Source organism: Ruegeria sp. CDSA141 (assembly GCF_059612005.1).
In genome coordinates this window covers 114,010-170,825 of the sequence record NZ_JBXWPT010000007.1, presented here as the reverse complement: position 1 = coordinate 170,825, position 56,816 = coordinate 114,010, and the positions used below count along the sequence as shown (strand labels likewise).

Genomic DNA, 56,816 nt, shown 5'->3' with positions numbered 1-56,816 from the left:
CCGAGGCTGGTGAAGATCGGGCCAAGGATTGGTCCAAGGATGATGATCGCGGGGCCTGCGTCCAGGAACATGCCGACGATGAACAGTAGCAGGTTGATCAGGAACAAAAGGATCAGCGGGTTTTCTGACAGGCTGAGGATCAGCGAGGCCAGTTGTTCCGGCGCATGGCTGAGGCTGACAACCGTCTTGAACGCCATTGCCCCGCCGACCAGCAGAAGAACAACGGCTGAGGTCATGCCTGCGTTGCTGAGCACCTCGGGAACTTCTTTCCATGTCAGTGTGCGCAGGACGAAGAAACCGATGATGAAGGCATAACCCACGGCGACTGCCGCAGCCTCAGTTGGCGTGAAGATACCACCCAGAATACCGCCCAGAATGATCACCGGTGTCATAAGTGGGAAGAAGGCCTTCAAACTGGCCTGACGCCGCTCGGACCATGTGTATTTGCGGCTGGCGACGGGGAAGTCGTAGCGGTCGGCCATCAGTTTGATCATCAGCATCAGACCGACTCCGACCATCACGCCCGGAACGATACCCGCAAGGAACAATGCGGCCACGCTTTCGCCCATCACATAGGCATAGATGATCATTATGCCCGAGGGCGGAATGATCGGCCCGATCACGGAACTCGCCGCCGTGATCGCGGCGGCAAATTTGCGGGTGTAGCCCTGTTTCTCCATCGCCGGGATCAGCATTGATCCCAAAGCGGAGGTATCAGCAACGGCAGAACCGGACAGGCCCGCGAACAGGATCGAACTGAGGACGTTCACATGCGCCAGACCACCGCGCAGGTGGCCCATCAAAGCCTGGGAAAACTCGACGAGGCGGATGGTTATGCCGCCTCGGTTCATGAGCTCTCCTGCCAGCATGAAGAACGGGATAGCCATCAGAGGGAAGCTGTCCATGCCGTTATAGACATTGCGATAGAGCAGCGTGATGTCGTTCGTCTGGCCGTTCAGCCACAGCAGGATTCCGGGCGCCGCGAGCAAAGCGAAAAAGACCGGCAGGCCGATCAGCAGGAAAATCAGGAAAGTGGGCAGAAACCAGATCAGCATTTATTCGACCCCCACTGCCGCATCGGGAATTTCCGGCAACAGGTGGCCGCCGCCCAGCAAAGTGATGAAGGATCGCAGGATCAGCTCGATATTCACCGAGATCAGCAGGATGATCCCCACCAGCAGCGATGCCATCATCCAACTGCGCGGAATGCGATACCATTCGTCGAACCCGAAAGAGGTGGGCAGATACAGCGCGGCAGTGGCGAATTTGCCGCCAAAGCCGGTAACCTCGGACCAGCCGATGTTGACTGCGACCACCAAGACGGAGAGCGCGATCAAAAGCAGGAACAGATTCAGCGTTTGGCCGATGACGCGGGGAAGGAAGCGTTCCAGCATGTCTATGGCCACAAAGCCACCGCGCCGAAAGGCGGTGGGCGCCATAAGACCGGTCATCCACAACATGCAGAACCGCGCGGCCTCATCCGGCCAGGGCAGAGCGTTGCCCAGAACGTATCGGAAGAACACCTGGATAAGAATTGCGATAACCATGAGCGCAATCGCAACAACACCAACCGCGCGGCCCAGACGCAGCACGGTTTCATTCACGAATGCAATCGGCGCAAGCACCGATGCCAGTCCGCTCATGCGGATCCTCCCTTGTTCAGCCGCGGGTATGTCCCACGGTCGTCAAATCGCGCTTAGGCTTTCGCGAATTGGCCGAGTTTCCCAGCATAGAAGGTCAGCGCGTCTCCATCGGACATGCTGGCCTTGAGAACCTTTCCAACTACAATAACGTGATCGCCTGCATCGTGATACGCGTGCTGTTCGCATTCGAACCGAGCCAGGCAGTCCGCCAACACCGGTGTCCCATTCTCACAGCGCTCGTGGTTGATGTCCCGCAGTGCAAAGGCGTCTTTCGAGCAGCCGAAGCACAGCTCGGCCTGTTCCGAGGACAGCACGTGGACGCTGAAATGACGGGCTTTGTGGAAATAGGGGAAGCGGCGCGAGTTGCGGTCTCCGGCCCACATGATCAGCGGTGGGTCGAGCGATAGGGACGAAAAGCTGTTCGCGGTGATGCAGACCGGCCCGTCCGCGCTGTCGCAAGTGACGATGGTGACACCGGTCGCAAAGCGGCCGAAGGCATCGCGCAAGGTGCGGGTGTCGTCCTTTTGAGGAACGAAGGTGTGGGTCATGTCCTTTGAGATTGCGTTCATCATGGAACCTCGTGCCCCAGTGCCGCCTCGTACAGGCGGAACCAGCTTTCCCGATCCAGTTTGACTTTCAATGCGTCCGAGGCGCGTTTGATCCGGTCCATACTGTTGGTGCCCAGAACCGGCAGGATGTTGGCCGGATGGGCCAGCAGGAACGCCACGGCGACGGCGGCGCGATCCACGCCGAACTCGGCTGCGATTTCATCAGCGACGACCCCAACCGGTGGGTTTCCGGCCATCAACAGACCTCCACCCAGCGGCGACCATGCCATCAACGGATGGCCATGCTGTTGGTGAAACGCCAGGTCTCCGTTGGTGAAGGGGCTGATCTCACCGAGAGAGATTTCGATCTGGTTGGTGACCAACTGCGTTTTCATCGCCGATTGCAGCAACGACCAATCCCACGGGCGGAAGTTGGACACACCGACGGCGCCGACCTTGCCACTGGCAACAACCTCATCCAGAGCTGCTCCAGTTTCATGGTGGTCCATCATGGGATCTGGGCGGTGGATCAACAGCAGATCGATGTGGTCAATCGCCATTTCCGACAGCGACGTGTCGACCGATTTCAGAATGTGGGCGCGCGAGGTGTCGTAGTATTTTACTTTCGCATCTGCGTAACGGCCAACCGGCGCGACGATGTCACATTTGGTGACAATTTCCATCTTCTGACGCAGGCTTGGATTGGCGCGCAGGGCCGTGCCCAGCACAGCCTCGGCCTGGTAGAGGCCATAGATGTCGGCCTGATCGAAGGTGGTGATGCCCTGATCTAGGCAGGCCTGAATCTTGGCCTCGACATGGCCCGCGGACGTGTCACTGTCATCGCCCAACCGCCACATGCCATAGACAAGGCGGCTCATTTCCAGCGAGTCAGATAGTTTCACACGTTGCATCAGCGGCGTTCTCCGTTGCCCAGCGGTGTGGCCGGGGTCGCATTTGGAACCCTTCCGTAAGCTTTGGGAAGGGAACAGGTTTTCAGGTTCGGCAACACGCGGGCGCCGAAATGACGGGCTTCGTCCAGATGCGGGTAGCCCGAGAAGATGAAGGCGCGGATGCCCATCTTCTGGTATTCCTCGATCTTCGACATAACCTGATCGGTTGATCCGACCAGAGCGGCACCGCAGCCAGACCGCGCCCGGCCAACACCGGTCCAGAGGCTGGGTTCGACATAGCCGTACTCATCCGCCAGGTCGCGATTCCTGGCCTGATGCGCCACACCCAGCGAGGTCGAATCCAGCGCCCGTTCGCGGATGGCGCGACCGTATTCGTCGTCCAGCTTCGAGACGATGTAATCCGCGTATTCCCGCGCCTCGGCCTCGGTATCGCGAACGATCATATGGACACGCAGGCCGTAATCCAGCGTGCGGTCGTAGTTTTCAGCGACGGCGTGAACAGCCTTCATCCGTTCAGCCAGTTGGTCCTTGGTTTCAGGCCACATCAGATAGACATCGCAGTGCTCGCCACACAGATCCAAAGCGGAGGGAGAATAGCCGCCGAAATAGAGTAGCGGCCCTCCAGTCTGGTATGGCTTGACTGGATCAGTGGTCATGCCCGAGAATTTATAGACTTCGCCTGCATGATTGATCTCATCCTGCGTCCAGGCCTGTTTCAGAATCTCCACCACTTCGCGCGAACGTTGATAGCGAAACGCGCTGTCGGCTTTCTCACCGGGAAAGTCGGATGAGATGATGTTAACCGTCAACCGCCCCTTCAGCATGTGATCCAGCGTTGCGATGGTGCGGGCCAGCATGATCGGTTGCATCTCACCACAGCGTACGGCGGCCAGCAGGTTGATCCGGTCGGTGATCGGAGCGCAGCCGGCGACAAAGCTCAGCGTGTCTTGACCGACCTGATAGGAGGACGGGCAGAGGATGTTGCGAAAACCCTGCGCTTCGGCCTCTTTCACAATGTTCGAACAATGCTCCCAACTCGACCGCAGGTCGCCATCGGGAACGCCAAGGAACTGGTAATCATCCGAGCACAGCGCGGCAAACCACGAAACTTCGGCCGCATCCAGATCGGGGGATGTGATGGGGACGATGCTCATTTGATTCACGCTCCGTACATCTTTGACTTTCCTCTTGCGTAGCAATCGCTTTGATGTAGATCAATAGTGTATCAATTCTTCCTGCGGCCGAGTGAAGCGTCTACTGTGCCTGTGTCCAACCGAAACCAAAATGCCCTGCCGGTATATATTCAGATCGCGGAACTTCTGATCCGTGACATCGCGGCTGGTCGCCTTATTGAAGGTGAGCGCTTGCCACCCGAGCGCGAGATGGCCGCGGAGTTGAATGTCTCGGTTGGAACGCTGCGAAAATCGCTCTCTGAGCTAGAAAAAAAGGGGATGTTGGAGCGTATCCAAGGCTCGGGCAACTACATCCGCGAGACCGGCACACAAAACAGCGTCTATGCAATGTTCAGGCTGGAACTGCCTGAAGGAGGTGGCCTGCCACGTGCAGATATCCTGTCGGTTGACCATCTGAAGAAGCCAGTCGAACTGCCAAAATTCGGTGCTTCTGATGCCGGTTCGCGTGTCCGGCGGATGCGCTACCTGAATGATACAATCATCGCTGTCGAAGAAATTTGGCTGGACGAATCAGCCGGCCTAATCGACCAGAGCCTGCTGTCCGACTCGCTCTATCGCTATTATCAGCACCAATTGGGCTTTTGGATCGCAAGGGCCGAAGACAGAGTCTCGGTCCGTCCTCTACCGGACTGGACGCCCCCAGACTTCACCAAACCATCGGGCCAAGCGGTAGGTTATATCGAGCGGTTCAGCTGGTCGGAAAGCGCCGAACCCGTTGAATTCTCAAAAACATGGTTCGACCCGGATCGGGCCAACTACGTTCAACGTCTGAAGTAAAAGGAATCGCACATGACCCGGACCATCAATTACGGGCTGATTGGATGCGGAATGATGGGGCAAGAGCACCTGCACAATATCGGATTGCTGGAAGGCACCAGTGTGGCTGCGATCTTTGAACCAGATCAGGAGATGGCAAAAGCCGCTAAGGCAATTGCGCCAACTGCAACCATGGTAGGTTCCGTGCAAGAGCTTCTAGCGGTAGAGGAGCTGGACTGCGTCGTCATTGTCAGCCCGAACCATCTTCATGTGGACCAGATCTGCGAAATCGCTGAAACACGTCCACTACCGCTTTTGGTAGAAAAGCCATTGTTCACCGACCCGCAAGACATGCCGCGACTCGAGCAGTTGCAGCGCGACTACACCTGCCCGATTTGGGTTGCGATGGAATACCGGTACATGCCCCCCATTGCTGCTCTGATCGAGAAGGCTGAGGCGACAGGTGGGGTAAAAATGCTATCGATCCGCGAGCATCGTTTTCCATTCCTGGACAAGGTCGGCAACTGGAACCGGTTCAACCGAAATACTGGTGGTACTTTTGTCGAGAAATGCTGCCACTTCTTCGACCTGATGCGTCTGATATTGCAATCCGATCCGGTGCGTATAACGGCAAGTGGTGGGCAGGCGGTGAACCATTTGAACGAGAGTTACGACGGTCAAACCCCAGATATTCTGGATCACGGCTATGTTCTGGTCGACTTTGCTTCGGGTGCGCGCGCGATGTTGGAACTTTGCATGTTTGCCGAAGGCTCACGCTATCAAGAAGAAATATCGGCCGTCGGACCGGACGCCAAGATCGAGGCATTGGTGCCCGGACCCGGACGATTCTGGCCCGATCATTTGGGAACCCCGCCACTGCCGCAGTTGCTCCTGAGCCCGCGCAATCCCAAAGGTCCGGTATCAATGGACGTTCCGGTGGAACCCAACCTTTTGGCGGCCGGGGATCACAATGGGTCGACCTACTATCAGCATAAAGGGTTCCTGGCCGTGCTTCGTGGCGAAAAGGCAAAACCGGATGTGAGTTTGAAGGACGGCCTCTGGGCCGTTAGGATGGGGCAAGCGGCACAACAAGCAATAGAAACTGGTGAAACGGTTTACTTGATCGATTGATTGGGGCCGGAGTCACGGATGCGGGTTTCAACCGCTAAAAAGCCCCATTGTTGCAGGCAGTGTCAGTCATCGAACGATTTGGAACACGAGCGTTTGATTGGTTTAGGGAGCGACTCCGGCTCGTTGCAGTATAGGGCGGCAAGGCCAGACTTTGGTCTTGACCCCAGAAACTGGTCCGAACTCAGTGCAATATTTTGGGTGCAATTCTGGCAGCAGCGGCCCTGTGCGGCCTCATCTGACTGGTCCAGTTTGATTGTAAGTGCATCATCGGCCTGTAATCCACCGGGATGATGGTTTCGGGCGCTGGCGGGCGATAGCCCAGAACACTAAGGGGGCGTTTTGTTTTACAGTGTCTCCTCCGTTGTTCGATTAAGGTTTTTGCTTCGCGTAACGCAGCTGCGGCGGATATGGCGATGCGTTTTTATACCAAAGACAAACATCGTTTTTCTCGGTGGCTTCAAGTGGAGGCCGGGAATTGTATGACCCCAAACGAATGCGCCGACCCTCGCAGATCGGCGCATTTCACTTTTAATGATTTCAATGGCTTAAGTCGCAGTGGAAGAAACGGACCTGAAAAGTGGCAGACAATTCAGCCAAAGCAGCTCTGAATTGCCCGTCCTTTCATAACTGGACTAAGAAAACTAACCTGAACACTTCGAATGCCCACAACTGCGACACGTCATGCAGCCCTCGATCATCACCATGTCGTACTGGCCGCAGGACGGGCAGGCCTTGCCGCGCGGCGCGTCCATGTTAACCACCTGCGCCTGCGGGTCGGACTTCAAGCCCATGCCCTCACCCTCGAGGAACTCAATCGCGATCAGGTGCTGCTCGATCACGCCACCGATCGCCGCCAGGATCGACGGGATGTATTTGCCCTTCACCCACGCACCACCACGCGGGTCGAACACGGCTTTCAGTTCTTCTACCACAAAGGACACGTCCCCGCCCCGCCGGAATACGGCCGAGATCATCCGGGTCAGCGCCAATGTCCAGGCGTAATGCTCCATGTTCTTCGAGTTTATGAACACCTCGAACGGACGCCGCCTGCCGCCGATGACGATGTCGTTGATGGTCAGATATATCGCGTGCTCGCTGTCGGGCCATTTCAGCTTGTAGGTCGACCCTTCCAGCGACTGCGGCCGGTCAAGTGGCTCGGACATATAAATGACGTCTCCGCCATCCACCTCGTGCGGAGCATCCGCGCTTTCGCCCGGCACCTTGTCATCGCTTTCCGAAACGGTCAGAACCGAACCGGTCACATCATTCGGGCGATAGGTGGTGCAGCCCTTGCAGCCCTGATCCCAGGCTTGCATGTACACGTCCTTGAAGGCGTCGAAAGAGATGTCCTCTGGGCAGTTGATCGTCTTCGAGATCGAGCTGTCGATCCATTTCTGCGCTGCCGCCTGCATCTTGACATGCTCGGTCGGCGTCAAGGTCTGGGCGTTCACGAAATAGTCGGGCAAATCCTTATCGCCAAACGTGTCGCGCCACATCTGCACGGCGTAATCTACCACCTCTTCTTCGGTGCGCGATCCGTCCTTTTGCAGAACTTTACGGGTATACGCATAGGCAAAGACCGGCTCGATCCCTGACGACACGTTGCCCGCATAAAGGGAAATCGTTCCTGTGGGCGCGATCGACGTCAGCAGAGCGTTGCGGATACCGTGCTCGCGGATGGTATCCCGGACATCGTCATCCATCTGCTGCATGGTGCCGCTGGCCAAGTATTTCTCGGCGTCGAACAGGGGAAACGCCCCTTTTTCCTTTGCCAAGCCCACCGACGCCAGATAAGCGGCGCGCGCGATCGCGTGCAACCAGCGCTCGGTCTGACGCGCCGCCTCGTCGGAGCCATAGCGCAGGCCCAGCATCAGCAGCGCATCCGCCAATCCAGTCACGCCCAATCCTATACGGCGTTTATCTTGCGCCTCAGCCTCTTGCTCGGCCAGCGGAAATTTTGACGCATCAACGACATTGTCCATCATCCGAACAGCCGTGGCGACAAGTTCTTGCAGGGCCTCTTCATTCAAACGGGCGGTTGCTTCAAACGGTTCAGACACCAGGCGCGCCAGATTGATCGAACCCAAAAGGCAGGCCCCGTAAGGCGGCAACGGCTGCTCGCCACACGGGTTTGTGGCCGCGATGGTTTCAACGTAGCTGAGGTTGTTGGCTTGATTGATCCGGTCGATGAAGATCACGCCCGGCTCGGCAAAATCATATGTCGCCTGCATGATCTTGTTCCACAGATCACGCGCCTGAACGGTATGATAGACTTTGTCACCAAACACCAGTTCCCACGGTCCATCAGCCTTGACCGCCTCCATGAACGGATCGGTCACCAGCACAGACATGTTGAACATGCGCAGGCGGGCGGGGTCAGACTTGGCAGTGATAAACTGTTCGATATCCGGGTGATCGCACCGCATGGTCGCCATCATGGCGCCCCGGCGCGAGCCTGCCGACATGATCGTGCGGCACATGGCATCCCAGACATCCATGAAGCTCAGCGGCCCCGAGGCATCCGCCGCGACGCCTTTCACGTCAGCGCCACGCGGCCTGATGGTCGAGAAATCATAGCCGATCCCCCCACCCTGCTGCATGGTCAGCGCGGCCTCTTTCAGCATGTCGAAAATGCCGCCCATGCTGTCGGGGATCGTGCCCATCACGAAACAGTTGAACAGTGTCACCTGCCGCGCGGTGCCCGCACCCGCAGTGATGCGCCCGGCGGGCAGGTACTGGAAATCCTCCAGCGCCTCATAGAATTTCTCTTCCCAATGCTTCGGGTCTTTTTCCACGCGCGCCAGATCGCGGGCAATGCGCCGCCAACTGTCTTCGACCGTCTGATCGATGGGGGTGCCATCCGCCTGCTTAAAGCGGTACTTCATATCCCAGATCTGCTCGGCGATGGGGGCGGCAAAGCGACTCATTGGTGATTCCCTGTGCTGAAAGAGGTATCCAGACTACCCCAAATCACATGCTCACCACAACACCTTGATGACGCCGGGAACCAAGCTACAATATAAAGATCAACGTCGGGACGACTCTGTGGGAAAGCTGTGGATAATTACGTAAACCTCCTAAAACTGTCCGTTGGTTCGGAAAGTGTCGGTACGTTGATGGCCTGGCAGGACAGCCGCATGTCTCTTTACGAGGACGGCTTACCACGCCACGTCACACGTATGTGGCCCAAGCGCGAAGCCGAAATACTCAACGGCGGATCAATTTACTGGGTCATCAAAGGTGTAATCCAGTGTCGCCAGAGAATCCTGCGGCTGGATGAAGTGATCGGAGACGATGGTGTCCGCCGATGTGCCATTGTACTGGACCCCAAGCTATACCGCACCCAGAACGCCCTGAAACGCCCGTTCCAGGGGTGGCGTTATCTCAAGCCAGAAGATACACCAGCCGATTTGCCCAAAAACCGCGAGCAGGACGACGCCCTGCCCGACGATCTGAACCGCGCCCTGGCAGAAATAGGCGTGCTGTAATTACCGCAGCCGACCCAGCAATTCGGACAGGGCTGCTTTTTCTGCCGCGTCATATTTTGCAACCCGACTGCGCCACAACGTGGCCTGCGATTGCAGGATCAGACCGTCCGAGAGGATCTTCAAATGGTTGGCCCGCAGGGTCTCTCCGGTCGAGGTGATATCGGCAATTGCTTCGGCGGTTTCATTCATCACCGTGCCTTCAGTCGCACCTTGGCTGTCGACCAGCGTGTAATCGGCCACGCCCGCTTCTGTCAGGAATTCCCTAACCAGACGGTGGTACTTGGTGGCAATCCGCAGCCGGTGGCCGTGGGTCTTGCGAAACGCAGCAGCTGCCGCGTCCAGGTCATCAAGCGTATCGACATCGACCCAACACGCCGGGGTCGCGATGATCAGATCAGCTTTGCCGAAGCCAAGCCGCGAAACCTCTTCAACCTGCTGTTCCCAGCGCGGCAGTTTCTCGTGCACCAGATCGATCCCGGTAACACCCAGATGAATCCGCCCCGCCGCCAGTTCACGCGGGATCTCCCCCGCCGACAGCAGGATCAGAGAGACACCGTCGATCCCTTCAACCTTGCCTGCGTATTCCCGATCCGACCCGCTGCGTGACAAGGTGATGCCGCCTTTTTCGAACCACGAGAACGTCTTTTCCATCAACCGGCCCTTCGAGGGCACACCCAGTTTCAGGCTCATACTGCACCTTCCTCGATCTCCAGCATCAAATCGGGGCGCAACACACCACCAACTGCCGGGATTTCGTCCCCGTTGCCCAATTGGCGGGTCAGCGCGTCATAACGCCCGCCCGTGGCGATCGGAGGCAGGTCAGGCCGACCTTCCGCGTAAAAACCAAATACGAACCCGTCGTAATACTCCATCGACGTCCGGCCGTAGGCGGCCTCGAAATCCAGCCGATCCACATCGACGCCACGCGCCTGCAGCGCAGCCACGCGCGCCTCCAAGCGGTCCAGAGCGGGCGTGATCTGCGGCAGGTCCACTGCCACGTCGCGCAGCTGTTCCAGCGCGAATGGCATGGTCTCGCGCACGTTCAGCAACGTTTCCAGCCCTGCAAGTTCATTGTCTGAAATCGGCGGGGTATCGCGGTCTTCGCGCAGCGCCTCGACCCGCGCTGCGATTTCAGCTGCGCGGCGCTTGCCGATCATAGGGGCATCAAACGCCATCGGATCGGCTGCGTCCAGTAGCGCGTTGCGCCCTTCCAAAGGCGGCTTGCGACCTGCAAACCGATCCAGCAACATACGGAATCGGCGCGGTCTCCACAGGTGTCGCATCAGCGCTGCCTTGCGACGGTCGGTCGTGCGCAGCCCCTCGACAGCGGCGGTGAGGATACCGATATCCCCTGTCGCCGCCCGCAGAGGCAACCCACGCAACTGCAGTGCCATCAGCGAAAACACCTCGGCATCCGCCCCGGCTGGGTCTTCCCGATCAAAGACCTCATAGCCCACCTGAATATATTCGTTGGCGCGATCGGGGTCATGCTCCTGACGGCGGAACACTTCGCCCGAATAGGTATAGCGCGCGGGCTCAGCGCCTTCGTTCATGTGCATCTGCACGACAGGCAAGGTGAAGTCCGGGCGCAGCATCTGTTCACCGCGCAGCGCATCAGACGTGACATAGGCGCGGGCCCGGATGTCTTCACCATAAAGATCCAAAAGCGTTTCCGCCGGTTGCAACAGGGGCGTGTCCACCACCTGAGCACCCGCAGCTTCAAACCGGACACGCATCATCGCGGCGCGGGCCTGTATCTGTGAACGGTTGGGCATGTGTCAGTCCTGACTGTCCAGAATTTCACGCACCTTGGCGACCAGTTCGCCGCGCGGCACTTCGAACTGGCTGGGGCGTTCCTTCCATTCTTCTAGCGTTGCGCTTTCGGCAATTTTGGCGCCAAGGATCAGGTCCTTGATCTGGACGATACCATTGACTTTTTCATCGCCGCCCTCGATCACCGCAATCGGAGAGTTCCGTTTATCCGCATATTTCAGCTGATTGCCGAAGTTCTTGGGGTTACCCAGATAGACCTCGGCCCGAATACCGGCATTGCGCAGTTCCGTCACCATCGCCTGATAGTCGGCCATCCGGTCGCGATCCATAACGGTCACGACTACAGGACCCGTGGCCTGCGCGGCGATCCTGCCTTTTTCGCGCAGCGCGGCCAGCAGACGGTCGACACCGATAGAGATGCCGGTCGCTGGCACTTCCTGGCCGGTGAAGCGCTTGACCAGGTCGTCGTAACGGCCGCCGCCCGAGACCGATCCGAACTGCCGCTTGCGGCCCTTTTCATCGAAGATTTCAAAGGTCAGCTCGGCCTCATAGACCGGACCGGTATAATAGCCCAACCCCCGGACGACCGAAGGATCAATCTCGATCCGGTCCGCACCATAGCCACCGGCATCCAACAAAGTGCCGATCTGTTCCAATTCCGCGATCCCATCCGCACCGATCTTGCTGTCGCCCACCGCAGCGCGCAGATTGGCCAGCGTTCCGGCGGTATCCAGAGCCTTAGATGTCAGGAAGGCAATCACCGGTTCAGCCTGATCTTTACTGAGCCCTACACCGTCAATGAAGGCGCCCGAGGCATCCAGGCGGCCCTTGGTCAGCAACTCGCGCACACCCTGCTCACCCACCTTGTCGAACTTGTCGATGGTGCGCAGAACGTTGTCTCGGGCGGCGGTTTCTTCGCCCAAGCCCATCGCTTCGAGCACGCCGTTCAGAACCTTGCGGTTGTTGACCCGCACCAGATAATCGCCGCGCGGTATGCCCACGGTTTCCAGCGTATCCGACAGCATCGCGCAAATCTCGGCATCCGCCGCCATCGAGGCCGTACCAACCGTGTCTGCATCGCATTGATAGAACTGACGATAGCGCCCCGGTCCAGGCTTTTCGTTGCGCCAGACCGGACCCATCGCATAGCGGCGATAGGGTGTGGGCAGGTCGTTGCGGTGCTGCGCGTAAACGCGGGCCAGAGGTGCGGTCAGGTCATAGCGCAGGGCCATCCAGTCGCCATTGCCGCCATCATCGAATTCCTGCCATGCAAAGACGCCCTCATTCGGGCGATCCACGTCGGGCAGGAACTTGCCCAGCGCCTCGACTGTCTCGACCGCACTGCTTTCCAACGCGTCGAACCCGTAACGATGATACACGCCCGCAATCGTCCGCAGCATCTCGGTGCGCTGCGTGACTTCCTCGCCGAAATAGTCACGGAACCCTTTCGGCGTGACGGCCTTGGGGCGGGGCTGTTTCTTGGGCTTGGCCATTTGGGGCGTCCTTGGGAGAGTCCTTGTTCCGCGCGCGGTCTATCCCATGGCCCGCATCGGGGCAAGGCGCGCTTTCTCTGGCCTTGGGCCGACTGTGTCGCTATGACCAGCGCAGGACAGGAGTCAATTATGCAGCATCTGGAAGAAGAGATCGCCCATCTGACCCGTATCGTGGACGAGTTGAACACAGTCGTCACCAGACAACAGTCGGAAATCGACCGGCTGACCCATCGGGTTGAAATGCTGTTGCAGCGAGAAGCAGAACGGGCGCAGGAAGGATCCGGCGGCATAATCCTTGGTGACGAACGGCCGCCTCACTACTGATACATTACAGCCCCAGTGTCGATTTTACAGCATTGTCCACGACACCACCCAACAAGGCGTTTTCGTCCCCGGCACAACCCTCTTTCAAAGCGGCCACAAAGGTTTCGCGCAGAGCGGCCTTTTCCTCGTCCGAAGTCGCGTGGGCCTCGATATCGACCTGTCGGTTGTATAGCGACAGGGCCGTCATCTTCCCAACTACGTCCAGAATGTATTCTTCGTTCCCATCAGCCTCTTCGACAACAGAAGCGCAGGTGTGATACATCAGCGGCAGCGCGTTCTGCATCATCTGTTCGGCTTCCTCGTCAGCAAAGGCCAATCCGGGGGCTGCGATCAGAAAGGCGGAGGCCGCTAGCTTCAGCGAATTCATACGCATCTTCGTTCTCCTCCACTCACTTGGAATTTGCGCCGATCAGCGCACCAGCCACTGCACCTGCGGCAGCACCCTTGCCGTCGCCGATCAGGGCACCGACACCTGCGCCGATCACAGCGCCTTTGATCGTATTTTCCTTTTTCTTGTCATCCGCCAGCCCAGCTGAAGCCGAAACCAAAGCCAGCGATGCCGCTGCTACAAATACAATCTTTCTGAACTTGAGACCCGCTATTGCCATAACTGCGCCCTCCCGTGGCATGACCTAATGACATCTCTCTCTGTCAGGTCAGCCTAGCGAGGCGCTAATCAACTGGCAACAAAGCGGTATCAGATCTCTTCGACGGTCATCACGCCCTCCAGCGATTTGACCGCGCCCTTGATCTGAGGGTTGATCGGGAACTCGCGCCCCAGATCCATTTCGACATCGCCGGGCAGGCTTGGGTCCAGCAACATGAACTGGATTGGCCCCCGTGCAGCCCCTTTCGCGGCAGAGGCGGCGTCTTCCAGCACCTTGGCGACCGAAGGCACAGCCTGCGCTTCGTCAACGTAAATTCGCAGCCCGGTTGCCCCGGCCTCGGCCACAAGGGAATCCGCCGGGCCAACCGAGCGGCCCAGCAGCTTGAGCTGATCGGCTTCCATCGTCGCCTCGGCGGTCAGAACCACCTGCGCACCGGTTTCCAGAAACTCGCGGCACTTTTCCAATGTGTCCGAAAACAGCGTCACCTCATATGCGCCGGTGGGATCAGACAGCTGAGCGAAAGCAAAGCGGTTGCCCTTGGCCGATTTCCGCTCCTGCCGCCCGGCGACAACCCCGGCCATCTTGGCGATCAGCGGACCAGACCGGGCCTTTTCCGTAACCTCATCCAGCGTCATCACCTTTTTTCGTTTCAGCGCAGGCATGTAATCGTCCAGCGGGTGCCCTGAGAGGTAAAAGCCGATGGCCTTGAATTCTTCGCTGAGGCGCTCGGCCGGCAGCCAGTCCGGCGTCGGCGACAGGCGTGGTTCAGGCAGGTCGTCTCCGGCCTCACCGAACAAAGACACCTGATTGGAGTTTTTCTGTTCATGGATGGCCGCCGAATACTGTACCAGGCGGTCAAAGCTTTCGAACACGCGGCGACGGTTCTTGTCGAGCTCGTCAAAGGCCCCGGCACGCGCCAACATTTCCAGCGGACGTTTGCCGACTTTTTTTAGATCCACTCGGCGGGCAAAGTCGAACAGATTGACAAACGGCTTGTCGGCGCGCCCTTTAACCACAAGATTCATCGCCTCGACGCCCACGTTTTTCAAAGCGCCCAGCGCGTAAACCAGTTTGCCGTTCACAACGTCAAACGTCGACAGTGAGCGATTCACGCATGGCGGCACGTAGGGCAATTCCAGTCCCTTGCGCACTTCTTCGAAATACACCGCCAGCTTGTCCGTCAGATGGATATCGCAGTTCATGACACCGGCCATGAACTCGACCGGGTGGTTCGCCTTGAGCCATCCGGTCTGATAGCTGACCACCGCATAGGCCGCGGCGTGGGATTTGTTGAAGCCGTAGTTGGCGAATTTCTCCAGCAGGTCGAATACTTCGGAGGCCTTCTTGGCATCCACGCCGTTCTCACCTGCGCCCTTTTCGAATTTTGGGCGTTCGGCGTCCATCGCCTCTTTGATCTTTTTACCCATCGCGCGGCGCAGCAGGTCGGCGCCGCCCAACGAGTAGCCCGCCATGACCTGCGCGATCTGCATCACCTGCTCCTGATAGACGATGATGCCCTGCGTTTCCTCAAGGATATAGTCGATCAGAGGATGCACGGACTCGATCTTGCGTAATCCGTTCTTGACCTCGCAATAGGTCGGGATATTCTCCATCGGGCCGGGACGATACAGCGCCACAAGAGCCACAATATCCTCGATGCAGGTGGGTTTCATGCGCTTGAGTGCATCCATCATGCCCGAACTTTCAACCTGGAACACCGCCACGGTCTTGGCTGCTGAGTAAAGCTTATATGTCGCCTCATCATCCAGCGGTATGGCGTTGATCTGGTTTTCGGCCCCCTCAGCGGGTTCATAAAGCTCGGTGCCATCGGCGGCGATGTGCAATGGACGCCCAGACTTGAAGATCAGGTCCATTGCGTTCTGGATCACGGTCAGCGTCTTCAGGCCCAGAAAGTCGAACTTCACCAGCCCGGCCTGTTCAACCCATTTCATGTTGAACTGGGTCGCGGGCATATCGGAACGCGGGTCCTGATAGATCGGCACCAGCGCATCCAGAGGCCGGTCGCCGATCACCACCCCTGCCGCGTGGGTCGAAGCATTCCGCAACAGTCCCTCGACCTGCTGGCCGTAGGTCAGCAACCGGTCGACCACCTCTTCCTCGCGCGCGGACTCGCGCAGGCGTGGTTCGTCTTTCAGCGCCTTTTCGATGGAGACAGGTTTCACTCCCTCAACCGGGATCATCTTTGACAGGCGATCCACCTGCCCATACGGCATTTGCAACACCCGCCCGATATCGCGTACAGCGGCTTTTGACAGCAATGCGCCGAAAGTGATGATCTGCCCCACCTTGTCGCGCCCGTATTTTTGCTGAACATAGCGGATCACCTCTTCGCGGCGGTCCATGCAGAAGTCGATGTCGAAGTCGGGCATCGAGACCCGCTCGGGGTTCAGGAAGCGTTCGAACAGCAGGCTGTAGCGCAGCGGATCAAGGTCGGTGATCGTCAACGCATAGGCAACCAGCGATCCCGCACCCGATCCCCGCCCCGGCCCGACGGGAATGTCCTGATCCTTGGCCCATTGAATAAAGTCCGCAACGATCAGGAAGTAACCAGGGAAACCCATCCCTTCGATGATGCCCAGTTCGAAATCCAGCCGTTCCTGATACTCTTCAGGCGTCACGGCATGCGGGATCACCGCCAGTCGTTTCTGCAAGCCCTCATTTGCGATGCGACGCAGTTCGGCAACCTCATCATCAGCGAATTTCGGCAGGATCGGGTCGCGTCGATAGGCCATGAACGCGCAGCGTTTGGCGATCTCGACGGTGTTTTCGATGGCCTCGGGCAAGTCGGCGAACAGGGTCGCCATCTCTTGTTGTGACTTGAAGTAATGCTGAGCCGTCAGGCGGCGGCGGCCTTCCTGCTGGTCGACATAGGCCCCTTCCGATATGCAGATCAGCGCGTCGTGAGCTTCGTACATGTCCGGTATCGGGAAATAGACGTCATTCGTGGCGACCAGCGGCAGGTTCTTGGCATACGCCATCTCGATATGGCCACGTTCGGTCAGTCTCTCTGCCTCGGGCTGGCCATCCTCACCCGGATGGCGCTGGAGTTCGATATAAAACCGGTTAGGGAACATTGCCGCGAGCCGGTCGACCAATGCTTCGGCCGCAGGACGCTGGCCCTGTTGCAGCAGCATCCCGACCGGGCCGTCGGGTCCACCGGACAGGCAGATCAATCCTTCAGATCGTTCAGCCAATTCTTCCAAAGTGACCTGAGGCAGTTGCCCGCCCTTGTCCACGTAGAGACAAGTGCTGAGCTTCATCAGGTTTTCGTACCCGGTCTCGGACTGCGCCAGCAGCACCAGAGGCGCGGGTGTCTTCGGCTTCTCGCCGGGCTGGGCCTTGACATAGGTCAGATCAACCTGGCACCCCATGATCGGCTGCACCCCGGCCCCGCTTGAGGTGACCGCGAATTCCAGCGCCGAAAACATCGAATTGGTATCCGTCACGGCAACGGCTGGCATCTCCATCTTCTCGCACAGACCCGGCAGCTTTTTCAGCCGCACGGCGCCTTCCAGAAGGGAATATTCAGTGTGAACGCGGAGGTGAATGAATCGTGGAGAACTGCTCATAACGCCCAAGTTACTCCAGCCGGCTGCGCGACAAAAGGCAGAACCGCGCCACGTTTGCCGCAAAAATATCGCCATTTATTATTCGGCTTTTTCAGAAGGTGCTTCGGGATTGACTGGGCGCCGCAATCAAAAACCGCTTTATTTACAACTGGCTGCCTATTAATCAGACAAGACGGTAACAGACCGTGGACGTGTAATGGTGCATAATAGAGGCGGTTTTTCTTGCCAGACAAGCCGCGCTGTTTCTAACATCTCATGGCAAGCTATTCGCCCGCCACTCTTTCTACGTCGCATCGAAGGAGGGCCGCAGGGGCGCAACTGGGTAAGGCGACGGGTTTCTCGAATGAACATCACGTTTCTTCTGAACGGAGAGACAGTGGAGCTGGCTGATGTTGATCCGACAGCCACCCTGCTGGATTGGCTGCGCGAAGATCGCGGTCTGACCGGCACCAAAGAAGGCTGCAACGAAGGTGATTGCGGGGCTTGCACCGTGATGGTGACGGATGAAGAGGGCGCCAAGGCTCTGAACTCGTGCATTCTGTTTCTGCCGCAATTGCATGGCAAGGCCGTCCGAACAGTTGAAGGCGCAAGTGACCCGAATGGCGAAGTGCACCCAGTCCAGCAGGCAATGGTCGATCTGCACGGCTCGCAATGCGGCTTCTGCACACCCGGATTCGTCATGTCGATGGTGGCCGGGCACACGAATGGCGCAACGGACCATGACACTCAGCTGGCAGGCAACCTTTGCCGCTGCACCGGCTATGCGCCGATCATTCGTGCAGCCGAAATTGCAGAGGAACATCCGGTTCCGGTTTGGGTGATAGACAAACCGTTTGTGCCAACTGCCACTTCTCCGTTTCTACCTGGTTCTTCCGATGAATTGGCGAAGGTCTATGCCGAAAACCCGAATGCCACACTGGTTGCAGGGGCAACGGATGTGGGTCTTTGGGTCACAAAGCAACTGCGCGAACTGGACCCGGTGATCTTCCTCAACCGTTGTGACGATCTGAAAGAGATCACGATCACCGACGATGAAGTCCGCTTTGGTGCCATGGTCGACATGAATCGCATGGGAGAAGCGGTGGCTGACGTGCATCCCTCCTATGCCGAGATGATCCGACGCTATGCCAGCGTTCAGGTCCGCCATGCGGCAACTGTCGGAGGCAACATCGCCAACGGCTCGCCCATCGGGGACAACCCGCCCGCGCTGATCGCATTGAACGCGACACTGCACCTGCGCAAGGGCAACGATCGGCGGTCGATCCCACTGGAAGAGTTCTTCATCGACTACGGCAAACAGGAACGGGTTCCGGGCGAGTTTGTGGAAGCCGTCAGCTTCCCCCGCCAACCAGATCGCCTGAAGGCTTACAAGCTCAGCAAACGGTTCGATCAGGATATCTCGGCCGTTTGCGGGTGTTTCAACATAACCGTTTCGGACGGCAGCGTCACACAAGCGCGCATCGCGTTTGGTGGCATGGCCGGTACTCCGAAACGGGCTACCCATGTCGAGGCCGCGTTGATCGGCAAACCGTGGAATCGCGCGACCATTGACGCCGCGCTGCCATCATTTGCCGACGACTTTTCGCCACTCACGGATATGCGCGCCTCGGCCTTCTATCGTCTGGAAACCGCAAAAGCGATGCTGCAACGGTATTTCCTGGAAGATCAGGGTGAGATCACCAATGTGCTGGAGGTGTCGGCATGAGTGTGACCAGAGCCCTGCCCCACGACGCCGCCCCTTTGCATGTTTCGGGTTCGGCGCGGTACGTGGATGACATCCCGACACCCAAAAGCACGCTGCATCTGGCCTTTGGCCTGAGCTCGATTGCCAGGGGCAAGATCACCGCTATGGATCTGTCGGCTGTCAAAGGCGCCGAGGGTGTCGTGATGGTTATGACGGCAGGGGATCTACCTTTTGCCAACGATGTCTCGCCCTCAATCCACGATGAGCCGCTGCTGTCGGACGGCTCGGTGCACTATATCGGTCAGCCCGTGTTTCTGGTCGTAGCGACCAGTCACCTGGCCGCCCGCAAAGCCGCGCGATTGGGCAAGATCGACTACGCCGAAGACGTGCCGATCCTGACGATCGAAGAGGCGCTGGCCGCCGACAGCCGGTTTGAAGACGGTCCACGCATCTATGCCAAGGGCGATGCGGATGCGGCCATTTCCAATGCACCGCATGTGATCGAAGGTTCGTTTGAATTGGGCGGGCAGGAGCATTTCTATCTGGAAGGTCAGGCCGCACTGGCCGTGCCCAATGAAGGTGCGGATATGCTGGTGCATAGCTCAACCCAGCACCCGACCGAGATTCAGCACAAAGTGGCCGACGCTCTGGGCGTTCCGATGCACGCCGTCCGGGTCGAAACCCGCCGCATGGGCGGAGGATTTGGCGGCAAGGAAAGTCAGGGCAACGCTTTGGCCGTGGCCTGCGCCGTGGCCGCACGCGCAACCGGCAAGGCGTGCAAGATGCGCTATGACCGCGATGATGACATGATCATCACCGGCAAGCGCCACGCCTTTCGCATCTCGTACAGGGCTGGCTTCGATGAGAGTGGACATATACAAGGCGTCTCATTCCTCCACTATGCAATATGCGGCTGGGCACAGGACCTGTCCTTGCCCGTGGCCGACCGCGCGATGCTGCACTCGGACAACGCCTACCTTTTGCCGAACGCTCGGATCGAGAGCCACCGGCTGAAGACCAACACCCAATCTGCCACAGCCTATCGCGGGTTCGGCGGCCCCCAGGGCATGGTCGGCATTGAACGTGTTATGGACCATGCCGCGCATGAACTGGGTTTGGACCCCGTTGAGCTGCGCCGCCGGAATTACTACGCCCCCGCGCACGCAGCGGCCGAACGCGCACCGACAGAAAAAGCACTGGATCATCCCGATCCGCATGAGGACCTGACCAGCCGCGGCGCCGTTGTGATGGGCGATACGCCCGTGCGCCCTTTGCCCGCCGGTGGCAACACTACACCCTATGGGATGGAGGTTAGCGATTTCGAACTTCACGGCATGACCGAAGCGTTGCTGAAATCCAGCGACTATGCCGCGCGCAAGGCGGCTATCGCGAAATGGAACGCCGAGAACAGTGTAATCAAAAAGGGCATCGCCTTTTCCCCGGTCAAGTTTGGTATCTCCTTTACGCTGACTCACCTGAACCAGGCGGGTGCGCTGGTGCATGTCTATCAGGACGGATCAGTCCACCTGAACCACGGTGGTACCGAGATGGGTCAGGGCCTGTTCCAGAAGGTCGCACAAGTCGCCGCGTCGCGCTTTGGCATACCGCTGGCGATGGTGAAAATCACCGCAACCGACACGGCGAAAGTACCGAACACGTCTGCTACGGCGGCATCTTCAGGAAGTGACCTGAATGGTATGGCTGTAAAGGCAGCTTGCGACACAATCCGCGATCGGATGGCCGTCTATCTTGCAGAGCGTCATCAGGCCGATCCATCGACGGTCACGTTCACGGATGGGCATGTCTCCGTCGGAGAAGAACGGTACACTTTCGCCGAAGCCGCCGCACTGGCCTATCAAGGGCGCGTCAGCCTGTCGGCTACAGGCTTTTACAAAACACCCAAGATCGAATGGGACAGGATCGCGGGGCGTGGCCGCCCATTCTTCTACTTTGCCTATGGCGCTTCAGTTACGGAAATTGCCGTGGACACTCTGACTGGTGAGAACCGCATTCTGCGAACGGATATCCTGCATGATGCGGGCGCGTCGCTTAACCCGGCGCTGGACATAGGTCAGGTCGAAGGCGGTTATGTGCAGGGCGCGGGGTGGCTGACGACCGAGGAACTCGTGTGGGACGGCAAAGGAAACCTGCGCACGCACGCGCCCTCGACCTACAAGATCCCGGCCTGCTCGGACCGGCCGGACATCTTCAACGTCACGCTTTGGGATGGCGAAAACCGCGAGGACACGATCTATCGCTCGAAAGCTGTGGGCGAGCCGCCTTTCATGCTTGGTATTTCCGCATGGCTGGCGCTGTCGAACGCAGTTGCCGCCTGCGGAGACAGGTACCCGGCCCTGAACGCTCCGGCCACGGCTGAAGAGGTTTGGCACGGGGTCCAGAGGATGAAGGGAGGCATCTGATGGGATTTGACCTTGAGGCTTTGAGGGAGGCGGTCAAAACCCACGGGAAAGTGGTTCGGGTGGTCATCGCCGGGATCAAAGGGTCGTCCCCGCGCGAGGTGGGTGCTGCAATGCTGGTCTGGAAAGACGGGCAAAGCGGAACCGTCGGCGGTGGTACGCTGGAATACCAGGCCGCAGAGGCCGCACGAACGCAAAAAGTGGCCACGCGGCTGACGCATCACACGCTGGGACCGGACATGGGGCAATGTTGTGGCGGAGCAGTCTCTTTGTTCAGCGAGGTCTATGATCTCAAGACGGTTGAAACGCTGGATGATACGATCATTGCACGATCAGCTTCGGGGGGCGCCATGCCTCTTTCCGTCAAGCGAATGCTGGCGGCGGCACGCAGTCAGGGCATTGCACCCGAACCGCGCCTGATCGACGGCTGGATGATCGAACCGGTGCATAGACCGGCGCGAAACCTGTGGATCTGGGGCGCAGGTCACGTCGGACGGGCGCTGGTGGATGTTCTGTCCCCCCTGCCCGATCTTGCGATCACTTGGGTCGATACCGGCCCCGAGCGCTTTCCCGATGTGATTCCCCAAGGCGTGACCGATCTGCCAGCGACGAAACCGGCCGACCTTGTGCGACATGCACCGGCCAATGCCGAGCACCTTGTGCTGACTTATTCACACAATCTGGATCTGGAACTGTGCAACAGGCTGCTTTTGCACGATTTCCGCTTTGCGGGACTGATTGGCTCGGCTACCAAATGGGCGCGGTTCCGATCGCGGCTGGCGGCCCTTGGGCATCCGCCCGACCGGATAAGCCGGATTACCTGCCCGATTGGTGACCCGTCGCTGGGCAAACACCCGCAGATGATCGCCGTGAGCGTCGCAGCGCAACTGTTGCGCCCGGCCCTGCAGAATGAGTTGAAGAAGGACATGAGCGCGTGACCACTCCATTGCTGAGCCTGCAAGGGTTGACCAAAGCCTATCCCGGTGTCGTGGCAAATGATCAGGTGTCCTTCGACATCGGTGAGGGCGAAGTTCACGCCTTGTTGGGTGAAAACGGCGCCGGGAAATCCACGTTGGTCAAGATGATCTATGGCCTGGTGAAACCGGACAGCGGCACCATGCTGTTGCGGGGTCAGACATTCGCGCCCCCCGAGCCCCGCGCTGCACGGGCCGACGGGATTGCGATGGTATTCCAGCATTTTTCGCTGTTTGACGCTCTGAACGTGGCCGAAAACATCGCCTTGGGGATGGAACACCCGCCCGCCATGGGTGATCTAGCCTCGCGCATCCGCGAAGTGTCCGAAACCTACGGCCTGCCGCTGGATCCGTTCCGCACTGTCGGCGATCTGTCCGCCGGGGAACGCCAGCGTGTTGAAATTATCCGTTGCCTGCTGCAAGACCCGAAACTGCTGATCATGGACGAACCGACCTCGGTATTAACCCCGCAGGAGGTGGAAATCCTGTTCGAGACGCTGAACAAATTGCGGTCCGAGGGCACGTCGATCCTGTATATCTCGCACAAGCTGGAAGAGATTCGGACCCTGTGTGACCACGCCACAATTCTGCGCTTGGGCAAGAATGTGGGCGAATGCGTCCCCTCTGAAACCTCGGCCCGCGACATGGCCGAATTGATGGTGGGAGCGACCCTGCAAACCCCGGAACGTTCGGGGCGAGACTTTGGCAAAGTGGCGCTGGATGTCAGCGGGCTGTCTGTGCCTTCTCCGTCAGAATTTGGAACTGCCTTGCGCAACGTGCATTTGACCGTCCGCAAGGGCGAGGTTCTGGGCATTGGTGGTGTTGCGGGTAACGGGCAGGATGAGTTGCTTGGCGTTCTATCTGGTGAACTCTTGACGACGGCCGATGCGATCAAATTCAACGGCCAGGCAATTGGTAAGCTGGGCCCAACAGCGCGACGCAAGCTTGGCGTGTTGACCGCGCCCGAAGAACGGCTGGGCCATGCAGCTGCCCCGAACATGAGCTTGACCGAAAACGCCCTGTTGACCGGGTCGGTTCGAGAGGGTCTTGAAAGCAACGGCTTTCTGAAATGGGCTGAAACCAAGAGCTTTGCGGAGAAGATCATCGAGATTTTTGACGTCCGGACACCCGGGCCGGAAAACGCGGCGCGGTCCTTGTCCGGAGGAAATTTGCAGAAGTTCGTGATCGGACGCGAAGTATTGCAGAACCCGGATGTGTTGGTTGTCAACCAACCAACCTGGGGCGTGGATGCCGCAGCGGCCGCGTCGATCCGGCAGGCAATCCTCGATCTGGCAGCCAAGGGAACGGCGGTAGTGTGCATCTCTCAGGATCTGGACGAGCTGATGGAAATATCAGACAGCTTTGCTGCGCTGAACGAAGGCCGCCTGAGCGCGCCACGCCCAACAACTGGTCTGACAGTAGACGAGATCGGGCTGATGATGGGTGGCGCTCATGGCATGGAGGTGGCGCATGTCTGATCTGACGGGCCGTCTTCGGCGAGAGCTTTTGCAAGAGAACAGTGAAATCAGGGAAATGAGCTGATGATTGTGTTGGAAAAACGTCCTCAGCCTTCCAAGGTCTGGTCCTATGCAACCCCGTTGGTCGCGGTTTTGGCGACGATGTTTTTCGGCGGTTTGTTGTTTGCCATACTGGGCAAGAACCCGGTTGAGGCCATCGGCACTATCTTCTGGGAACCCTTGTTCGGCGAGTTCTCGTTTTACTATCGCCCACAGCTATTGGTGAAAGGCGCGCCGCTGGTGCTGATCGCCATCGGCCTTTCGTTGGGATTTCGGGCAGGCATCTGGAATATCGGGGCTGAAGGCCAGTACATCATGGGCGCCATTTTCGGCGCAGGCGCCGGTCTGGCATTCTACCCGCTTGAGGCATGGTACATATTCCCGATCATGGTCATCGCCGGTGCCTTCGGTGGCTGGTTGTGGGCAATGATCCCGGCTGTTCTGAAAGTACGCTTCGGCACCAACGAAATCCTGGTGTCGCTGATGCTGGTTTACGTGGCCGAGCAGATGCTGGCCTCGGTTTCGCTGGGGCTGCTGAAGAACCCCGAAGGGTTCGGCTTTCCGGGATCACGCAACCTGCAATCTTATGAAAGTGCTCACAATGCTGAATTGATCACAGGTTCCGGGATGCACTGGGGTGTGGTCGCGGCTTTCATCGCGGTGATTTTTGCCTATGTGCTGCTTAACCGTCACATGCTGGGCTTCCATATTCGTTTGACGGGTGAAGCACCCCGTGCGGCCAAGTTTGCGGGTGTAAACCCCGCCCGCCTGATCCTGTTCTGTCTTGGGATGTCCGGCGCTCTGGCCGGTCTGGCCGGGATGTTCGAAGTATCCGGGCCATCGGGTCAGGTCAGCATTGATTTCAACGTTGGCTATGGTTTCACAGCAATCATCGTGGCCTTTCTGGGCCGCCTGCACCCGGTGGGCATACTTCTTGCCGGGTTTCTGATGGCGCTCACCTATATCGGCGGTGAAATCGCGCAGTCCAAACTGGGCCTTCCTGCTGCGGCCATTCAGGTGTTTCAGGGCATGCTGCTGTTTTTCCTGCTGGCCTTGGATCTTCTGACAAATTTCCGCATCCGTGCGGCCCGAAAAGAGGTGGCGTGACTCATGGATCTTGGCCAAATCAACCCCGTACTTCTGGTCGCCTCACTGATGGTGGCCGCAACGCCTCTGCTGCTTGCCGCAATCGGAGAACTGGTCGTCGAAAAGGCAGGTGTTCTGAACCTCGGCGTCGAAGGCATGATGATCGTGGGCGCAATCAGCGGCTTTGCCATCTCGGTCGAGACGGGCTCGCCCTGGCTGGGCTTTGTCGCTGCTGCCATCGGCGGCGCTGTTCTTTCGCTTCTGTTTGTCTTGCTGACGCAGTTTGCATTGGCCAACCAGGTAGCCAGCGGTTTGGCTCTGACGCTGTTCGGCCTTGGGTTCAGTGCACTAATCGGGCAGAGCTACGTTGGGATCAAACCCCCCAGTATGGGCGACATCCATATTCCGCTGATCAGCGATATCCCGGTTGTCGGCCCGATCTTGTTCCAACATGACCCGGTCCTGTACCTGGGCATCGCGATAACGGCAGCCGTCTGGGCGGTGCTGAAATTTACTCGTGTTGGTCTGATCCTGCGGGCGGTCGGTGAAAACCACGATGCCGCGCATGCGCTTGGCTACAAGGTGATCAAGATCCGCATTCTGGCCATCATGTTCGGCGGTGCCTGCGCCGGTCTTGGCGGCGCCTACGTCAGCCTGATCCGAGTGCCGCAGTGGACCGAGGGCATGACCGCCGGAGTCGGCTGGATTGCATTGGCTCTTGTTGTCTTTGCCAGCTGGAAGCCGTGGCGGGTACTGCTGGGTGCCTATTTGTTCGGCGGCATTACGGTATTGCAGCTTAATTTGCAGGCTGCAGGCGTTGCCATTCCCGTCGAGTATCTGGCAATGTCGCCCTATATCATCACGATCCTTGTGCTTGTGATCCTTTCGGCCGACAAGAGCAGCGCACCTGCTTCACTGGGCCGGATATTCCATGCCTCACACTAGGGGCCAACAGAACCAATTTGGGGAGTAACACATGAAATTCACTACACTTCTGACAAGTGCCGCTATGGCGCTGGGTCTGGCCTCGGGGGCCATGGCCGAAGACAAGACCAAAGTCGGTTTCGTCTATGTCGGCCCTGTCGGAGACGGCGGCTGGACCTATGAACACGACAAGGGCCGTCAGGCCGTTGAAAAAGAGTTCGGGGACAAGGTTGAAACCGTATTCGTCGAATCAGTTCCGGAGGGTCCGGACGCCGAGCGTGTGATGACGCAGATGGCGCTGGAAGGCGCAGATCTGATCTTCACTACCTCGTTTGGTTACATGGACCCTACCATCAACGTGGCCAAGAAGTTTCCGAACGTGAAATTCGAGCACGCGACCGGTTATAAAACCGCCGACAACGTCTCGGTCTACTCGGCTCGTTTCTACGAAGGCCGCGCCGTTCAGGGCCACATCGCTGGCAAAATGACCAAGTCCAACATCATCGGTTATATCGGTTCTTACCCGATTCCCGAAGTGATCCGTGGCATCAACTCGGCCTATATCCACGCCAAGAAGGTGAACCCGGATGTCGAGTTCAAGATTGTCTGGGCCTACACGTGGTTCGACCCGGCGAAAGAAGCTGACGCCGCCACCGTTTTGATCGAACAGGGTGCCGACGTAATCCTGCAGCACACCGACTCGACAGCGCCGCAAGCAGCGGCTCAAGAGGCCGGCAATGTGATCACCTTTGGTCAGGCATCGGACATGAGCGAATACGCACCGCTCCCGCGTGTGTCATCGATCATCGACAACTGGGCCCCCTATTACATCGCGCGGACTAAGGCCGTAATGGACGGGGCCTGGACGTCTTCCAACACCTGGGATGGTATCGGAGCAGGAATGGTTGAAATCGGCGAGATTTCGGACGCGGTTCCCGCAGACGTCAAAGAAGAGGCGCTGGCCCTGAAGGCGGCGCTTGCAGATGGCAGCTATCACGCGTTCACCGGTCCGCTGAAGAAGCAGGACGGCAGCGACTGGCTGGCTGAAGGCGAAACCGCTGACGATGGCACACTGGCTGGCATGAACTTCTATGTTGAAGGGCTGGAAGGCGAGATTCCGCAGTAAGCTGTATCGTCAAAGAATGAATAAGGCCCGCACTCAGTCTGCGGGCCTTTTTTATGTGCACCTGCATCGGACAACACCAGAACCTATCTGGTTAACGCGAATGGCATTCGCTTACCGCCCGGGTCGATCAGGCCCTGCCCTGCGTTCGCCACCCGACCACGCTGAGACAGGCAAACAAAACAGCAGCCACGCAGACGATCGAAGGCCCTGCCGGGGTATCGAAAACATAGGCCGCTCTTAGCCCCGCGATCGCGGAAAACGCGCCTATTCCCGCTGCTATTAATGCCATGGATTCCGGTGACCGGGCCAGATTCCGCGCAGCCGCCGCGGGAATGATCAGCATTGCCGCAATCAGCAATACCCCCACGACCTTGATCGCAACAGCCACGGTTACAGCCAAAGACAGGGTCAGGATCAACTGTTCCCGCCTGGGGTCGAAACCACTGGCATAGGCCAGTTCCTCATTCAATGTGGCCGTCAGTAGTTGAGACCATCGCCAGGCAATCAGCGCCACGACAAGCGCCGCGCCGCCCCAGATCACAAGGAGATCGGAACGGGATACTGCAAGAATATCCCCGAACAGATATGCCATCAAATCTATGCGGACGCCGGACAAAAACGAGACAGCAACAAGACCGAAGGCCAAAGCGGAATGCGCCAACACCCCCAGCAGCGTGTCCATCGCATAGCCACGACCAGCCAACAAGGTGACCGTCAGCGCCATAATCAGTGCAACGGCCAGCGCACCGGTGAAAATCGACATCTGAAATGTCAGAGACAGGGCCACGCCCAGAATTGCGGCATGTGCGGTTGCATCACCGAAATACGCCATGCGGCGCCACACCACGAAACACCCAAGAGGAGCAGCCGCAAACGCAACACCGACACCCGCGAGCGTTGCCCGCATCATAAAATCGTCAAGCATTATTCCGCCGCTTTCTGGGGGTTTGCATCATGGTCATGATGGTGATCATGCTCGTGCCGGTAAAGGGCAAGCGCACCGCCTGTGCCCGTTCCGAACAAGGCCCGGTATTCCGGTGCCGAGGCGACCACAGCTGGCGATCCCTCGCAGCAGACATGCCCGTTGAGACATATCACTCTGTCCGAGGCGCTCATGACCACGTGCAATTCATGACTGATCATGAGAATGGCGCATCCGGTTTCGCGGCGCACAGCTTCGATTTGCTGGTAGAAACTCGCCGAACCGCGCTGGTCCAGTCCCTGTGTCGCCTCGTCCAGCAGCAGGACGTCAGGTTTGTTGATCAGCGCCCGCGCCAGCAACACACGCTGAAACTGACCGCCCGACAATTGCGACATCTGACGCTTCAACAGATCCGGGACGCCCGCCGTTTCCAGCGCCTCGACGCATTGGCGACGTGAAACGCGATCCGTCAGGCGCATGAATCTCTCGACCGAGATTGGCAACGTGGGGTCGACATGCAATTTTTGTGGCACGTATCCGATCTTCAATCCGGGTTTTAGTGATACATGCCCGGCACATGGCTTGGTCGCGCCAATGATAGCCCGTAACAGGCTGGTTTTACCCGATCCGTTTGGCCCGACGATGGTGACGATCTCACCAGGTTCGACTGCCATATCCACATGGCTCAGAACAGTATTGGCGCCGTAGCGCACACTGAGATTCTCGACAGAAACGAGCGACATTTTCAGGCCTTTTCGGTGCAGTCGGGGCAAAGTCCCTCGGCTTCTACAACCGTTCGCTCGATCTCGAAACCCGCTGCGCGCGCAGCATCACCAAGAACACCTTTGGCAGGCGTGGACTGCGCCTCGGCAACCGCATCGCACTTCCTGCAGATCATGAACGCCGGAGAATGCGACGCGCCGGGATGAGAACAGGCAACGAATGCATTCAGGCGCTCGATCTTGTGAACGAACCCGTTTTGAACGAGGAAATCCAGCGCCCGATAGGCGACCGGAGGTTGAGATCCAAATCCTTCATCGCGCAAGCGGTCAAGGATCGAATAAGCACCAAGGGCCCGATGCTCTTGCAGCAACATCTCCAGAACCTTGCGCCGGACCGGCGTCAGACGCAGCCCTTCTTCCTTGCACCGCGCCTCGGCGGATACCAACGCCGTTTTGACGCAAGTCTGGTGGTCATGTTCCTGAAAACCAACCGGGGCTGTTTCACCGGCAGGGACAGGATGCGCATCACTTGTCATGTTATTTCATATCATGTATTGCCACTCGTAACGTTATAAAATCACACAGAGGGTCTGATGTCCAGAAAGCTTCTTCCAGTTTCGATTACGGTTGCATTGATGGGTGGCACGGCCCTTGCAGAGGTTCCAAACGTCGCGGTCGACATCGCGCCAGTCCATTCGCTTGTTGCTCGTGTCATGGAGGGCGTCGGCTCGCCTGCCCTGATCGTGACACCGGGTGCCTCCCCTCATGAATACAACCTGCGCCCGTCCGAGGCGGCGGCATTGCAGGATGCCGATCTGGTGTTCTGGATGGGAGAAGACCTGACACCGTGGATGGAAAGTGCAGTCGAAACCCTTACAGACGGAGCGACCGTCACGTCCTTACTGGACTCCGATGGCACTGTTCTTCTTGATTTCCGTGAAAGCGCTCTGTTCGAAGCCCATGATCATGAGAACGAAGACGAACACGATCATGATGATGAGCATGCCGAAGACGACGGGCATGATCATGACGATCATGCGGACCACAAAGATCATGATGATCACGATGATGAGCATTCGCATGAAGACGAGCATGATCACGACGTCCATGCCAAGGATGATGACCACGATCACGAGGAACACGCCGATCACGATGATCATCACGATCACGCGCACGGCGAGCACGACCCACATGCTTGGCTTTCACCGGCAAATGCTGAAACCTGGCTGAACTTGATCGCTGCGCAGTTGTCGTCAGCCGATCCGGACAATGCAGGCGCATATTTTGCAAATGCCGCAGCTGCGCGCGAAGAAATGGCTGCGCTATCTGCAGAAGTGGCTGAGACGCTTGATCCGGTTCGTGGTGGAAGCTTTATCGTCTTCCATGACGCCTATCAGTACTTCGAAGACGCATTTGACTTCCCTGCCGCAGGTGCGATTTCGATCGCCGACGCCTCGGACCCGAGCCCGGCTCGCATTGCTGAGATTCAAAGCCGTATCCGCGAAGAAGGTATCAGCTGCGTTCTCGCCGAGCCACAGTTCAACCCCGGCATCGTCAAAACCGTACTGAATGGGACCGAGGCCAAAACAGGCGTAATCGATCCGTTGGGCTCTGATCTTGAACCCGGAGCCGATCTATACCCGCAAGTTATTCTCAACATGGCAAAAACTCTGGCCGAGTGTCTCTAGTCCGGTTGCAAACCCGGTTCTGGTCGCGAAAACGGCCGGGTTCAGCCTTCCACGAGACAGGGCGGTTTAACTCGCAAACCGAAAAAATCGCCACATACTTCGTCTCAAAGGCAATGTCAGGGAAACCTGGCACTGCCACCTCTCTGACAAGGCGTTTTGAAACCAGCCAACCGATCCTTCAGGAACACGTCACAATCGCCAACGCGCTTGTCAAATCACGTCAGAAACGGATTGCTCTCACTCCTTAAGAAATACTCTGGCTAGGAAGGTGGTTTCAAACCCAACCTTTTCAATGCTGCACCCGCTGCCTGTGTCCAACGTTCCCGTAGCGCAGTGTTGGCTCTGTGGCGCAAGCCCAGTGACTTCAGGTGCTCAAATCGTTTCGGATCATCTCTCCCGAAAGACACAGCTACGCGGGGCCACCAATAGTCCACCGCGCGTTGCATGTCTTGTGACTCTCCGTTTTCAACCAGCTTCACAGCGCCTTCCAACGCCAGTTCGCCGTGATGTGCCTCGATCGGTGCGATCTGTCGAAAAGCCTCGGCCAGAGGCTGGTAAGAGACGGTCGAAAACTCCGCCAGTTGCTCTGCTACGGCGCGGCTCATCAGCAGGTTCATGACGACGGCATCAGTCCAACCCGAAATCGGATAATTGAATACTGCAAGACGCATGTCATGTTCGCTGCGGACCGCACCAACATCCGCATCACGGTCCAACCGGGCAGTCCACGGGTGGTGCGTGGCATACCGATCCGTATCGGCACCGAACTCACCCATGATTTTCAGGACCCGGTCCGCGTGGTCCGTCTTTTCCAACACGATTTTCGCCGCCGCGATGCGTTCCTTTATGCCAGGGCCTTGGTTGATGACATCAGCAAACCCTGCGGCACCAGCGAGTTCACTGTCCACAAACGTAGCCATCAGTTTCATCAGCTCGGCGCGGTAACGCGGCGGTACATTGGTCGGATTGGTCAGCACTCCGCCTGCGGCCAGGTAGCTGTCGAGTGTCATGGCGTCGGTCATTGATCCTCTCCCTTTACTGGTCGTAGTCCACGACCACGCGGTCGGTCACCGGGTAAGCCTGACAACTCAGCACATAACCTTTTTCGACCTCGTAATCTTCCAACGCGTGATTGGCGAGCATCTCGACCTCGCCTTCTACGACACGGCAGCGGCACGTTGAACAAACCCCGGCCTTGCAGGCGTACGGCGCGTCCATGGCATTTTCCAAGGCTGCATCCAGAATGGACTGATCTTTCGGCAAGGTCACGGTCTGCGTAGCGCCATCCAATGTGATCAAAGCGCTGGTCTGGTTTGCCTGCGTGCCTGCCTCTGCCGCGCTTGTCTTGCGCTTAACCCGACCCGGCTGGGCGCTGGCAAAGAGTTCGAACTTGATCTGGCTTTCCTCAAGCCCGTGTTCCCGCAGCGCGGCAGCAATACCCAGCATCATCGGCTCTGGTCCGCAGATAAACGCCGTGTCTGCAGTCTTGATATCGATCCAGTGCTTGAACAGCTCGTGGCATTTTTCCTGCGTTACCAGACCGGTAAACAGGTCAATCTCCTGCGCGTCGGTTTCGAGAATGTGGATAACGTTCAGCCGGCCCATATAGAGGTTTTTCAGATCCTCTAATTCCTCACGGAACATGATCGTGTTGATGCCCTTGTTGGCATAGATCAGCGTAAAACGGGATTTGGGTTCACCGGCCAATGTGGTCTTGAGGATCGACAGAACAGGCGTGATTCCCGATCCGCCAGCGAAGCCAAGGTATTGTTTTTCCGCATCCGCATCGATGGGTACGCGAAAATTGCCCATTGGTGGCATCGCCTGCACAACGTCACCTACATTGAGCTCTTCATTTGCCCAGCTTGAGAAGGCTCCGCCCTCGATGCGTTTGATGCCAACCTGAAGAACACCGTCATCCTTGCCAGCACAGATGGAATAGGAGCGGCGCAACTCTTCGCCGTCAAATTCGCGCCGGAAAGTCAGGTACTGGCCGGCGGCGAAGTCGAACTGTTCCGCTGCGCCATTTACGGGTTCAAGCGTAACAACAACCGCATCGCGGATGGTTTTGTGGATGTCGGTGACTTTCAGGTCGTGAAAACGTGCCATCCGGTGCTCCTCCTCAGATGCACTTGAAATAGTCAAAGGGTTCCAGACATTCCGTGCAGCGCCAATGGGCCTTGCATGGGGTCGAGCCGAACTGGCTGACCTTTTCGACTGCCTTGCTACCGCAATGGGGGCAGCGATCCGGGCCGCCGGCGGGTTGCGGCGGCGCGATTCCATAGTCTTCCAGCTTGGAGCGACCTTTTTCGCTGAGCCAATCGGTGGTCCAGGCGGGCGAAATGCTGGTTTCTATGCGCAGTTCCCCGATGCCGTGATCGCGCAGGGCGGTTTCGATATCCATACTGATAATGGACGTCGCCGGGCAACCGGAATACGTTGGTGTGACGGTTACGACCAGCGTGTCAGCCTCCCAGCGCACATCGCGCACAATGCCCAAATCCACGACGGAAATCACCGGGATTTCGGGATCGGGCACGGCATCCAGCCAGCTCCATATATGGTCAGTCAGGACCCGCATCCGCTCTTACCACTTGGCTCCGGGATAGGCGCGTTGCAGCCATTGCATCTGCGTCAGCAGATGGCCCAGATGCTCGGTATGCATGCGCCCATCGCGGCCGCCTTTATGGGCAAAACGGCTTTCAGGAACGGTCAGCGTTGCCTGGTTCAGAACCCGCTCAACCAGAGTGTCGTATTCCTCTCGCAAGTCCTCCGGGTTCGGCGCGATACCTGCGGCGAGCATCTGGGCGTCAACCTCGTCGCTGGCAAACATCTCGCCCACATAGGGCCACAGGTAATCCAGTGCGTCCTGCATCCGGGCATGGCTTTCCTCGGTTCCATCACCAAGCCCGACAACCGTGTCGCCCGAACGTTCCAGATGGTAGGTAACTTCCTTACTGGCCTTGGCGGCGATTGCTGCGACCCGCTCGTCCAAAGATGTCATGAGGCGTCCCAGCATGATCAAATGCCACGCATCGAACAGGAACTGGCGCATCAGCGTACGGCCGAAATCGCCGTTCGGCACCTCGACCAGCAACACGTTGCGGAAATCCCAGGCGTCGCGCAGGAAAGCCAGATCGTCGGCGCTTTTGCCACTATCGGCCTCGCCCGCAAGACCCAGCCACATCTGGGTCTGACCTATCAGGTCCAGCGCGGTGTTGGCCAATGCGATATCTTCCTCCAGCACCGGCGCATGGCCGCACCACTCACTGACACGGTGGCCGAGGATCAGGGTGTTGTCTCCCATTCGCAGCAGGAATTGCAGAAATGCCTCATCCCGGGTCATCACATTGCCCCCACTTCATCGGGAATGTCGAAGAAAGTCGGGTGGCGGTACACCTTGCTTTCGCTTGGTTCGTACAACGGACCTTTGTCGCTGGGCGACGAGGCCGATATGTTGTTAGCTTCGACCACCCAGATCGAGACGCCTTCGTTGCGGCGGGTATAGACATCGCGCGCGTTCTTGATTGCCATTTCCGCGTCCGGGGCGTGCAGCGAACCGACATGTCGGTGGCTCATCCCATGTTGGCCGCGGATGAAGATTTCCCACAGGGGCCATTCGGTGTTCATCGGGTTTCCTCCTCAGGGTAAGCTTATTCAGCAGCCAGATTGCCGGCCTTTTTCTTGCGGGCATGGGCCAACAGCCCGTCACGAACCCACGTGCCGTCGTCCCAAGCCTTGTTCCGAGCGGCCAGACGATCGATATTGCAGGGACCATTGCCCTTGATCACGTCAAAGAATTCGGACCAATCGGGATCGGTGTAATCATAGTGGCCCCGCTCTTCGTTCCATTTCAGGTCCGGATCGGGAATCGTCAGACCCAGATATTCGGCCTGCGGAACGGTTTGATCGACAAATTTCTGACGCAGTTCGTCATTGGTGTTGATCTTGATCTTCCAGGCCATGGATTGCGCCGAATGCACACTGTCCTTGTCCGAGGGCCCAAACATCATCAGCGACGGGTACCACAGACGGTTCATCGCATCCTGTGCCATCTTGCGCTGTTCGGGCGTGCCTTCGGCCATCTTGCGGATCGCGTCATAACCCTGACGCTGATGAAAGCTCTCTTCCTTGCAGATACGGATCATGGCGCGGGAATACGGCCCGAATGACGTTCTTTGCAGCGGCACCTGGTTCATGATCGCCGCCCCGTCGACCAACCATCCAACCGCGCCAATATCGGCCCAGTTCAACGTCGGATAGTTAAAGATCGACGAGTATTTCATGCGGCCGTCCAGCAGCATCTCGGTGATCTCGTCGCGGCTGACACCCAGCGTTTCGGCCGCACAATACAGGTAGAGCCCATGCCCGGCCTCATCCTGCACCTTGGCCAGAAGGATCGCCTTCCGTTCCAATGTCGGCGCACGCGTGATCCAGTTACCTTCCGGCAATTGGCCCACAATCTCGGAATGAGCGTGCTGTCCAATCTGACGGATCAGCGTCTTGCGATACCCGTGAGGCATCCAGTCCTTGGGTTCGATCTTGATATCCGCGTCGATCCGCGCCTGGAATTCAGCAAGCTTGTCCGGATCATCATTTGACGCTTCGGATTCTACCATCTGAGCATACATGTCCCGTCTCCTCCGTTACACGCGTTCAAGAATAAGGGCAGCGCCCTGCCCGACACCCACACACATGGTGCAGAGCGCATAGCGACCCCCGGTACGTTTCAATTGATAGGCTGCGGTCAGCACCAGACGCGCGCCGCTCATACCCAACGGATGGCCCAATGCGATGGCCCCGCCATTGGGGTTCACGTGGGGCGCGTCGTCCGGCAGGCCCAGCTCGCGCAAGGTGGCAAGGCCTTGAGAGGCAAATGCCTCATTCAACTCGATGACATCCATCTGATCCACGCTCAGCCCTGCCCGGGCCAAAACCTTGCGGCTAGCCGGCACCGGGCCGATGCCCATTACACGTGGTGCAACACCTGCAACCGACATGCCAACCACCCGGGCCATCGGGGTCAGACCGTTCTTGGCTGCTGCGGCCTCATTCGCCATCAGGATCGCCGCTGCGCCATCATTCACACCGGATGCATTCCCCGCCGTCACGGTTTTGTCGGGCCCGTTCACACCTTTCAAACCCGCGAGTTTTTCGGCCGTAGTTCCCGGGCGCGGGTGCTCGTCCGTATCAACGAAAATCGGATCGCCCTTGCGCTGGGGAACCGAAACCGGCGTGATTTCGTCCTTGAACACCCCAGCCGCATGCGCGGTGGCCCAGCGGGACTGGCTGCGTGCAGCAAAGACATCCTGGTCTTCCCGGCTGATACCATAATCTTCGGCGACATTGTCGGCCGTTTGCGGCATGGAGTCCACGCCGTATGCATGCTTCATTTTCGGGTTCACAAAGCGCCAACCGATCGTGGTGTCGTACACCGCATTGCTGCGGGTAAACGCCGAAGTTGCCTTGGGCATCACAAACGGCGCGCGAGACATGCTTTCCACGCCACCCGCGATGGCCAGATCGTAGTCGCCCGCCTTGATGCCGCGCGCCACCATTCCCACAGCATCCATGCCGCTGGCACATAAACGGTTCACCGTCGTTCCCGGCACTTCAATCGGCAAACCCGCCAGCAGTGCCGCCATACGCGCAACGTTTCGGTTGCTCTCGCCCGCCTGGTTGGCATCGCCATAGATCACGTCGTCAACACTGGCCCAGTCGACCTGAGGGTTGCGCGCCTTCAAAGCCGCCAAAGGAAGAGCGGCCAGATCATCTGTGCGGACCGACGAGAGCGCTGCTCCGTATCGTCCAATCGGAGTGCGCGTCGCGTCACAAATGAAAGCGTCCATCTTAGAGTACCCCTGTTCCCTCGGAACAATATCAACCGTCTGGTCGGTTAATAAATCTTCCCCTGATTCGATGCAAGACTTATGTTACTCAATCTTCTCATGTGTCGCACATCCTGTAACATTAAAGGTGACTGCTGACCAAAGAAGTTTTCGTGACTGCACAAAACGACACAGGCTCTCTTGATTATGGCAGGAAATCCAACAGCTCGCCCGAATTTTGCCTTGCTGAGGGTTAGTCTATCAGCTCGGCTTCCAAGCTCGAAAGCGACGGGCGCGGCAGCCTGTCCAACAAGTGTGAGACAGCTTCTCTACACGCGGCGCCTTTCCAGTCGTCCGGCAGGAAAACCGGCGGCAGGCTCGGATGGCGCAGAACGATACGTCGCCAAGCGTGCACGACCAATACGCGCAAAACCGCCGAACGCATCGGATCGCCCGCCCCTTCCGCAGGCAAAAGCCGCTCAACAATCTGAATTGCGTCCCAGAATTGATCATAGGCGGTTTTCAGCGGCTCCGGTCCACACAGATCCCGAAGCCAGTTTGGGACGGAAATCGTGTCGCTCTCGAAACCCAAAAGCTCCTCAAGGTCATCCGGCATCGGCCCGGGCGCCATGGCTGTGGACGCATTCAGTGAGAAGTAATCTCCTGTCAGCATCAGATCCGACAATTCCTTCCGGGAACTTTCCGAGTTGCTGGCGATGAGGACATGCCAGATATCCGGCATGTTCGAGTCGCGGGAATAGATACGCGGTGCGGCCGCTACGCTTTGACTGCGACCAAAGCTGGTCAGCCTGTGCACACTGTTCCGACCAACCCGCGTGCTTTCAATCCAACCTTCCTTGCGCAACCGATGCAACGCAACACGTGTGGCCTCGGCCCTGATCCCCGCCAGACGCGTAAGCGCCGTAATGAGTGATCCACTGATCTGATCCGACCCATCCTGCGCCAGATCGCCGAAAATCGTGACCAGAACTGACCACACACGTTGAGTACTTGTTGTGGTCAGCTGGCTGACACAGGTTTCAAACCAATCTGGAGCGGTATCTTTCATTTGCCCAGTATAATCGGGCCGGAGGGAATTGCCATCCGGCCCCGCGCGCCCAGTTTCGTATAGGGTCAGGATTTCGGCAACGGGGTCGGTTCAATCAAGCGTTGTCGGGCAAGAAAAATGATCCGCCATAGCGGCGCCATCTGCGCACGGCCCGCGTTGCGTGTCGCCCTATTTGGCGTGCATTTCGCGCTTGCGGTAGCGTGTTCGTTTTGTGGCCTCTTCCGAGCCGTCGTGATAGGTACCGAACCACTTGTCCCAGGGCATTTCCGCGTTGCCGTAATTGCATTCGTAATAACGGTGATGCAACTGGTGGAAAAACGCCCCGATCAACAACGCCTGACGGTCGCGCACCCAGATGGCCTCGTACCCGGAATGAGACGAGGCGGCACCCAGCATAAGCCAATAGCCCAGAAAGATCATGTGGACCGGGTTGCTGGGCAGTACCAACACGATAAGGATGGCACTAAGATATCCGAAGGCCTCGACGGGGTGCATCGACATGCCCGACCATGGGCCGGTATTGACGTTGCGGTGATGCACGGCGTGAACATGTCTGTAGATGAACGGCTGATGCAGAAACAGATGCACCACGTAGAAATGAAAGCTCTGCCAGATCGCCAGGATCGGGAACAGCAGCACGAACCAGACCGGATGCACCGCGAAGCTGAGCGTGGCGATATAGTCGTTGGCGTACATCCAGCGCAGAAAGCACTCCAGCATCGACAGGAATGTCGCGCCAAAGACCATTGAATGGTAGATGTTGTCCCAGGTCTGATAGCCGAACTTGTACAATGCATTCTTGCGCTTCATGTAGGGTCTCGGGTCGTATTTCAGCAGCTTTCCTTGCCCGTCGACCCCATAGAACCACATGTGCAGGCCACCGGCGACGATCAGCAGCAGCACCCAGTTCCGAATGAATACCCATGACACCCAGCCCGGGGCAAACGAGGCCTGCCCGACACCGACCGGTTGCACCCAGAAGGCCACCAGGAAGGCCAAGGCCAGAAAGATCGAGCGGTCCGAGAACTGAAGCCAGTTGTGCCAAACCCATTTCGCCAAGACGCCGATTTTCGGCGGCCAGTTCCAGTACGGGGCGTATTTCACCGGCAAGTACGGGTGCCAATGCCATTCGCGGCTCATGGGGCCTGGCTCGGGGAGTGCGTTGGTGGTGTCCTGAGGGTTCGCATCTTGGGTCGTCACGTGATTGTCCTTTCCTGAATAAAGTCGCCTTTTTCAGGACCAAGCCGGAGGCGGCTCGTAAGGATACTTGCGTGATGGCCGGCGATACATGATGTGACCTATTCGTGGAACGGGCGGCGGTTATCGAGCGCTTCGCGCACTTGCCCCGCCCATCCGGTTTCTTGGGGACACGGGCAGCGGAAATGGAACCGTTCCCATCAGAAACGGCGGCACGAAGAACGGCCAGACGTTCCAGCCGTTTTGCTTCAGGCGTGATGCAGGATCCCCCATGTCGGCGAACGTAACGGCGTAAGAATGATGATCCGCCATGCTGTAGATCCGTTTCCTGCCCGCCGCGCACCGCCCTATTCGGCTGCCTTTAGGTCAGATCCTTGCGGGATCACTTCGTAACCCGGCTCTTCCGGCTCATCGTCCAGCATTTCCGCAGGGAACCCCGGCGCGCGGATATCCATCCCGGTTTTGTCTTCCAGCCGGCGAATGATGTTGGGGGAAAACTCACGAGGGCCGTATTTCTCGATCCCATCCTTGAAAATCTCGATCATAAGCGGATTGATCTCCAGCGGCACCCCGGCGCGATCCGCCACGTCCTGAAACAGGCCGATATCCTTCAACACCAGGTCCATCGTGAACGAGATATCGCGAGTTCCGTTTAGGATGACCTGACTTTCGGTTTCATGCACGAAGGATGTCCCCGAACTGATCTTCATTGCCTCATACGCCGTATTCAAATCCATTCCGGCGGCCTTGGCGACGACAAGCGCCTCTGAACAGGTGATCAGGTTTGCAGTGGCCAGATAGTTGGTCAGCACCTTCAGCACCGAAGCTGATCCCAGTTCGCCCGTGTGCAGAATGCGACGCCCCATCGTGGTCAGGAACGGCAGGATACGTTCGAACGTGGCGCGATCACATCCGGCAAAGATCGAAATATTACCGGTATCCGCCCGATGACATCCGCCCGAGACCGGACAATCGACGGCAGCGCCACCGCGATCCTTCACCATAGCACCCAGACGCTTGACCTCTGCTTCATCCGTCGTGGACATTTCCATCCAGATTTTGCCCACGGTCACTTCGGGCAGCATTTTCTGCATTACGGCGTCCGAAGCCGCCGGAGAAGGCAGGCAGGTGATGACCGCATCACAATCCCGCATCAGTTGTGCCGGATTCTCGGCAGCCTTTGCCCCGCGGTCGACGAAAACTGACACCAGATCAGAGTTCAGATCGTGTACGGTCAGATCAACGCCGTTGCGCAGCAAACTGCCACTGAGTTTCCCACCGACATTTCCAAGGCCGATAAATCCAACTTTCATACCTTCGTTCCCTTTCCGATGCCCAATCTGATGACCAGCACTGTTTTTCCCTGATGAAATTTACGGGCGTTGAATGCAGCGTGTAAAACGAATAAATATCGCCAGTATCCATAAATTTTTTTGGTGCTGGAAATGTCCAAATCGCCCAATCTGGTCTGGCTACGGTCTTTTGACTGTGCCGCACGGCATATGAGCTTTACTGCTGCGGCAGAAGAACTGGGCATCACACAGACGGCCTTAAGCCTGCACGTTCGCTCGCTGGAAGCACAGCTGGGCTGCCCTTTGTTCTTTCGCGCCGCTCGGAATCTAAGCCTGACAGAGGTCGGACAGGCGTATGCGTTCTCTGTTCGGCGCGCTTTGGGCGATATCGACCTGTCAACCGCAAGCCTGTTTGGTTCCAGTCAGAAGCACGAGTTGGTCGTGCGTGTGCCGATTTCCACGGCCAGCTTGTTCCTTGCCGGCAAATTGCCCGAGTTTTCGCGCGCCCACCCGGGTGTATCCATTAGGTTGGTTTCAAATATCTGGGCAGAATCCGCAGGCAGGGAAAACGTTGATGTCGAACTGCGTTTGGGAAACAGGGAATGGAACGATGGGCCAATCAGCAAGATCTCGGATGAGCGCATCGTTCCGGTTGCGACCAAGTCGCGAAATCAGAAATGGCCTTCTACTGAAGAACTGCTTGATAAACCGCAGATACAGATCTTGGGGTTTCAGGACATGTGGCACAGGTATTTCTCCGCATTCGGCATAACGTATTCTCCCACGGCGTCTTCCTACACCGTGGACACGACAATTGCCGCCGTGGACATTGTGTCGGAAGGTGGAGGATACGCAGTAATCCTTGAGCGCTTTGCCAGAACGGCAATCGAGGCCGGAAGGTCCATCGCGATTGTCGGGGACGCCATTCCAATCGAACAGAACCATTTCCTTGTCGATGGGCAGAGATCGAACGCGAACGCTGCTGCAAAACAGATGTTTGAAACCTGGCTCAGGCAGATTTTTGCCTGAGATGTGCCTGCGGGCAATGAATTCGATCTTCTGTATTTGCCCAGTTACCCGCGTGCCCGCGTCTGCTTCCTGATCCAGTTTACAAAAGCCTGAACCGCGTCGTTCTTCTGACCAGTTGGCGTCGCAATGTAATAGGCGCTGTTCGACGTGTTGGTGATCTGGCCGATTTCGGTCAGAACGCCGGATGCCAACTCCTCTTCAATCAAATAAGAGGGCAGAATAGCGGCACCCAAACCGACGACTGCGGCTTCGATCAGCATCGAGAACTGGTCAAACCGCATCCCCAAAAAAACCGCCCCCGGATCCAGCCCGAGCTGAGAGTGATAGGTGGACCACAGCTCGGGGCGCGAGGTCAGATGCAAAAGCGGCAGATCAAAGGTTTGCGCGCGGGTGTCCAGCCTGTGACGCCTGAGCAACTCGGGTGCTGCCGTGACCACCAGATGCTCTGGGAACAACCTGCGCAATTGCGCACCCGGCCAATCCTCCTGCCCGAAATGGATTGCCAGATCCATGCGTCGTTCTTCAAGGCTGAAAGGCGTCGTGTAGGAGTGCAGGTCCAGTTCAATCCCCGGATGGCGCATTTTGAAATCCGGCAGGCGCGGCACCAGCCACCGCGTCGCAAAGGTGGGCAGTACAGCCAAGGTCAACAGCGACGCTCCGTCTCCGGCTGCAATTGCACGGTTGATCGTGCCACTGAGACGCTCAAGGTCACCTGCCAGCTCGTCTCGCAAAGCCCGCCCCGCTTTTGACAAGCGCACGGCCCGACCGACCCGCCGAAACAGCGTAACGCCAATCGCGGCCTCAAGCTCTCGGACCTGACGGCTGATCGCGCTTTGGGTCACGCCAAGCTCCTCGGCCGCCATTGTATAGCTTTCATGGCGCGCGGCGGCTTCGAAACTGCGCATGAGCGCAAGAGATGGCAGTGAGTTGATGCGGGGCATGACATTCATGAGTTTTAGTCACTGAAAGGATACTTATTGGCGTATTTTTCTCAAGTGACTTTCTGGCTAAAACCAAACTCATCTGCAGAGGAAGTTTCATGATGTTCCAGCGCGCTGACCGGTTGAACGGTATCGAATTGTCGGAAATCGTCCAGATCTCAGAGGCCGCCGCCCGCCTGCGCGCTGAAGGGCGCGATGTTCTGGCGCTGTCAACTGGCGAACCGGACCTGCCTACACCGCCTTATGTGGTCGAAGCTGCGCATTCAGCAGCACTGGAAGGTAAAACCAAATATCCACCCACTGCCGGTGTGCCTGCACTGCGCGCGGAAATCGCCCGACAAGCGGGTGCCGAGATGACTCAGGTCATCGTATCAACAGGCGCTAAACAGGTAATCGCAAATGCGATGCTGGCCAGCCTTAACCCCGGCGACGAAGTCATCATGCCTGCACCCTATTGGACGAGTTATTCCGATATTGTCCGCATGGCAGGTGGGGTGCCGGTGGTATTGCCTTGCCCGATGGAGCAGGGCTTCAAACTGCTGCCTGAACAATTGGAGGCCGCCATCACACCGCGCACGCGCTGGCTGATGCTGAATTCGCCCTCGAACCCGTCAGGCTCGATTTACTCAAAAGCAGAAATTTCAGGACTTTTCGAGGTGTTGGAACGCCACACTCACGTCTGGATTCTGGCGGATGAGATTTACCGCCATCTCAGCTATGTGCCTTTCGCTTCAGTGGCAAAGGCCGCCCCGGCGCTGACCAATCGCATGCTGATCGTCAACGGTGTGGCCAAAGCCTGGTCAATGACCGGATGGCGCATTGGCTGGGGGATCGGACCGACCGATCTGATCAGAGCCATGGTCGCTGTACAGGGACAGGTCACATCGGGGGCATGCTCAATCTCACAATGGGCCTCGCTGGCCGCGATCACTTGCGAACCCGGGTTGCTGGAGGAGCGTCGCGCCCTCTTTGCCACTCGCCGAGACCTGGTCGTAGACGGGTTGAATGCGGTGCCCGGATTGCGCTGTTCAGCACCGGACGGGGCGTTTTATGCCTTTCCGTCCTGCACTGATCTGCTGAAGGAACAAGGCGGGCCATTTGACAGCGACGCGGAATTCTGCACGTGGTTGCTGGAAGATGCCGGCGTTGCCCTGGTGCCCGGCCGCGCCTTTGGGATGCCGGGCCATCTTCGCCTGTCGTTCGCTTATGCCGAAGATACAATTGCAGCGGGCCTTGCACGTCTGAAAACCGCTGTGGAAAGGAAACTTGCATGAAACCTCAATCTGCCCCGCATCTCGGTCCCTTCACCTGGGACGACCCGTTCCTGATGGAAGACCAGTTGGCCGAAGACGAACGCATGGTTCGTGACGCTGCACATGCCTACGCACAGGATAAGCTGCTGCCTCGGGTAACTGCCGCGTTTGCCAATGAAGAAACCGACCCAGCCATCTTTCGCGAGATGGGCGAGATGGGGTTGCTGGGAACAACCATTCCCGAGGAATATGGCGGTATTGGGTCCAGCTATGTGACCTATGGTCTGGTCGCGCGCGAGGTCGAGCGTGTGGACAGCGGCTACCGGTCAATGATGTCGGTGCAATCCAGCCTGGTGATGTATCCGATTTACGCCTACGGCACCGAAGATCAGCGCACGAAATACCTGCCGAAACTGGCAAGCGGCGAGTATATCGGCTGTTTTGGGCTGACTGAACCCGATGCCGGTTCGGACCCCGGCTCGATGAAGACAATCGCAAGGAAAACCGAGGGCGGCTATGTGCTGAACGGGTCGAAAATGTGGATCTCGAATGCCCCGATCGCGGATGTGTTCGTCGTTTGGGCCAAATCCGAGGCGCATGGCGGCAAGATCAAAGGCTTTGTTCTGGATAAGGGAACGGCTGGATTGTCGGCCCCCAAGATCGAAGGCAAGCTGTCTCTGCGCGCCTCGATCACCGGTGAGATCGTGATGAACAATGTCGAGGTAAGCGAAGACGCCCTGCTGCCCAATGTCGAAGGTCTGAAAGGCCCATTCGGCTGTCTGAACCGTGCGCGTTACGGCATTGCCTGGGGGTCGATGGGCGCAGCCGAGGCGTGCTGGCACGCGGCCCGGCAATATGGGTTGGACCGTAAACAGTTCGGCCGTCCGCTGGCGCAGACACAACTGTTTCAACTGAAGCTTGCCAACATGCAGACCGAGATCACGCTGGGCCTGCAAGCCGCGCTGCGCGTGGGTCGCCTGATGGACGAAGCCCGCGCCGCGCCCGAGATGGTCAGCCTGATCAAACGAAACAATTGCGGCAAGGCGCTTGAGATCGCCCGTCATGCCCGCGATATGCATGGTGGCAACGGGATCAGTCAGGACTTCCACGTGATCCGTCACATGGTGAACCTTGAAACCGTCAACACCTATGAAGGCACCCATGACGTGCATGCCCTGATCCTAGGTCGTGCGCAGACAGGTCTGCAAGCCTTCGCCTAAGGACATCTGACATGGATCGCGCCGCAATCGTGCATGACAATTTCCTGCGCCGGGTTGCAGCGCTGGACTTTCCTGAAGGGACCGCTCCGTCAGGTCCTCTGACCGGCCCAGAAGCCGTTGCGCTTTTCAGGGCGCAATGCCTGAGCCGGGCGCTCGACCAGCAAAGCCGAGCGATGCAGAAGGCGGGTCAGGGGTTCTACACGATCGGGTCGTCCGGGCATGAGGGCATGGCGGCTGTTGCCGCAGCCCTGCGCCCGACTGATCCGGCCTTCCTGCACTACCGCGATGCGGCATTCCAGATTGCCCGCTCGGATCAGGTGCCGGGTCAAAGCCCGACATGGGACATTCTGCTGTCCTTTGCCTCGTCCTCCGAAGACCCGATCAGTGGCGGGCGCCACAAGGTTCTGGGATCAAAAGCGCTGTGCATTCCACCGCAGACCTCGACCATCGCCAGCCACCTTCCCAAGGCGGTTGGCGCGGCGTATGGCATTAGCGCAGCGCGTCGTCGCCGTCCGGAACATGCAGATATGCCGGACGACGCCATCGTCTTCTGTTCCTTCGGTGATGCCTCGGCCAACCATTCCACCGCACAAGGTGCGTTCAACACAGCGCAGTGGACGTCTTTCCAGTCAGTACCCCTGCCCCTGCTGTTCTGCTGTGAAGACAACGGAATCGGTATCTCGACCAAAACGCCGAAAGGCTGGATCGCGGCCACTTTCTCGGGTCGCCCCGGCCTAAAGTATTTCTCGTGCGACGGGTTGGACATGTTTGACTCCTACCACGTTGCGCAACAGGCGGCCGACTATGTGCGCAGCCGAAAGAAACCCGCCTTTCTGCATGTTCGGACTGTTCGTCTGTACGGTCACGCCGGGGCCGATATGCCAACCACATATATGCCAAAGGCCGAGGTTGAGGCCGAAGAGGCCAACGACCCGCTGCTGCATTCCGTGCGCCTGTTGGATCAGTTCGGCGCGATGAGCCCGGAACAGGCGCTAGGCGTCTATAATGATACCTGCGCCCGGGTTGCCCGCGTGGCCGATCAGGCAGTCACTCGCCCTCGCCTGCAACATGCCAAAGAGGTGATGGCCAGCCTGATCCCGCCCGCGCGCCCCTGCGCACCAACCAATGGCCCAGCACCCGAGCGTCGGACCGAGGTGTTCGGCAGCGACCTCAAGGCACATTCCGAACCGCAGATCATGTCGCGATTGATCAACTGGGCACTGACCGATCTGATGCTGGAACATGGCGAGATCGTCATGATGGGGGAAGATGTCGGGCGCAAGGGCGGCGTTTACGGCGTGACCCAAAAGCTGCAAACACGGTTTGGCCCTGATCGGATGATCGACACGTTGCTGGACGAACAGTCGATCCTGGGCCTGGCGATCGGCATGGCTCAGAACGGGTTCACGCCAATGCCGGAAATCCAGTTTCTGGCCTATCTTCACAATGCCGAGGATCAGCTGCGAGGTGAGGCCGCCACCCTGCCCTTTTTCTCGAACGGTCAATACACCAACCCGATGGTCGTGCGCATTGCCGGACTGGGGTATCAAAAAGGGTTTGGCGGACATTTCCACAACGACAACTCGGTTGCTGTATTACGCGACATTCCGGGCCTGATCCTGGCCTGCCCGTCGAACGGTGCCGACGCCGCGCGGATGCTGCGTGAATGCGTGCGCCTCGCGCGTGAAGAACAGCGGCTGGTCGTTTTCCTCGAACCCATCGCGCTTTACCCGATGCGGGACCTGCACGAGGCCGGAGACGGCGGCTGGATGCAAACCTATCCCGACCCTTCTGAAAAGATCGGCTTCGGCGAGGTAGGTGTGGAGGGTGACGGCAACGATCTTGCAATTGTCACATTTGGAAATGGCGTTTATCTCAGCCATCAGGCACGCCAAGCGTTGCAGGCTGACGGGATCAAAACCCGGATCGTTGATATGCGCTGGTTGTCCCCATTACCCAAAGCGGCACTGACACAGGCCGTGACCGGGGCCAAACGCATCCTGATTGTAGACGAAACCCGTCATCATGGCGGTGTGGCCGAAGCTCTCATGGCGCATTTCCACGAAACCACCAATGTGCCGCTGGCCCGAATTACCGCCGAAGACAGCTTTATTGCCACCGGCCCGGGCTATGCTGCAACCATGCCATCGAAAGAAAGCATCGAAGCAGCCGCGCGATCCTTGATGGAGGCCGGCAAATGAGTTCCGCCAAACAAACTGCCGTCGTCATCTGCCCCGGCCGAGGTACCTATAACAAGCCCGAACTGGGTGTTCTGGGTCGGCAATTCAGCGACAAGGCCCTACTGGCGCGCTTTGATGACATGCGGCGCGCGCAGGGGCAAGACACCCTCAGCGAACTGGACGGTGCCGCACGATATTCCATGGCCAAGCACACGCGAGGCGACAATGCATCCGCCCTGATCTACGCCGCTACTCTGGGCGATTTCCGCGCCATCAATCCTGACAGAATCGAAGTGGTTGCGGTGACGGGAAATTCGATGGGCTGGTATTCGGCGCTGGCCTGCGGCGGTGCGCTATCAGCCGAAGGAGGGTTCGAGGTGGTCAACACCATGGGCACTCTGATGCAGGAAAACATGATCGGTGGCCAATTGATCTATCCTTTCATGGATTCCGACTGGCGTCCTGATCAGGCCCGCAAGGCAGAGCTGCTTGCATTGGTGGATGACATTGACCGAACCGATGCAACGCTGACCCTGTCGATTGATCTGGGCGGCATGTTGGTACTTGCAGGCGACGACGCCGGTTTGGCCGTGTTCGAAAAGGCCGTACCTGTGGCTCAGGAACGTTTTCCCATGCGATTGGCCAACCATGCCGGGTTCCATTCGCATCTTCAGGCTACGGTCTCGGCGCAAGGCCGCACGCAACTGGGCGCTGTCTTGTTTCGGCAACCGGACCTACCCCTGATCGACGGTCGTGGCCGGATATGGTGGCCCGGAGCTTGCGACCTGAATGCGCTTTGGGATTACACCCTGGGCCATCAAGTGACCGAGACTTATGATTTCACCCATGCCATAGCGCAGGCCGCGCACGAGTTCGCACCGGATCTGTTCATTGTGACCGGTCCTGGCACCACACTGGGCGGTGCCGTCGCACAAAGCCTGATCCTGACAAATTGGTCCGGACTGTCGGACAAGTCCACGTTTCAGTCTCGCCAAAACAGCAGTCCGATTCTGTGCTCAATGGGAATGGAGGATCAGAGGAAACAGGTGACATGAAGGTGCGGGCCTGCCGGTCAGCTTTAAAGCCTGCGTGCAGGAGCTTTCATTCGCATGGCCTTTCGCCGGGTTTGCCAAGCAGTCTCAGTAAAACGGCGCAGGTATGCTGGCTTGTATGTGCCGCCGCTATTCAATGCGATAGAAACGTTCTGATGTGCCGCGAAATACGTCGTCCAGCATCGACTCCGGGATGAGTTCCTCGTGTCGGGAAACGACTTCTTTGTAAGTTGAGGTAAGGCTGCCGACCGGGAAGTTCGATCCGAACATGCAGCGATCGGCGCCGAACTGTGACAAGCAGGTTGAAACGATCGGCGAGACGCTTTCAGCGTTCCAGTTGTGGTCGAACATTCCGAGGCCGGAGAGTTTGCAACAGATTTGTGGCAGGCTTGACAATGCCGTCAATTCATCTGCCCACACTCGCAAACCTTGCGGAGTCCGATCGTACGGCGAACCTGCGTGGCAGAGTGCGATCCGGGTTTCCGGGGCCTGTGAGAGGACATTCGCGGTTTGACCCATCAGCTCTGGCAGCAGTTGAAGATCAAAGGACAGCCCTCGGGTGCCTAGTTGCTTCAAACCAGTCAAGAACTTTGGGTCTTCAAGTAACGCGTTCGTGCCAGTTGAGGCGTCTTCACTGGGAGCGCGGCCAATAATCTGACGAACGCCGCGCACCGAAGGCAGGGTTTGAAGACGGTCGAGCTGTGCATCCAGATCATCAGAGGTCAGATCGCAGAATGCCACTTGCACCAACGGCCAGTCCGGGAATTGGTCGGCAACGGATTGTACCCACTGCGCCTCGGCCCAGGGGTCAGCAGCACCGACCTGAATATGTACCGAAGCGCTGAACCCCATGGCTATGGCGTCTGCGCGAAACTCCGGGAGCATATAGTCCCGCTGGATGGAAGACGGGTCGCCGAAAAACCGAACTGTACCTTTTTCCAAAAGCCAAGGATAGTTCACGGCCGAAAGGTCCCACAGGTGGTGATGCGCATCTATCCTCATGATGCTTCAATCCCGGTGGTGCGCGCCAGAATGTCTACACCTTGCCCTTTCCAGAAATGCAGCAAGTCGATGAATATCCAGTTTTCGGCCAGCTTGTCTTCGACGCGGCGATAGATATCGATCACCCTGAATTCACCGGGATTTCCGGTGGCTGGCATCCCCATGAAACCCCCTGTGGGCGTAGCAGTAAAGTTGGGCCATCCAAAGAAGCCACCGTAATGCCCTTCGGCCAGGCGGCAGACGTGATTGGTCTTTGATCGATCTGTGAAAGCGGCGCGAAACGGTCCAGAGTGTTGCCTGGCATAGCGTTCGATCGTGTAGGTCGCGCCAATTCCTTCGGGCCCCCACCAGATCATGTCCTGGTGCCACGTTCGCGCCAATTCTTCTTCTAGCGACAGTCCGCTGTCCCAGCGGCCCAGATCCGCAATCATCGCGTTGATGACCGCCAGTGTCTTTTCGCCTTCGTCTGCGGGTTGTTCATCAAGCAGCAATCCATCATGCGACCTTGGTCCGGGCTGCACCAAATGTGCTGCTGTCTGAGGGGGGAACGGGTTCTGGCCAGCTTGGACCATCAGGTGCGGGATGTCGAAGAACATCGCGGTTTCGACAATTCTGTCACCAGCTACTTTGTAAAACGCGCAATAACGTAGGAACGCCAATTTGCCGTTTGGGCGAATACCTAACCACGGTCGATCGAACAGCCCCATCAAATGGCCCATGGCGACAACCCAAACTTCGGTCTCTCCGCGCAACGCGTTTTGCCCCGCAAACAGAATATCCACACGGTTCTGCAAGTGAGCTAGACTGCCCTTCAGCGGCTGCCAGAATTGCTGGGCAACCTGTTCGGCGCCGTTGATTTCATTGAACGGATGAAAGCCGCGCCACTTCAACTCTGAAGCGCAGAATTGGCTCATTACCTTCGGAGTTTCTTTCTCCGCTGCGGAATCCATTGCGGTATGAAACGCAGAGACAAGTTTTTTTTCTGTATGAAAGTTCACGGTATTTACCATTTTAGTCAAAGTGTTGCGAGGGGTGACAAGCCAGTTTGAGTCGGACTCTTCCTGTAGTTTTGCATACGCATGCAAAAAAGTCTTGCCTGATTTGGTACATGCGAATTACAGTTTTGCAAACGTATGCAAAATGATTCCTTGCAGGGGGCAGCATGGCGGAAATTCAATTGCGGAACGTCGGCAAGCGATGGGGCTCATTTGTTGGGGTTCACAATTTCGACCTGACCATTGCTGATCGCGAGTTTCTGGTCCTACTCGGCCCCTCGGGTTGCGGCAAGACAACGACTATGCGGATGATCGCCGGACTTGAGGACGTGACCGAGGGCGAAATCCTGGTCGATGGGAATGTGATCAACGATCTGGAGCCGAAGGACCGCGACGTTGCGATGGTGTTCCAGAGCTACGCGCTTTATCCCAACATGAACGTCTATGAAAACATCCGCTTTCCGCTGAAGGTGCGCGGCATCGACCCGTCGACCCACGACGAAAAGGTACGCCGCGCCAGCGCGATGGTCGAGCTGGACGATTTTCTACATCGCAAACCCGCCGAGCTCTCAGGTGGTCAGCGACAGCGAGTGGCGCTCGCCCGTGCTATCGTGCGCGAACCAAATGTGTTCCTGATGGACGAACCGCTGTCGAATCTTGACGCCAAACTGCGGGTCTCCACCCGGGCGCAGATCAAGAACCTCAGTCACGAGCTGGCTGTCACCACCATTTACGTCACCCACGACCAGATCGAGGCCATGACCCTTGCTGACCGCGTCGTCGTGATGAAACAGGGCGTGGTTCAGCAGGTCGGAAGCCCGACCGAAATTTATGACCGTCCCGCGAATACTTTCGTCGCCAGCTTCATCGGTTCACCAGCAATGAATTTGATGGATGGCGAAGTTGCCGACGGAATATTCCGCGCCGAGCATGTCGAAATTGCGGTGGACGCACCGGATGGCCCAATGACACTGGGCTTCAGGGCCGAAGATGCCAGCCTTGCCGATGGGAAAGGTCAGATCACCGCTCCGATCTATACACTGGAATTGCTGGGCGACGCGACCATGATCTCGGTTCGGGTAGGCGGAGCTCTGGTCTCGGTGAAAGCAGACAAAGCATTCCGCGCCGAGATTGGCGAAACGGTCTCGTTCTCGGTGCCGACAGAAATCTGTCACCTCTTCGAAGCTGGAAGTGGTGCGCGGATCGGGGGCTGACCCCACAAATGGCCCGAAAGGGCATAACACCGGTCCGGACGTCGACGACGGACCGATCCTGACAGGGAGAAACCTATGAAACTCAAGACGATCCTCATGGCCGGAGCCATGTCCATCGCCGCCACCGGCGCGTGGGCAGATTGCGCCTTTGAAAATGATGTACCGCTGAAATCACTGTCCGCCGGTTTTGAAGCCTGGAAGGCGGTCACCGATGCGATGGCAGAATGCGGCAATTTCAGCGCATCGCTGGACCAGGAATTCCGCGAAAAGCAACCTGAGGCATTTGCCGCTGATCCGGCGCTTTATCAGATCGGCGGTGTTTCGAACGCAACTCTGGTGCCTTTGCTCAACGCCGGTACGATCCGTCCGCTGGACGATCTGGTCGAGAAGTACGGTCAGGATTTGCTGCCCAATCAGTTGATCAAAGTTGATGGCAAGACCATGGCGATTGCGATGATGGTGAATGCGCAGCACCTGATGTATCGCGACGATGTTCTGGCTGAACTGGGCATCGAAGAGCCCAAGACATATGGCGATGTTCTTTCCGCGGCTGCCAAGATCAAGGAAGCCGGCGTCATGGACTATCCCATTGGTGGGACGTTCAAGACCGGTTGGAACCTTGGTCAGGAGTTCGTCAATATGTATTTGGGCGAGGGCGGTTCGTTCTTTGGTGACGGCAACATGCCTGCCATCAACAATGAGCAAGGCGTAGCAGCGCTTGAGACATTGAAGGCCATGACCGAGTACATGGACCCGGAATATCTGGTCTCTGACTCGACCTATGTGCAGCAGCAGTTCCAGCAGGGCAAGATCGCGATGGCAAACCTTTGGGCCAGCCGTGCAGCCGCGATGAATGATGAGGCCGAAAGCCAGGTCGTTGGCAAGGTGACCATGGCCGCGGCTCCAATGGGATCGGCGGTTCCGGCGACCACAATCTGGTGGGACGGTATTGTTCTGGCGTCGAACATGAGCGACGAAGAAGCGGATGCTGCCTTCCGCGTCGCACTTGAGGGCATGGACACCGATACGGTCAGTGCGAACAACGATGTCGCCGTATGGCTGAGCACGGCCTATTCGGCAGGTCCTTTGGCTGCAGGTGCTGCAGCGTCCGCTGAAGGCGGTGCCAAGGCTTACCCGGCTTCCGGTCCTATGGGCATCATGCACACCTCGTTGGGTAACGGACTGGCCGACTACCTGACCGGTGCCAAAGACGCACAGACGACTCTGGCCGATATCGAGGCAGACTACGTCACTGCCGCGAAAGAAGCGGGTCTGATCAGCAACTGATCCTCCCTTGGGAGGGCTACGGCCCTCCCATCCCTTTCCCTCGAGAACCATTAGAAAGGCAGAGCCATGAATTTCCGGACATTCGCCGTCTTTGTCGGTCCCTCTGTCTTTATGATGCTTCTCTTCATCGCGTTCCCGTTGGTCAGCGTGTTCAAGCAGAGTTTCTATGTCACCCAGCCGATCTATGAGACCGTCGAAAAGGAAACCTGCACACCCGGATTCCTGACGCAGACCTGTGTGACCGAGCAAGTGTCACAGCCGAAGCTGGATGAGCATGGTGAGATCATCACGCAAACCCAGTATGTGGGGTTGCAAAGCTATCGCAATGTTCTGGAACCTGACCGCGCATGGCGTGCCATAAGTGACGGCAGTTGGCATGTGCTGTCGACGATCAATTTCTGGAAGGCCCTACGGTTCACGCTGACGTTTACTTTGATCACTCTACCGTTGGTGGTCGGTTGCGGGTTAGGGATCGCGATCCTGATAAACAATGCCGCGCGTTCTATCCGCGGCCCGGTGATATTCGTCTCTCTACTGCCTTTTATCATCACCCCGGTGATCGGGGTTCTGTCAATCAATTGGCTGTTTCGCGGCGACGGTATCCTGACCGCGATGATGGAATGGTGGCTGAACCGTGACATAGCCCTGTTCGCGCAGGCCTGGACGATTGAAGTTCTCATGATGATCTACCGCGTCTGGCACGTTGCGCCTTTTGCCGCCATCATCTTCTATGCCGGTCTGCAAACGGTCAATCAGGACAGCCTGGAAAGCGCCGTAATAGACGGAGCGACCCGCTGGCAGCGGCTGAAGTACATCGTCATCCCGCATCTGATGCCGCTGATCATCTTCGTGTCGATGATCCACCTGATGGACAGCTACCGCGTGTTCGAAGAGATCGTCGGCTTTTCGAGCCAGGGCTACGTTATCTCACTGCAATGGCTGACCTTCGACTACCTGACGCCGGATCAAGCCGGCAACCGGTCGATCAGCCGGGCTTCGGCCAACTCGATGCTGACCATGATTGGCGTCGTCGTCCTGCTTATCCTTCCGCTACGCCGAACCTGGCGTGATCACAAAGGAAGTCACTGATATGTCCTCGCGTGCGCTCCGGCAGCCTTTAAGTCTGCGGCTGACCTCAAACATTTTTCTGGCATTCTGGTGCCTGATCGCAGCCTTCCCGATCTTCTGGATCGTGGTGATGAGCTTCAAGTCACCCGTCGATGCATTCGACAGCAACGCGCTGAACGTGATCTTCGGTCCGGCCACGCTGAGCGTCGGAAAGGGTTTGTCGCTGCTGGATATCATTCTGGGCATCGCGGTTATCTGGGGCACGATCCTCGCGGCAACCAGAACGTTACCTTCAATGGTCAGATCCTACACCAAACCCGGACAGGAATGGTTCGGCTGGCTGATCGGTGTGCTGGCCTTGCTGGTGGGTTTCCTGCTGGTGTTCTTCGTCGTCCTGCCTGCAATCCTGAACCAGTTGAACCCGCTGTTTGGCCCTCTGGGACGGGATGTGCTTGGTCTGACGACCGAGCATTACAAAACCGTCTGGATCGACCGGGGCTTTTCAAACAACTTCAAGAACTCGCTGATCGTAACGACGGGCGTGGTGACAGTGTCGCTGACCGTGGGCACATTGGCAGGCTACGGTCTGGCGCGGTCAGGATCAACTTTGGCCTTCTGGATCCTGATCGTTGCACTGGTGTTCCGAGCCCTGCCGCATTCTGTTCTGGTGGCAGGCTATCTGCCGGTGTTCATAAACTCGGCAGAATGGCTGAGCCCGATCTTGGGGGAAAACGCACCAACCTTGTACGGCAAGCCTTTTGCGGTAATCGCTGTTCTGGTTGCGATCAATCAACCCTTCACGATCTGGATGCTACGCTCGTTCTTCCAGAACATCCCGTCCGAATTGGACGAGGCCGCCCGCGTGGATGGATGCAGCCACTTTCAGGCCTTCCGCCGTGTCATCATGCCGGTGATGTGGCCAGGCGTGATCACCACAGGTCTGTTCAGCTTTCTGTTGGCCTATAACGACTTTCTGGTCACCGCGTTGCTGTTGGACGCGCAGAACCAGACCATGGTTCCCGCCATCGTCGGCATGTTCAACCGCGAGACCACGACAACCGACCAAGTGGTTGCCGTGGCCGCCGCCGTGTCGATCACCGCTCCTCTGATCTTCCTTGTACTGATCTTCCAGCGCCAGATCGTAAGCGGCCTGACAGCCGGGGCAGTCAAAGGCTAATGAGCAACAAGGCTCGACATAATGCCATGTCGCGCCATCCGGCGCTGAACAGGATGCCAAGGGACTTTCTGAGCATTGGGGCCGCACGTCCCAATCCCTTCCCTCGGCAACCTGAAAGGATAGAAAGATGAAAGGTTCCCGTCCCGAACAAGCGGTTCTGACCCGCGACACGGACATGAGCAAAACCGACGACACACGCCGCGTGATCGAAACAATGGTGGATGGTCTGAACGACCACCGTATCGACGATATTGGAGAATTCTTCGCCCAAGGCTTCCGCTGGATGGGCAATCAAGGCTGCGGAACCAAGACCGGCCTGGAAGAGTTTCAGGACAACTGGCAACGCCCGTTCCAAGCGGCGTTTTCGGACAAGACCTGTATAGACGAGGCACGTCTTTACATGGGTGAATGGGCAGCCGCGTTTGGCCGTCAGGAAGCCACGCATTCCGGCGAGTTTCTGGGCATCGCCCCCACGGGCAAGCGTGTCGAGATCAGGTACATGGACTTCTGGAAAGTGGTCGACGGCAAGATTGTCGACAACTGGGTGAATGTCGACTTTGCCCACGTTGCGGCTCAGCTGGGCGTGGACCTGTTCAACGGCGAAGGCTGGGAAGCATTTGATCGGGGTGAGAAACGTCCGCCCCGGCCGCAAAACTGAGGATTGGAAAGATGGCAATCGAGTATCTTAAACGCGGCAAGTCCGATGCGGATCGGGCAGAGGATGATGCCAAGACCCGTGCCGTGGTTGAGGCGACACTGAAAGACATCGAAACCCGTGGGGATGCCGCGGTGCGTGAGTTGAGTGAGAAGTTCGACAACTACTCGCCAGCCTCGTTCCGCCTGAGCCAGCAGGAAATTGATGACCTGATCGGGCAATTGTCCGATCGTGAGCTGGCCGATATCAAGTTCGCGCAGGAACAGGTGCGCAACTTTGCGCAGGCTCAGCGGGATTCAATGCTGGACATTGAGGTCGAAACCCTGCCGGGCATTATCCTTGGCCATAAGAATATACCTGTGCAATCGGTTGGATGCTACGTTCCTGGCGGCAAGTTCCCGATGGTCGCCTCGGCGCATATGTCGGTAGCGACCGCCTCGGTGGCAGGGGTGCCGCGCATCATCGCATGCACGCCCCCGTTTCAGGGCAAACCCAACCCAGCGGTGATTGCCGCCATGCATCTTGGAGGCGCGCATGAGATCTATGTCATGGGCGGCATTCAGGCGATTGGCGCGATGGCACTGGGTACCGAAACGATCGATCCCGTTCATATGCTGGTTGGTCCCGGCAACGCGTTTGTGGCCGAAGCCAAGCGCCAGCTGTTCGGGCGCGTAGGTATCGATCTGTTCGCAGGTCCTACCGAAACGATGGTCATCGCTGACGAGTCCGCCGCAGATGCGGAACTCTGCGCCACGGATCTGCTTGGTCAGGCCGAACATGGATACAACAGCCCCTGTGTGCTGCTGACCAATTCTCGCAAACTGGCCGAAGACACGATGGCCGAAGTTGACCGCCTGCTGGGTATCCTTCCGACAGCAGACACCGCCAAAGTGTCGTGGGATGAATACGGCGAGGTGATTGTCTGCGATACCTATGACGAGATGTTGCGGGTTGCCGATGATATTGCCTCGGAACATGTGCAGGTGATGACTGACCGCGACGACTGGTTCCTTGAGAACATGACCTGCTATGGGGCGTTGTTCCTTGGGCCGCGCACCAATGTTTCGAACGGGGACAAGGTGATTGGCACCAACCACACGCTGCCTACCAAGAAGGCCGGGCGATACACTGGTGGGCTTTGGGTTGGTAAGTACCTGAAGACGCACAGCTATCAAAAGGTTCTGACCGATGAGGCCGCAACGCTGATCGGCGAGTATGGTTCGCGCCTGTGCATGCTCGAAGGGTTCGTTGGTCACGCTGAACAGTGCAACGTTCGTGTGCGCCGATATGGCGGAATCAATGTTCCCTACGGTGCGCCGGCCCCTTACCGGGACGCTGCTGAATGAGTGACAAACATACTCATCACAAGGCCCTGATCGAACCGCTCAGGGCTGCGATGTACGATTTCAATGAGGCGGGTGTACGTCGGGCTTTCGCGGATATCACGTCGCCGGATGCCGTGTTCCGTCTGTGTCATCCCTTTGGGGACAGCATCGGCAGTGATGCTTTCTATGACACTGGGTATAAAGACTTGCTGGCGGCCTGGCCCGATCTTGAGCGTCGGGATTACATCGTCATGGCCGGGCCGGATGCGTTCGGCGCAGATTGGGTCGGATGCGGCGGGTATTACACCGGTGTTTTCATCGGCCCTTGGCTGGATATCCCAACAACGGGTCATCAGGTCACGATGCGGTTTCACGAATTCTACCGCTTCGAAAACGGCAAGATCGTCGAGATGCAGGCGCTGTGGGACATCCCCGAAGTTATGATGCAGGCGAATGCCTGGCCGATGGCGCCAAGTCTGGGCCGCGAATGGCACGTCCCGGGACCTGCCACTCA

Annotated in this window: 53 protein-coding genes and 1 pseudogene (2 of these 54 only partly in view); 24 read left to right on the top strand and 30 right to left on the bottom strand. The window is 58.0% G+C overall.

Annotated features, from left to right (window positions below; all coding sequences use genetic code 11):
- The 5 genes in view from AC2FLP_RS12535 to AC2FLP_RS12515 are tightly spaced (at most 53 nt apart) and all read right to left on the bottom strand, a layout consistent with a single transcriptional unit that may run on beyond the window.
- Window positions 1-1,055, bottom strand: partial view of a TRAP transporter large permease gene (locus AC2FLP_RS12535; protein ID WP_496684789.1) — the 5' portion only. 235 nt of this gene lie to the left of the window's left edge; 1,055 of the gene's 1,290 nt are visible here — the first part of the coding sequence; the start codon lies at window positions 1,053-1,055; the stop codon falls past the left edge of the window.
- Window positions 1,056-1,643, bottom strand: coding sequence for a TRAP transporter small permease (locus AC2FLP_RS12530; RefSeq protein ID WP_496684787.1), 588 nt, complete (start codon window positions 1,641-1,643; stop codon window positions 1,056-1,058). It lies immediately after the preceding gene.
- A gap of 53 nt (window positions 1,644-1,696) precedes the next feature.
- Window positions 1,697-2,212 carry a flavin reductase family protein gene (locus tag AC2FLP_RS12525; protein WP_162896908.1) on the bottom strand — a complete coding sequence of 172 codons (516 nt, stop codon included), beginning with the start codon at window positions 2,210-2,212 and terminating at the stop codon, window positions 1,697-1,699.
- Window positions 2,212-3,102 (bottom strand): aldo/keto reductase, encoded by an 891-nt coding sequence (locus AC2FLP_RS12520; protein WP_299897874.1) that lies wholly within the window; start codon window positions 3,100-3,102, stop codon window positions 2,212-2,214. Before AC2FLP_RS12520 ends, AC2FLP_RS12525 begins: the two co-directional genes overlap by 1 nt.
- Window positions 3,102-4,256 carry an LLM class flavin-dependent oxidoreductase gene (locus AC2FLP_RS12515; protein ID WP_299897871.1) on the bottom strand — a complete coding sequence of 385 codons (1,155 nt, stop codon included), beginning with the start codon at window positions 4,254-4,256 and terminating at the stop codon, window positions 3,102-3,104. The genes AC2FLP_RS12520 and AC2FLP_RS12515 overlap by 1 nt, the downstream gene beginning before the upstream one ends.
- 105 nt (window positions 4,257-4,361) lie before the next feature.
- Between AC2FLP_RS12515 and AC2FLP_RS12510 the strand changes: the two genes are divergently transcribed.
- Window positions 4,362-5,072 (top strand): GntR family transcriptional regulator, encoded by a 711-nt coding sequence (locus AC2FLP_RS12510; protein WP_496684784.1) that lies wholly within the window; start codon window positions 4,362-4,364, stop codon window positions 5,070-5,072.
- A 12-nt stretch (window positions 5,073-5,084) separates the two neighbouring features.
- The gene (locus AC2FLP_RS12505; protein WP_496684782.1) at window positions 5,085-6,182 is read left to right on the top strand and encodes a Gfo/Idh/MocA family protein; all 1,098 of its coding nucleotides are present in this window, start codon (window positions 5,085-5,087) and stop codon (window positions 6,180-6,182) included.
- Window positions 6,183-6,363: 181 nt separating this feature from the next.
- On the opposite strand, the pseudogene AC2FLP_RS12500 reads toward AC2FLP_RS12505, so the two are convergent.
- Together AC2FLP_RS12500 and AC2FLP_RS12495 are read right to left on the bottom strand one after the other, a co-directional pair.
- Window positions 6,364-6,576 (bottom strand): annotated as a pseudogene (locus AC2FLP_RS12500) (hypothetical protein); the annotation flags it as partial.
- Between the two features lie 247 nt (window positions 6,577-6,823).
- Window positions 6,824-9,109 carry an adenosylcobalamin-dependent ribonucleoside-diphosphate reductase gene (locus AC2FLP_RS12495; protein ID WP_496684780.1) on the bottom strand — a complete coding sequence of 762 codons (2,286 nt, stop codon included), beginning with the start codon at window positions 9,107-9,109 and terminating at the stop codon, window positions 6,824-6,826.
- Window positions 9,110-9,238: 129 nt separating this feature from the next.
- Between AC2FLP_RS12495 and AC2FLP_RS12490 the strand changes: the two genes are divergently transcribed.
- Window positions 9,239-9,670 (top strand): DUF1489 family protein, encoded by a 432-nt coding sequence (locus AC2FLP_RS12490; protein ID WP_299897859.1) that lies wholly within the window; start codon window positions 9,239-9,241, stop codon window positions 9,668-9,670.
- Here AC2FLP_RS12490 and hisG read toward each other — a convergent pair whose 3' ends face one another.
- The 3 genes from hisG to hisS are packed head-to-tail and all read right to left on the bottom strand — an operon-like array spanning window position 9,671 to window position 12,936.
- The gene (gene hisG / locus AC2FLP_RS12485; protein ID WP_117873089.1) at window positions 9,671-10,360 is read right to left on the bottom strand and encodes an ATP phosphoribosyltransferase; all 690 of its coding nucleotides are present in this window, start codon (window positions 10,358-10,360) and stop codon (window positions 9,671-9,673) included.
- Window positions 10,357-11,445, bottom strand: coding sequence for an ATP phosphoribosyltransferase regulatory subunit (locus AC2FLP_RS12480; RefSeq protein ID WP_496684778.1), 1,089 nt, complete (start codon window positions 11,443-11,445; stop codon window positions 10,357-10,359). Before AC2FLP_RS12480 ends, hisG begins: the two co-directional genes overlap by 4 nt.
- Before the next feature lie 3 nt (window positions 11,446-11,448).
- Window positions 11,449-12,936 carry a histidine--tRNA ligase gene (gene hisS / locus AC2FLP_RS12475; protein WP_496684776.1) on the bottom strand — a complete coding sequence of 496 codons (1,488 nt, stop codon included), beginning with the start codon at window positions 12,934-12,936 and terminating at the stop codon, window positions 11,449-11,451.
- 129 nt (window positions 12,937-13,065) lie between these two features.
- On the opposite strand from hisS, the gene AC2FLP_RS12470 reads away from it, so the two are divergent.
- Complete coding sequence (locus tag AC2FLP_RS12470) at window positions 13,066-13,260, top strand: SlyX family protein (RefSeq protein WP_117873086.1); 195 nt, start codon at window positions 13,066-13,068, stop codon at window positions 13,258-13,260.
- Between the two features lie 4 nt (window positions 13,261-13,264).
- Here AC2FLP_RS12470 and AC2FLP_RS12465 read toward each other — a convergent pair whose 3' ends face one another.
- The 3 genes from AC2FLP_RS12465 to dnaE all read right to left on the bottom strand — a co-directional run bounded on the left by AC2FLP_RS12465 (window position 13,265) and on the right by dnaE (window position 17,458).
- On the bottom strand, window positions 13,265-13,633 hold the full coding sequence (locus tag AC2FLP_RS12465; protein WP_299897847.1) for a hypothetical protein: 369 nt from the start codon (window positions 13,631-13,633) through the stop codon (window positions 13,265-13,267).
- Window positions 13,634-13,649: 16 nt separating this feature from the next.
- Window positions 13,650-13,868 (bottom strand): YMGG-like glycine zipper-containing protein, encoded by a 219-nt coding sequence (locus AC2FLP_RS12460; RefSeq protein WP_170346894.1) that lies wholly within the window; start codon window positions 13,866-13,868, stop codon window positions 13,650-13,652.
- 89 nt (window positions 13,869-13,957) lie between these two features.
- Window positions 13,958-17,458, bottom strand: coding sequence for a DNA polymerase III subunit alpha (gene dnaE / locus AC2FLP_RS12455; RefSeq protein WP_117874021.1), 3,501 nt, complete (start codon window positions 17,456-17,458; stop codon window positions 13,958-13,960).
- Between the two features lie 343 nt (window positions 17,459-17,801).
- Here dnaE and xdhA point away from each other — a divergent pair, with 343 nt between their 5' ends.
- From xdhA to AC2FLP_RS12420, 7 genes are all read left to right on the top strand, one after another.
- Window positions 17,802-19,163, top strand: a complete 1,362-nt coding sequence (xdhA, locus tag AC2FLP_RS12450; protein WP_496684773.1) for a xanthine dehydrogenase small subunit — start codon at window positions 17,802-17,804, stop codon at window positions 19,161-19,163.
- On the top strand, window positions 19,160-21,562 hold the full coding sequence (gene xdhB, locus AC2FLP_RS12445) for a xanthine dehydrogenase molybdopterin binding subunit (protein ID WP_496684772.1): 2,403 nt from the start codon (window positions 19,160-19,162) through the stop codon (window positions 21,560-21,562). Before xdhA ends, xdhB begins: the two co-directional genes overlap by 4 nt.
- Window positions 21,562-22,497 (top strand): xanthine dehydrogenase accessory protein XdhC, encoded by a 936-nt coding sequence (xdhC, locus tag AC2FLP_RS12440; protein WP_496684771.1) that lies wholly within the window; start codon window positions 21,562-21,564, stop codon window positions 22,495-22,497. Before xdhB ends, xdhC begins: the two co-directional genes overlap by 1 nt.
- The gene (locus AC2FLP_RS12435; RefSeq protein ID WP_496684770.1) at window positions 22,494-24,011 is read left to right on the top strand and encodes an ABC transporter ATP-binding protein; all 1,518 of its coding nucleotides are present in this window, start codon (window positions 22,494-22,496) and stop codon (window positions 24,009-24,011) included. The genes xdhC and AC2FLP_RS12435 overlap by 4 nt, the downstream gene beginning before the upstream one ends.
- Before the next feature lie 63 nt (window positions 24,012-24,074).
- Window positions 24,075-25,157, top strand: a complete 1,083-nt coding sequence (locus AC2FLP_RS12430) for an ABC transporter permease (RefSeq protein WP_117873080.1) — start codon at window positions 24,075-24,077, stop codon at window positions 25,155-25,157.
- A gap of 3 nt (window positions 25,158-25,160) precedes the next feature.
- The gene (locus tag AC2FLP_RS12425) at window positions 25,161-26,081 is read left to right on the top strand and encodes an ABC transporter permease (RefSeq protein ID WP_496684769.1); all 921 of its coding nucleotides are present in this window, start codon (window positions 25,161-25,163) and stop codon (window positions 26,079-26,081) included.
- Between the two features lie 31 nt (window positions 26,082-26,112).
- Window positions 26,113-27,186 carry a BMP family ABC transporter substrate-binding protein gene (locus tag AC2FLP_RS12420; protein WP_299636490.1) on the top strand — a complete coding sequence of 358 codons (1,074 nt, stop codon included), beginning with the start codon at window positions 26,113-26,115 and terminating at the stop codon, window positions 27,184-27,186.
- A gap of 127 nt (window positions 27,187-27,313) precedes the next feature.
- Here the strand turns inward: AC2FLP_RS12420 and AC2FLP_RS12415 are convergent, their stop codons facing one another.
- Genes AC2FLP_RS12415 through AC2FLP_RS12405 form a run of 3 tightly spaced genes read right to left on the bottom strand, consistent with a single transcriptional unit; the run spans window position 27,314 to window position 29,366 of the window.
- Entirely contained in the window at window positions 27,314-28,111 is a 798-nt protein-coding gene (locus AC2FLP_RS12415; RefSeq protein ID WP_117873077.1) for a metal ABC transporter permease, read from the bottom strand.
- Window positions 28,111-28,851, bottom strand: a complete 741-nt coding sequence (locus tag AC2FLP_RS12410; protein ID WP_299897817.1) for a metal ABC transporter ATP-binding protein — start codon at window positions 28,849-28,851, stop codon at window positions 28,111-28,113. Before AC2FLP_RS12410 ends, AC2FLP_RS12415 begins: the two co-directional genes overlap by 1 nt.
- A 2-nt stretch (window positions 28,852-28,853) precedes the next feature.
- Window positions 28,854-29,366, bottom strand: coding sequence for a Fur family transcriptional regulator (locus tag AC2FLP_RS12405; protein WP_117873075.1), 513 nt, complete (start codon window positions 29,364-29,366; stop codon window positions 28,854-28,856).
- 57 nt (window positions 29,367-29,423) lie between these two features.
- Between AC2FLP_RS12405 and AC2FLP_RS12400 the strand changes: the two genes are divergently transcribed.
- Complete coding sequence (locus AC2FLP_RS12400; RefSeq protein WP_117873074.1) at window positions 29,424-30,518, top strand: zinc ABC transporter substrate-binding protein; 1,095 nt, start codon at window positions 29,424-29,426, stop codon at window positions 30,516-30,518.
- Between the two features lie 260 nt (window positions 30,519-30,778).
- Here AC2FLP_RS12400 and AC2FLP_RS12395 read toward each other — a convergent pair whose 3' ends face one another.
- The 11 genes from AC2FLP_RS12395 to AC2FLP_RS12345 all read right to left on the bottom strand — a co-directional run bounded on the left by AC2FLP_RS12395 (window position 30,779) and on the right by AC2FLP_RS12345 (window position 39,925).
- On the bottom strand, window positions 30,779-31,540 hold the full coding sequence (locus AC2FLP_RS12395; protein WP_117873072.1) for a Phenylacetic acid catabolic protein: 762 nt from the start codon (window positions 31,538-31,540) through the stop codon (window positions 30,779-30,781).
- A gap of 13 nt (window positions 31,541-31,553) precedes the next feature.
- A complete protein-coding gene (locus tag AC2FLP_RS12390; protein ID WP_299897813.1) occupies window positions 31,554-32,627 on the bottom strand; it encodes a 2Fe-2S iron-sulfur cluster-binding protein in 1,074 nt (357 codons plus the stop codon).
- Window positions 32,628-32,640: 13 nt separating this feature from the next.
- The gene (gene paaD, locus AC2FLP_RS12385; protein ID WP_496684766.1) at window positions 32,641-33,099 is read right to left on the bottom strand and encodes a 1,2-phenylacetyl-CoA epoxidase subunit PaaD; all 459 of its coding nucleotides are present in this window, start codon (window positions 33,097-33,099) and stop codon (window positions 32,641-32,643) included.
- A gap of 6 nt (window positions 33,100-33,105) precedes the next feature.
- Complete coding sequence (gene paaC / locus AC2FLP_RS12380; protein ID WP_496684765.1) at window positions 33,106-33,864, bottom strand: 1,2-phenylacetyl-CoA epoxidase subunit PaaC; 759 nt, start codon at window positions 33,862-33,864, stop codon at window positions 33,106-33,108.
- Window positions 33,864-34,148: a 1,2-phenylacetyl-CoA epoxidase subunit PaaB gene (gene paaB, locus AC2FLP_RS12375; protein WP_050604311.1), complete on the bottom strand. Its 285-nt coding sequence runs from the start codon at window positions 34,146-34,148 to the stop codon at window positions 33,864-33,866. Before paaB ends, paaC begins: the two co-directional genes overlap by 1 nt.
- 23 nt (window positions 34,149-34,171) lie before the next feature.
- On the bottom strand, window positions 34,172-35,149 hold the full coding sequence (gene paaA / locus AC2FLP_RS12370) for a 1,2-phenylacetyl-CoA epoxidase subunit PaaA (RefSeq protein ID WP_496684764.1): 978 nt from the start codon (window positions 35,147-35,149) through the stop codon (window positions 34,172-34,174).
- Between the two features lie 15 nt (window positions 35,150-35,164).
- On the bottom strand, window positions 35,165-36,367 hold the full coding sequence (pcaF, locus tag AC2FLP_RS12365; protein WP_496684762.1) for a 3-oxoadipyl-CoA thiolase: 1,203 nt from the start codon (window positions 36,365-36,367) through the stop codon (window positions 35,165-35,167).
- 232 nt (window positions 36,368-36,599) lie between these two features.
- Window positions 36,600-37,415, bottom strand: a complete 816-nt coding sequence (locus AC2FLP_RS12360; protein ID WP_117873066.1) for a PaaX family transcriptional regulator C-terminal domain-containing protein — start codon at window positions 37,413-37,415, stop codon at window positions 36,600-36,602.
- 168 nt (window positions 37,416-37,583) lie between these two features.
- Entirely contained in the window at window positions 37,584-38,615 is a 1,032-nt protein-coding gene (locus AC2FLP_RS12355; protein WP_496684760.1) for a sterol desaturase family protein, read from the bottom strand.
- 120 nt (window positions 38,616-38,735) lie between these two features.
- Entirely contained in the window at window positions 38,736-38,924 is a 189-nt protein-coding gene (locus tag AC2FLP_RS12350) for a hypothetical protein (protein WP_117873064.1), read from the bottom strand.
- A 35-nt stretch (window positions 38,925-38,959) separates the two neighbouring features.
- Window positions 38,960-39,925, bottom strand: coding sequence for an NAD(P)-dependent oxidoreductase (locus AC2FLP_RS12345; protein ID WP_496684759.1), 966 nt, complete (start codon window positions 39,923-39,925; stop codon window positions 38,960-38,962).
- A 132-nt stretch (window positions 39,926-40,057) separates the two neighbouring features.
- Here AC2FLP_RS12345 and AC2FLP_RS12340 point away from each other — a divergent pair, with 132 nt between their 5' ends.
- Window positions 40,058-40,933 carry a LysR family transcriptional regulator gene (locus AC2FLP_RS12340; RefSeq protein WP_117873062.1) on the top strand — a complete coding sequence of 292 codons (876 nt, stop codon included), beginning with the start codon at window positions 40,058-40,060 and terminating at the stop codon, window positions 40,931-40,933.
- Window positions 40,934-40,977: 44 nt separating this feature from the next.
- On the opposite strand, the gene AC2FLP_RS12335 is transcribed toward AC2FLP_RS12340, so the two are convergent.
- Window positions 40,978-41,883 (bottom strand): LysR substrate-binding domain-containing protein, encoded by a 906-nt coding sequence (locus tag AC2FLP_RS12335; RefSeq protein ID WP_496684757.1) that lies wholly within the window; start codon window positions 41,881-41,883, stop codon window positions 40,978-40,980.
- A gap of 89 nt (window positions 41,884-41,972) precedes the next feature.
- On the opposite strand from AC2FLP_RS12335, the gene AC2FLP_RS12330 reads away from it, so the two are divergent.
- The 4 genes from AC2FLP_RS12330 to AC2FLP_RS12315 are packed head-to-tail and all read left to right on the top strand — an operon-like array spanning window position 41,973 to window position 47,582.
- Window positions 41,973-43,148, top strand: a complete 1,176-nt coding sequence (locus AC2FLP_RS12330; RefSeq protein WP_299897785.1) for a pyridoxal phosphate-dependent aminotransferase — start codon at window positions 41,973-41,975, stop codon at window positions 43,146-43,148.
- Window positions 43,145-44,347, top strand: coding sequence for an acyl-CoA dehydrogenase (locus AC2FLP_RS12325; RefSeq protein WP_117873060.1), 1,203 nt, complete (start codon window positions 43,145-43,147; stop codon window positions 44,345-44,347). Before AC2FLP_RS12330 ends, AC2FLP_RS12325 begins: the two co-directional genes overlap by 4 nt.
- Before the next feature lie 11 nt (window positions 44,348-44,358).
- Window positions 44,359-46,548 carry a dehydrogenase E1 component subunit alpha/beta gene (locus AC2FLP_RS12320; protein ID WP_496684755.1) on the top strand — a complete coding sequence of 730 codons (2,190 nt, stop codon included), beginning with the start codon at window positions 44,359-44,361 and terminating at the stop codon, window positions 46,546-46,548.
- Complete coding sequence (locus AC2FLP_RS12315; RefSeq protein WP_496684754.1) at window positions 46,545-47,582, top strand: ACP S-malonyltransferase; 1,038 nt, start codon at window positions 46,545-46,547, stop codon at window positions 47,580-47,582. The genes AC2FLP_RS12320 and AC2FLP_RS12315 overlap by 4 nt, the downstream gene beginning before the upstream one ends.
- A gap of 126 nt (window positions 47,583-47,708) precedes the next feature.
- On the opposite strand, the gene AC2FLP_RS12310 is transcribed toward AC2FLP_RS12315, so the two are convergent.
- On the bottom strand, window positions 47,709-48,581 hold the full coding sequence (locus AC2FLP_RS12310; protein WP_496684753.1) for an amidohydrolase family protein: 873 nt from the start codon (window positions 48,579-48,581) through the stop codon (window positions 47,709-47,711).
- Window positions 48,578-49,495 (bottom strand): nuclear transport factor 2 family protein, encoded by a 918-nt coding sequence (locus AC2FLP_RS12305; protein ID WP_496684752.1) that lies wholly within the window; start codon window positions 49,493-49,495, stop codon window positions 48,578-48,580. Before AC2FLP_RS12305 ends, AC2FLP_RS12310 begins: the two co-directional genes overlap by 4 nt.
- Window positions 49,496-49,743: 248 nt before the next feature.
- Between AC2FLP_RS12305 and AC2FLP_RS12300 the strand changes: the two genes are divergently transcribed.
- From AC2FLP_RS12300 to AC2FLP_RS12270, 7 genes are all read left to right on the top strand, one after another.
- Complete coding sequence (locus AC2FLP_RS12300) at window positions 49,744-50,790, top strand: ABC transporter ATP-binding protein (protein ID WP_299897768.1); 1,047 nt, start codon at window positions 49,744-49,746, stop codon at window positions 50,788-50,790.
- A gap of 75 nt (window positions 50,791-50,865) precedes the next feature.
- A complete protein-coding gene (locus AC2FLP_RS12295; protein WP_058273414.1) occupies window positions 50,866-52,077 on the top strand; it encodes an ABC transporter substrate-binding protein in 1,212 nt (403 codons plus the stop codon).
- Window positions 52,078-52,143: 66 nt separating this feature from the next.
- Window positions 52,144-53,166, top strand: coding sequence for a carbohydrate ABC transporter permease (locus tag AC2FLP_RS12290; RefSeq protein ID WP_496684750.1), 1,023 nt, complete (start codon window positions 52,144-52,146; stop codon window positions 53,164-53,166).
- Window position 53,167: 1 nt separating this feature from the next.
- A complete protein-coding gene (locus tag AC2FLP_RS12285; protein WP_496684748.1) occupies window positions 53,168-54,322 on the top strand; it encodes a carbohydrate ABC transporter permease in 1,155 nt (384 codons plus the stop codon).
- 127 nt (window positions 54,323-54,449) lie between these two features.
- Window positions 54,450-54,980, top strand: a complete 531-nt coding sequence (locus AC2FLP_RS12280) for an ester cyclase (protein WP_299897757.1) — start codon at window positions 54,450-54,452, stop codon at window positions 54,978-54,980.
- 11 nt (window positions 54,981-54,991) lie between these two features.
- Window positions 54,992-56,323: a histidinol dehydrogenase gene (hisD, locus tag AC2FLP_RS12275; RefSeq protein WP_299897755.1), complete on the top strand. Its 1,332-nt coding sequence runs from the start codon at window positions 54,992-54,994 to the stop codon at window positions 56,321-56,323.
- On the top strand, window positions 56,320-56,816 hold the 5' end (the start) of the coding sequence (locus tag AC2FLP_RS12270; protein ID WP_299897753.1) for an ester cyclase. The gene runs 556 nt beyond the window's last position; only the first 497 of its 1,053 coding nucleotides appear in the window; the start codon lies at window positions 56,320-56,322; its stop codon lies off the right edge, out of view. Before hisD ends, AC2FLP_RS12270 begins: the two co-directional genes overlap by 4 nt.

Excerpts from the sequence above, each read along its gene's own strand:
- AC2FLP_RS12530 (WP_496684787.1), bottom strand. The coding sequence starts at position 1,643 with ATGAGCGGACTGGCATCGGTGCTTGCGCCGATTGCATTCGTGAATGAA.
- AC2FLP_RS12525 (WP_162896908.1), bottom strand. The coding sequence starts at position 2,212 with ATGAACGCAATCTCAAAGGACATGACCCACACCTTCGTTCCTCAAAAG.
- AC2FLP_RS12520 (WP_299897874.1), bottom strand. The coding sequence starts at position 3,102 with ATGCAACGTGTGAAACTATCTGACTCGCTGGAAATGAGCCGCCTTGTC.
- AC2FLP_RS12515 (WP_299897871.1), bottom strand. The coding sequence starts at position 4,256 with ATGAGCATCGTCCCCATCACATCCCCCGATCTGGATGCGGCCGAAGTT.
- AC2FLP_RS12505 (WP_496684782.1), top strand. The coding sequence starts at position 5,085 with ATGACCCGGACCATCAATTACGGGCTGATTGGATGCGGAATGATGGGG.
- AC2FLP_RS12495 (WP_496684780.1), bottom strand. The coding sequence starts at position 9,109 with ATGAGTCGCTTTGCCGCCCCCATCGCCGAGCAGATCTGGGATATGAAG.
- hisG (WP_117873089.1), bottom strand. The coding sequence starts at position 10,360 with ATGAGCCTGAAACTGGGTGTGCCCTCGAAGGGCCGGTTGATGGAAAAG.
- AC2FLP_RS12480 (WP_496684778.1), bottom strand. The coding sequence starts at position 11,445 with ATGCCCAACCGTTCACAGATACAGGCCCGCGCCGCGATGATGCGTGTC.
- hisS (WP_496684776.1), bottom strand. The coding sequence starts at position 12,936 with ATGGCCAAGCCCAAGAAACAGCCCCGCCCCAAGGCCGTCACGCCGAAA.
- AC2FLP_RS12470 (WP_117873086.1), top strand. The coding sequence starts at position 13,066 with ATGCAGCATCTGGAAGAAGAGATCGCCCATCTGACCCGTATCGTGGAC.
- AC2FLP_RS12465 (WP_299897847.1), bottom strand. The coding sequence starts at position 13,633 with ATGCGTATGAATTCGCTGAAGCTAGCGGCCTCCGCCTTTCTGATCGCA.
- AC2FLP_RS12460 (WP_170346894.1), bottom strand. The coding sequence starts at position 13,868 with ATGGCAATAGCGGGTCTCAAGTTCAGAAAGATTGTATTTGTAGCAGCG.
- dnaE (WP_117874021.1), bottom strand. The coding sequence starts at position 17,458 with ATGAGCAGTTCTCCACGATTCATTCACCTCCGCGTTCACACTGAATAT.
- xdhA (WP_496684773.1), top strand. The coding sequence starts at position 17,802 with ATGAACATCACGTTTCTTCTGAACGGAGAGACAGTGGAGCTGGCTGAT.
- xdhB (WP_496684772.1), top strand. The coding sequence starts at position 19,160 with ATGAGTGTGACCAGAGCCCTGCCCCACGACGCCGCCCCTTTGCATGTT.
- xdhC (WP_496684771.1), top strand. The coding sequence starts at position 21,562 with ATGGGATTTGACCTTGAGGCTTTGAGGGAGGCGGTCAAAACCCACGGG.
- AC2FLP_RS12430 (WP_117873080.1), top strand. The coding sequence starts at position 24,075 with ATGATTGTGTTGGAAAAACGTCCTCAGCCTTCCAAGGTCTGGTCCTAT.
- AC2FLP_RS12425 (WP_496684769.1), top strand. The coding sequence starts at position 25,161 with ATGGATCTTGGCCAAATCAACCCCGTACTTCTGGTCGCCTCACTGATG.
- AC2FLP_RS12420 (WP_299636490.1), top strand. The coding sequence starts at position 26,113 with ATGAAATTCACTACACTTCTGACAAGTGCCGCTATGGCGCTGGGTCTG.
- AC2FLP_RS12415 (WP_117873077.1), bottom strand. The coding sequence starts at position 28,111 with ATGCTTGACGATTTTATGATGCGGGCAACGCTCGCGGGTGTCGGTGTT.
- AC2FLP_RS12410 (WP_299897817.1), bottom strand. The coding sequence starts at position 28,851 with ATGTCGCTCGTTTCTGTCGAGAATCTCAGTGTGCGCTACGGCGCCAAT.
- AC2FLP_RS12405 (WP_117873075.1), bottom strand. The coding sequence starts at position 29,366 with ATGACAAGTGATGCGCATCCTGTCCCTGCCGGTGAAACAGCCCCGGTT.
- AC2FLP_RS12400 (WP_117873074.1), top strand. The coding sequence starts at position 29,424 with ATGTCCAGAAAGCTTCTTCCAGTTTCGATTACGGTTGCATTGATGGGT.
- AC2FLP_RS12395 (WP_117873072.1), bottom strand. The coding sequence starts at position 31,540 with ATGACCGACGCCATGACACTCGACAGCTACCTGGCCGCAGGCGGAGTG.
- AC2FLP_RS12390 (WP_299897813.1), bottom strand. The coding sequence starts at position 32,627 with ATGGCACGTTTTCACGACCTGAAAGTCACCGACATCCACAAAACCATC.
- paaD (WP_496684766.1), bottom strand. The coding sequence starts at position 33,099 with ATGCGGGTCCTGACTGACCATATATGGAGCTGGCTGGATGCCGTGCCC.
- paaC (WP_496684765.1), bottom strand. The coding sequence starts at position 33,864 with ATGACCCGGGATGAGGCATTTCTGCAATTCCTGCTGCGAATGGGAGAC.
- paaB (WP_050604311.1), bottom strand. The coding sequence starts at position 34,148 with ATGAACACCGAATGGCCCCTGTGGGAAATCTTCATCCGCGGCCAACAT.
- paaA (WP_496684764.1), bottom strand. The coding sequence starts at position 35,149 with ATGTATGCTCAGATGGTAGAATCCGAAGCGTCAAATGATGATCCGGAC.
- pcaF (WP_496684762.1), bottom strand. The coding sequence starts at position 36,367 with ATGGACGCTTTCATTTGTGACGCGACGCGCACTCCGATTGGACGATAC.
- AC2FLP_RS12360 (WP_117873066.1), bottom strand. The coding sequence starts at position 37,415 with ATGAAAGATACCGCTCCAGATTGGTTTGAAACCTGTGTCAGCCAGCTG.
- AC2FLP_RS12350 (WP_117873064.1), bottom strand. The coding sequence starts at position 38,924 with ATGGCGGATCATCATTCTTACGCCGTTACGTTCGCCGACATGGGGGAT.
- AC2FLP_RS12345 (WP_496684759.1), bottom strand. The coding sequence starts at position 39,925 with ATGAAAGTTGGATTTATCGGCCTTGGAAATGTCGGTGGGAAACTCAGT.
- AC2FLP_RS12340 (WP_117873062.1), top strand. The coding sequence starts at position 40,058 with ATGTCCAAATCGCCCAATCTGGTCTGGCTACGGTCTTTTGACTGTGCC.
- AC2FLP_RS12335 (WP_496684757.1), bottom strand. The coding sequence starts at position 41,883 with ATGAATGTCATGCCCCGCATCAACTCACTGCCATCTCTTGCGCTCATG.
- AC2FLP_RS12330 (WP_299897785.1), top strand. The coding sequence starts at position 41,973 with ATGATGTTCCAGCGCGCTGACCGGTTGAACGGTATCGAATTGTCGGAA.
- AC2FLP_RS12325 (WP_117873060.1), top strand. The coding sequence starts at position 43,145 with ATGAAACCTCAATCTGCCCCGCATCTCGGTCCCTTCACCTGGGACGAC.
- AC2FLP_RS12320 (WP_496684755.1), top strand. The coding sequence starts at position 44,359 with ATGGATCGCGCCGCAATCGTGCATGACAATTTCCTGCGCCGGGTTGCA.
- AC2FLP_RS12315 (WP_496684754.1), top strand. The coding sequence starts at position 46,545 with ATGAGTTCCGCCAAACAAACTGCCGTCGTCATCTGCCCCGGCCGAGGT.
- AC2FLP_RS12310 (WP_496684753.1), bottom strand. The coding sequence starts at position 48,581 with ATGAGGATAGATGCGCATCACCACCTGTGGGACCTTTCGGCCGTGAAC.
- AC2FLP_RS12305 (WP_496684752.1), bottom strand. The coding sequence starts at position 49,495 with ATGAGCCAATTCTGCGCTTCAGAGTTGAAGTGGCGCGGCTTTCATCCG.
- AC2FLP_RS12300 (WP_299897768.1), top strand. The coding sequence starts at position 49,744 with ATGGCGGAAATTCAATTGCGGAACGTCGGCAAGCGATGGGGCTCATTT.
- AC2FLP_RS12295 (WP_058273414.1), top strand. The coding sequence starts at position 50,866 with ATGAAACTCAAGACGATCCTCATGGCCGGAGCCATGTCCATCGCCGCC.
- AC2FLP_RS12290 (WP_496684750.1), top strand. The coding sequence starts at position 52,144 with ATGAATTTCCGGACATTCGCCGTCTTTGTCGGTCCCTCTGTCTTTATG.
- AC2FLP_RS12285 (WP_496684748.1), top strand. The coding sequence starts at position 53,168 with ATGTCCTCGCGTGCGCTCCGGCAGCCTTTAAGTCTGCGGCTGACCTCA.
- AC2FLP_RS12280 (WP_299897757.1), top strand. The coding sequence starts at position 54,450 with ATGAAAGGTTCCCGTCCCGAACAAGCGGTTCTGACCCGCGACACGGAC.
- hisD (WP_299897755.1), top strand. The coding sequence starts at position 54,992 with ATGGCAATCGAGTATCTTAAACGCGGCAAGTCCGATGCGGATCGGGCA.